The following is a 56,429-nucleotide window of genomic DNA, read 5'->3' on the forward strand; positions in this document are numbered from 1 at the left end:
TGCTGACCGCGGGGTTCGCCCGGCCCGACGCGCGGCTGCTCGGCCTGATCCCCGCCTGGCGGGCCGCGGAGCCGCCCGCCCTCCACCCGCATCTCGACATGATCCCCTCCCTCGACGTCACCGCCGACCTGGCGGAGGTCGACGTCCCCACGCTGGTCGTCGCGACGACCGCCGACACCCTGGTCCCGCCCGCGGGCTCCCGTGCCCTGGCCGCCGGGATCCGGGGCGCGCGGTACACGGAGATCGACAGCGACCACGTGGTCATGGTCGAGCGGCCGCAGGACTGGCTGAGCCCGGTCCTCGACTTCCTCGGTTCCCTGGCCGAGGCAGATCAGGAGGACGGTGTACGGCGGTGAAGCTCCAGGTCGTCCTCCCGGACATGCCCCCGGGCACCGACCCGCGCCGACTCGTCGACCTGGCGCGCCGGGCCGAGGACCTCGGTTACGACACCGTGTGGCTGCCCGACCACATCCTGCCGCCGGCCCCGTACGGCCCGGTGTACGGAGGGGTCCTCGAACCGCTGGTGACCTTGGGCTGGCTGGCGGCGGCAACCAGCCGGATCCGTCTGGGCACCTCCGTGCTCGTCCTGCCCCTGCGCAGTCCCTTCGTGGTGGCCAAGCAGGTCGCCACCCTCCACGCGCTGTCCGGCGGACGCTTCACCCTGGGCGTGGGGATCGGCTGGGACGCCCGCGAATTCGCCGCCGTGGGCGCCGACTTCGGCAACCGGGCGGCCCGTACGGACGAGGCGATCGCGCTGCTGCGGCAGCTGTTCCGGGCGGGCCGTGGCCCCTTCGAGGGCCGCTGGTACGGCTTCGACACGGGCGTCTTCGAGCCGCGCCCCGACACCGCCGTACCGGTGATGACCGGCGGTGTCACCGACGCCGCCCTGCGCCGGGCGGCCCGGTACGCCGACGTCTGGCAGGGCGTGGGCCTGGACCCGGCTGCCTTCGGGGAACGGCTGGCGTATCTGCGGGCCCGTGCGAGCGACCGCGCCGTGTCTCCCGGTACTCGGACGGACTGGCCGGGGAGGGACCGGGCCACCGAGGCCTTGCGGGTCGCCGAGGCCGCCCGCACCGCCGAGGCCTTCCGTGCCGCCGGAGCCGAGCATCTCGCGGTGCACTTCGGCGACCCGGACGCATACGTTCGCCGGATGACCGCCTTCGCGAAGGCGGCCCTTCGTCCCTGAGGGCCCGGGTGCTCAGCAGCCCGTGAGCGCGCCGAGGGCGTCACGCAGTGCCGTGTCGGCGGGAGGGCGTTCGTCCCAGCGGGCGGCGACGTGCCCGTCGGGGCGGACGAGCAGGGCCCCTTGCGGAGGGAGGCCGAGGGCATGCTCCTCGGGAAGGCACTCGACCCTCAACGGCCAGTCCCCCACGGTCAGTTGCCCCCAGTGCCCGGCATCCGCGGTGAGCAGCGTGAACCATTCCCCGAACGCGTCGAGCGTGGAGCGGCCGCCCCCGAGCCACAAGTGCGGTACACGGTGCCCTGGTTGGGCGGTTGGGACGTACTCCGTACCCGTCTCGCCGGAACCCCCGGCGCCGAAGACCGCCGTGGAGCGGTAGGACACCCCGAGGACCAGTCCGAGTTGGGCGAAGTACCGCTCCGACCACGGCAGTTCGACCGGTGCCGACACGTCACCTGCCCGCAGCTGCTCCTGCCGCCGTGTCTGCACCTGGATCATCAACCGGGCGTTTTCGACCGCCTGTTGGAGCGTCCGGTGAGCGACGGACAGCCGCTCCGGCCCGTAGCTGTCCAGCAGCGCCGGCGAGGCCCACCCCCGCAGCACTCCCGCCATCTTCCAGACCAGGTTGTGCACATCGGCGAGCCCGGTGTTCATACCGAGCCCGCCGGTGATCGGGATCGAGTGCGCTGCGTCCCCTGCCAACAGCACCCGCCCCGACCGGAGTCGGTCCGCCACGAACGCGTTCATCACCCAGTGCTGGACCCGCAGCACCTTGACCGCCCCCTCCGCGCGGGGCCCGAGCGCACGCGAGACGGTCTCGGCCCAGTCGGCGCGCCCGGGGTCGTCGGGCGTCGCGCCGAACAGCGCCCAGCCGCCCTCGGGATACAGCGGCAGGAAGGTGCCGTGCGCGGTGATGTAGACCCCGGCGGGCCGCCGCGCCTCCCAGTGGCCGAGGTCGGCGTCGAAGACGACGGTGGTGAAACTGCCCAGCGCACCAGGCCCGTCGGTGCCGATCCCGAGCAACTCCCGCACGGTGGAGTTCGCCCCGTCCGCGCCGAGCACGTAACTGGCCCGCACCCGGCTCTCCGCCCCGCTCGCCCGGTCCACGAGCGAGGCCGTCACACCGTCCGACTCCTCGGCGAGGCCCACGAGTTCGGCCCCGAACCGCACGGGCGACTCCCCCGCCGCGAGCAGCAGCGGCTCCAGCCGGTCCTGCGAGGTGACCACCCCGGTCACGGGGCTCTCCGGCACCGGCCCGCGCACCCCGACCAGATCCGCGGCGGCGAAGTCACGGTCGTAGAGCGTGTCCCGGAAGCAGATCGAGCCGTACTCCGCCGCGAACGCCTGCCGCGCGATCCCCTCGGCGAGCCCGAGCCCCCGGAAGATCTCCATCGACCGCACGTTGACCAGCCGCGAGCGCGGGAACGGCGACAGCTCGCGGCGCTTCTCGACCACCTCGACCCGCACGCCCCACCGCTCCAGCAGCAGCCGCGCGGTGAGCCCGACGGGCCCGCCTCCGACGATCAGTACGTCCACCTCGGCGTCCACGACGAGTTCCTCACGCTCCTGGGCCTCGGCTTGGGCTTGGGCTCACCCCTCAATCATGCCCGATTCCGGGCAACCAGGGAGAAAGTCGACGTACGAGCCGTCTACAGTCGCCGCATGATCGCCACGTTCGGCATCCGCCCGGCACTGGGAGACCCACCATGCCCCTCCTCATGGCCGACCTCGACAACACCCTGATCGACCGGGACGCCGCCTTCCGCTCGACGGCAGCCACCCTCCTCGCCGAACACGGCCTCCCCGAGGGGGACTTGGACTGGCTGACGACCCTGGACGCGAGCGGCTGCACACCGCGCCACGAGGTCGCGAGCGCCATCGCCGAGCGCTACGGCGGCCTCGACGCCCGGGGCTTCCTCGACCGGGGTGTGATCGCCCGGACGACCCTCGACGCGCCCGTGCGCGAGGCGCTCGCCGAGGCCGTCGCCGACGGCTGGACCTGCGTGATCGTCACCAACGGCCGGACCGGACAGCAGGAGGCGAAGATCCGGCACGCCGGTCTCGACCGGCTCGTCCACGGCTGGGTCGTCTCCGAGGCCGCCGGCTGCCGGAAGCCCGAGCCGGAGATCTTCCACGCGGCGGCCGCGGCCGCCGGGCTCCCCCTCGACGGCGCCTGGATGATCGGCGACTCGGCGCGCGCCGACATCCGGGGCGGGCTCGCGGTCGGCGCACGGAGCGTGTGGGTCTCGGGCGGGCGGCCGTGGGCGGAGAGCGGCTACCGGCCCACCCACATCGCTCCGGACACCGTCTCCGCCCTCCGCCTCCTGACCAGCCCCTGAACCGATTATTGGAAATGATTGTCATCATGCTACGGTCGGCGCGATCGCTGTCTTGACCACCCCTTTACCCGGAGGGTCCCGTGCGCCTGTCCGCCCGCCACCTGTTCCCGGCCGCCCTGGCGTCCACCCTGCTCACCGGCTGCTTCTCGGGCGCGCCCAGCGAGGCCGGGGACGGTGGCAAGCGGGTCCGGGTCGCGATGATGCAGCCCCCGCGCTCCGGGCTGTCCCCGCTCTCCGACGACGCGTTCAAGCTGTCGCGCTGGTCGACCGCCGAGACGCTGGTCAAGCTGGACGCGGACGGCGACGCCCAACCGGGGCTGTCCACCAAGTGGCGGCAGCAGGGCCGCACTTGGACCTTCGAGATACGCGACGGCGTCACCTTCCACGACGGCACCAAGCTCGACGCCGAAGCGGTCGTACGCTCGCTCGCCCGCGCCGCCTCCGCCGCCCCCAAGCCCCGCATCCTGGACGGCGTCGAGCTGACCGCGCAGGCCGTCGACGCCGACACCGTCACGGTCACCACCGGCACCGAGGACCCCCTCGTCCCGCAGCGCCTCAGCTCGCCCCAGCTGTCGATCCTCGCCGCGAAGGCGTACACCGGGAAGACGGTGAACCCCCTCGGCGCGGGCACCGGCCCCTTCGAACTCGTCTCCGTCAACGGCACCTCCTCCGCGAGCCTCGACCGCTACGACGGCTACTGGGGTGCCAAGGCCAAGTCCCCCGGAATCGACGTGAAGTTCGTCCCCGACGGCACCGCCCGCGCCGCCGCCCTGCGCAGCGGCGAGGCCGACATCGTCGAGGCGGTGCCCGTCTCGCAGGCCGCGCTGCTCGACGAGGACCTGGTCACCGAGGTCCCCATGCCCCGCACCAACACGCTCTACCTGAACACCGGGAGGGGCGCCTTCAAGGACGCCTCGCTGCGCGCCGCCGCCCGCGAGGCGATCGACGCGCAGTCGATCGTGGCGGGCGTGTACGAGGGGCGGGCCGATGTCGCCGAGGGGCTGCTCGGGCCCGCGCTGCCCTGGGCCGCCGGCCTGCGGAAGCCTGTCGAACGGGTGCAGGCCGGGAAGCCGGACGGCGCGAGCGTCACGATCGGCACGTTCACCGACCGCGCCGAACTCCCCGAGGTGGCGGCCGCGCTGCAACAGCAGCTCCAGAAGGCCGGGTTCAAGGTGAAGCTCGACGTCCGGGAGTACGCCAACATCGAATCCGACGCGCTGGCGGGCGAGTTCGACGCGTTCGTCCTCTCCCGGGCCACCGTCCTCGACTCCGGTGACCCGGCCGCCTACCTCTACAGCGACTTCGCCTCCGACGGCTCCTTCAACATCTCCCAACTCGCCGACGCGGACGTGGACTCGGCGCTGAAGAAGGCCGGTGCGACCGGCACCGGCGAGGCCCGGCGCGCGGCGGTCATCGCCGCCGAGGCCGCCGTCCTCGCCACCGACGCGGCCGTCCCGATGCTCCACGAGCGGGTGATCCAGGGCGACGCGTCCGAAGTCGTCGACGCGGCCCACGACCCGCGCGAACGCGAGCTGATTACGGCCGACACGTACGTCAAGTGAGCCCCGAACACCCGGGGCCACCTACACCGGCCCCAACGCCCACACCGGCTCCGACGCCCGCCCCCGGCCCTACGCCCACACGCGCAGACACTTCCGCGCCCGCAGGCACGAGGCCGCCCCCACCCGCGGACACCCCCGCACCCACACACACGGAGCCGCCCGCAATCGCAGGCACCCCCACACCCGCAGGCACGGTGCCACCCACCCCCGTAGACACCCCCACATCCACCAGCCCACCCGCATCCCCCCGCAGGCCGACATCCCCCGCCGAACCCAGCCGTACGACCACCCGTATCGCCGCAGGAATTATGCGCACGCTCACCCCCACAACCGCCGGAGGCACCCGCGCCCTCGCCCTCCTCGCCGTCGTCGCCGCCGTCGGGCTCCTCCCCTGGCTCTCCGGGCGGGACCCCGCGCTGACCGTCCTGCGGGCCCGTTCCGCCGAGCAGGAGCCGACGAAGGAGGCCCTGGACGCCGTACGACGGGATCTCGGGCTGGACGCCGGTCCGCTTTCCCTGCTGGGGAGTTGGGCGTCCGATCTGCTGCACGGGGATCTCGGCACCTCGTGGGTGTCCGGGACGGACGTGCTGCCGTCGGTCGTCTCCGGGCTCCAGGTCTCGCTCGCGCTGATGGGCGCGGCCTTCGCGGTGGCCGTGCTGCTGGCGTGCGCGCTGGTCGCGCCGGTGCTGGTGCGGGGACGCCGGTCGGCCGGGGCGTGGGCCGCGATGCTGGCCGCGGTGCCCGAATTCCTGCTGGCCACGGTCGCGTTGCTGCTGTTCGGCGTGTGGCTGGGATGGCTGCCGACCTCCGGCTGGCAGGGCCCGGCGTACATGGTGCTGCCCGCGCTCGCCCTCGGTGTCCCGGCGGGCGGCCTGCTCGGCCGGCTCGTCGCGGACGCACTGCCCTCGGTGCTGGAGGAACGGTGGGTGGAGCTGTGGCGGGGCGCGGGCGTCTCGCGCCGGTACCTCGCGGCGGCCGCGCTCCGACGCGTACTGCCGCCGCTGGTCCCGCAGTTCGGGATGGCGGCAGTCGGGCTGACCGGAGGCGCGGTCGCCGTGGAGACCGTCTTCGCGGTGCCGGGCATCGGGCGTACGGCGCTGGGGGCGGCCAAGTCGCAGGATCTGCCGTTGCTCCAGGGCGCGGTGCTCACACTGTTGCTGCTCGGGCTGGCCGTGGGCGCATTGACTGCGTTCACACGGCGGTGGCTGCTCGGCCCGGCCTTCCGTGACGCCTCCCTCTCCCTGCCTCCGGCCCGACCGGTCCGTACACACCCGGCGATCCCGTTGACCCTGTTCACAGTCCTCGCCGTGGCCATCGGCTGGGGCCTGCTGCGCGACCCGTACGCCGTTCACACCACGGACCGTCTCGCCGCGCCCTCCTGGGCCCACCCCCTCGGCACCGACGGCCTCGGCCGGGACGTGCTGGCCCGGCTCGGCCACGGCGCCGCCCCCACCGTCGGCACCGCGGCCGCCGTCTGCCTGCTGAGTCTGCTGGTCGGGCTGGCGCTCGGATTCCTGCCGGGTGTCGCGGCCGGGGCGGCGGACATCGCCAACGCGCTGCCCCCGGTGATCGTCGGCATCCTGGTCGCCGCCGCGGCCGGCCCCGGCACCGGCGGTGCCGCCCTCGCGGTCGCCCTGATCTCCTGGCCCCCGCTGGCCGCGCACGCGGGCGCCCTGGTCCAGGAGGTCCGCGCCTCCTCCTTCCTGCTGGCCCAACGTGCCCTCGGCGCACCCCCGTTGTGGATCCTCACCCGGCACGTGCTGCCCTCGGTCGCCGCACCCGTCGCCCGGCACGCCCTCCTGCGCCTGCCCGGCATCGCCCTCGCACTCGCCTCCCTCGGCTTCCTCGGCCTCGGCGCGCAGCCGCCCGCCCCCGAATGGGGCCTGCTCCTCGACGAGTCCCGCGCCTACGTGGAACGCGCCCCCTGGGCCGCCCTCGCCCCGGCACTCGCCCTGGCCCTACTGGCGGGCCTCGCGGTGTCGGGCGCGGCGTACGCACAGGGCCGCAAGGCCACGCCCCACGACACCGGAAAGCGGCCCCGGCGCCGAACGCCCGTGAAGGAGGCCCCCGTTGGAGGCTGAGCCCCTGAAGCACCGGCCGCCGGAGGCCCAGCCGCCGGAGCCCTGGCCGTTGGAGCCCTGGCCGTTGCAGGCCCAGCCCCCGGAACACCGGCCGCTGGAAGCCCGGCCCCCGGAGCCCTGGTCCCCCAAGTCCCGCCTTCCGGACGCCGACCCGTCGGTCTCCCTGCCGCTGCTCTCGGTCCGTGACCTGCGGATCGCCTTCGACGGCGTCGAAGCCGTGCGCGGGGTGTCGTTCGACGTCCATGCACGCGAAGTCTTCGCGCTGGTGGGCGAGTCGGGTGCGGGCAAGAGTCTGACCGCGCGGGCGCTGCTCGGCATGCTGCCCAAGGAGGCGACGGTCACGGGCACGGTCCACCCCGACCTGTCGGGCGCGCGCGGCAGCCGGATCGCCCTCGTCCCGCAGGACGCCCTCGCCGCACTGTCCCCCGTCCACCCGGTTGGCGACCAACTCGCCGCCGCCGTACGGTCGGTGCGCCGGGTGGGCCGCCGGGAGGCTCGCGCCCTCGCGGTGGCCGCGCTGGAGCGCGTGGGCATCGCGGACGCGGCCCGCCGGGCCCGTGCCCATCCGCATGAGTACTCCGGTGGTATGCGGCAGCGGGCGGTCGTCGCGATGGCCACCGTCAACGAACCGGACGTCCTGGTCGCCGACGAGCCCACCACCGCCCTCGACGACGACCACCGCGAGCTGGTACTCCAACTCCTCGCCGACCAACGGGAGTCGAGGGGCACGGCGCTGGTGCTGGTCACCCATGACATGGATGCGGTACGGCGGCACGCACACCGGGTCCTGGTGATGTACGCGGGCCGCGCGGTGGAAACGGGCCCGGCGCAGGAAGTACTGGCCCACCCCTGGGCGCCGTACACCAAGGGTCTCCTCGCCTCCCTCCCCCACCCGGACGACAAACCGCGCCGCCGCCTGCCCACCCTCCCCGGCTCCCCACCCACCCTGGGCGCACTCCCCCCAGGCTGCCCCTTCACCTCCCGCTGCCCACTGGCGACAGACCTGTGCCGCCACGAGGAACCGGAGCCGCGGTGGGCGGACGAGCGATCGGTCGCCTGCCACCACGGGGAGCTGCCGGATCACCACCCGCCGGGCCACCACGCACCGAGCCACCACCCGCCAGGCCACCACTCACCGGCTCCCCCCGCCCCACATCACCCCTCCCCGCGCCACCCCTTGGAGAACCCGTGAGCGCGCCCCTGCTCGACGTCCGCGACCTCGTCGTCCGCTACGGCACGGCCACCGCCGTGAACGGCGTCTCCTTCACGCTCGCCGCGGGCGAGACGCTCGCCCTGAACGGCCCGAGCGGCTGCGGCAAGTCGTCCACCGCGCTGGCGGTGCTCCAGCTGCGCCGCCCGGCCGGTGGCGAAGTCCGCTTCGAGGGGCGGGAGTTGACGAGCCTCAGCGAACGCGAGCTGCGCCCGCTCCGCCCCCGTATGCAGCCCGCCTTCCAGGACCCGTACGGCTCCCTCAGCCCCCGTCACCGCATCCGGGACGCGGTGGCGGAACCGCTGCGGATCCGCGGACTGCGGCCCACGCCCGCGCGGATCGCCGAACTCCTCGACCGGGTCGGCCTGGACCCGTCGTACGGCGACCGCCGCCCGCACGAACTCTCCGGCGGCCAGTGCCAACGCGCCGGAATCGCCCGCGCGTTGGCCTCCGAGCCGCGCCTGCTCGTCCTGGACGAACCGGTGTCGGCGCTGGACCCCTCCGTCCGCGCGGGCGTCCTCAACCTCCTCGCCGACCTCCAGGACGAGTTGGGCCTCGGCTACCTCTTCATCTGCCACGACCGCGCGGTCGTACGGCACTTCGCGGACCGGGTGCTGGAGATGCGGGACGGGCGGGTCACTTCGGAGTGGCGGCCTCGATCATCTGGCGCAGCCCTTCGGTGAGTTGCTCCGCCCCCGGCGCGGTCTCGGGATCGAAGGTCCACTGGGCGATGAGGCCGGTCATCAGAGTGACGTAGAACATGCCGAGGGTGTCCGCGGTCGCGTCGGACACGTCCTCCTCGCGCCCGCCCATGAGCAGCGGGATCAGACCGCGCCCGGCCTCACGCTGGGCCCGCGCCAAGTGGTCGCGGACCTCGGGCAGTTGGCCACCCATGGTGATGGCCTCCATGCTGAGGCGCCACATCGGCTCCCGCAGGGTGCCGATGATGTTCGCCCACACCTCCTGGAACCGTTCGACCGACCCGGGCGCGGTCGCGCTCTCACCTGTTCCGTCACCCTCGAACGCGTCACCCATCTCCCCGACGAGCGCCACGTACGCCTCCGCCAGGAGCGCGTCCTTCGAGCCGTAGTGATACCCGATCGACGCGAGGTTCGTCCCCGACTCCCTGACGACGTCCCGCGCGGTCGTGCGCAGGAACCCCTTCTCCAGCAGGCAGCGCTTGGCGCCTTCGAGCAGATCCTCACGGTGTCCCATACTGCTCAGCCTATCTATACAAGCGATTTATACAAGCGTCATAGACAAGCGTTTAAGACGCTCGTATAGTCCCCGTCATGACGAACCCGACTCCTGCCGGTCCCCTGGCCGGCCGCCGTGAATGGACCGCCCTCGCCGTCCTGATGCTTCCGCTGCTCCTGGTCTCGATGGACGTCTCCGTCCTCTACTTCGCGATCCCCTCGATCAGCGCCGACCTGGAGCCGAGCGGCACCCAGCAGCTGTGGATCTTCGACATCTACGCGTTCGTGCTGGCGGGCCTGCTGATGACGATGGGCTCGCTGGGCGACCGCGTCGGCCACCGCCGGCTCCTGCTGGGCGGCGCGGCCGCGTTCGGCGCCGCCTCGCTGCTCGCCGCGTACGCGAACAGCGCCGAGACCCTGATCGCCGCCCGCGCGCTCCTCGGCATCGGCGGCGCGACCCTGATGCCCTCGACGATGGCCCTGCTGCGCACGATGTTCACCGACCCCGGCCAGCGCGCGAAGGCGATCGGCCTGTGGTCCGGCGTGATGACGGCCGGCATCGCGCTCGGCTCGGTGATGAGCGGGGTGCTGGTCGAGTACTTCTGGTGGGGCTCGGTCTTCCTGGTCAACCTGCCGGCGATGGCCCTGCTGCTGGTCCTGGGCCCGGTCCTGCTCCCGGAGTCACGACAGCCGCACCCCGGCCGCTTCGACTGGCTGAGCGTCCCGCTGTCGATGGCCGCCGTGCTGCCCGTGATCTACGGCCTGAAGGAGATCCCGTCCGAGGGCTGGAACGTCGGTTACGTCGTCTCGATCACCGTCGGCCTGCTCTTCGCGGTCCTCTTCGTCCACCGCCAGCGCACCACGGCCTCCCCGATGATCGACCCGGCCCTCTTCCGCGGCCGCGGCTTCGCGCCCTCCGTGGCGCTGAACCTCGTCTCGGCGTTCGGGATCATGGGCTCGGCCTACTTCACCACGCAGTACCTCCAGTCCGTGCTCGGCAAGAGCGCGCTGGAGGCGGCGCTGTGGGCGCTGTTGCCGTCGGTGCCGATCGGGGCGGCGGCGCCGGTCGCGACGGGCCTGGTGGCGAAGGGCGTCGACCGCGCCCATGTCGTCACCGGGGGTTTCGTGGTCTCCGCGGCCGGGTTCGGGGTGCTGGCCCTCGCCGGTACGGACTCGATGTGGCTGGTGCTGACCGCGTGCGCCGTTCTCGCCGTCGGCGGGGTCGTCGTGATCTCCCAGATCATGGACCTGGCGATGGGCACCGCGCCGGTGGAGCGGGCCGGCAGCGCATCCTCACTGATGGAGACGGGCTCGGAGTTCGGCGGCGCGCTCGGGATGGCGGTGCTCGGCTCCATCGGTACGGCGATCTACCGCCACGAGATGCCGGGTTCGGCGCCGGACGCGGCGCGCGAGACGCTGGGTGGCGCGCTGGCGGTGGCCGACCGTTCCCCCGGCCTCGCGACGACGGCCAGGGAGGCGTTCACCAGCGGGATGCAGGGGGCGGCGATCGCGGGGGCGGTGGTGCTGGTGGGAGCGGCGGTACTGGCGGCGACGACACTGCGGCGAGTCAAGGTGAACAGCAAAACGCCGGACGAGCTGAACAATCTCAGCCCGTCCGGCGTCTGAACCAGAGGTCAGACGAGGTTCACCGCACGCGCGGACGTCGCCCCGATCTCCGACTCCACCTCGGCCAGCACCCCGGAGGGCACCGTGTCGTCCACGGTCAGCACCGCCAGCGCCTCGCCACCGGCCACCGACCGCGACACCTGCATCCCGGCGATGTTGATACCCGCCTCGCCAAAGATCCGCCCGACCGTGCCGACGACACCGGGACGGTCCTCGTACCGCAGCACCACCATGTGGTCGGCGAGGGCCAGGTCGACGTCGTACTCCCCGACCGCGACGATCTTCTGGAGGTGCTTCGGGCCGGCCAGCGTGCCGGAGACCGACACCTCCTCGCCGCTGCCGAGCGTGCCGCGCACGGTGACGACGTTACGGTGGTCGGCCGACTCCGAGCTGGTGGTCAGCCGTACCTCAACTCCCCGCTCCTGCGCGAACAGCGGGGCGTTGACGTACGACACCGTCTCGGCGACGACGTCCTCGAAGACACCCTTGAGGGCGGACAGCTCCAGCACCTTCACATCGTGCTGGGTGATCTCGCCGTACACCTCGACGTCGAGGCGGACCGCGACCTCGCCCGCGAGCGCGGTGAAGATGCGGCCGAGGCGCTCGGCGAGGGGCAGGCCCGGCTTGACGTCCTCGGCGATGACACCGCCCTGGACGTTGACCGCGTCGGGCACCAGCTCACCGGCGAGGGCCAGGCGCACCGACTTGGCGACGGCGATACCGGCCTTCTCCTGGGCCTCGTCGGTGGAGGCACCGAGGTGCGGGGTGGCGACGACCTGGTCGAACTCGAAGAGCGGGGAGTCCGTGCAGGGCTCCTTGGCGTACACGTCGAGACCGGCGCCCGCGACGCGCCCCTCCTTCAACGCCGAGTACAGCGCCTCCTCGTCGACGATCCCGCCGCGCGCGGCGTTGACGATCCGCACGCTCGGCTTGACCTTGCGCAGCGCCTCGTCGCCGATGAGGCCGACGGTCTCGGGGGTCTTGGGGAGGTGGACGGTGATGAAGTCGGAGACCTCGAGCAGCTCGTCCAGCGACAGCACCTTGACGCCCATCTGGGCGGCGCGGGCGGGCTGGATGTAGGGGTCGTAGGCGACGACCTTCATCCCGAACCCGGACATGCGCTGCGCGACGAGCGCGCCGATGCGGCCGAGGCCGACGACACCGAGGGTCTTCTCGGCCAGCTCCACGCCCGTGTACTTGCTGCGCTTCCACTCGCCGTTCTTCAGCGCGGCGTTGGCCTGCGGGATGTGGCGGGCGGTGGCGACGAGGAGACCGCAGGCCAGCTCGGCGGCGGTCACGATGTTGGAGGTCGGGGCGTTGACGACCATCACGCCGGCCTTGGTGGCGGCGGAGACGTCGACGTTGTCCAGGCCGACGCCGGCTCGTGCGACGACCTTCAGCTTGTTCGCGGCGGCGATCGCCTCGGCGTCCACCTTGGTGGCCGAGCGGATCAGGATCGCGTCGACGTCGGCGATGGCGGGCAGCAGCTCCGCGCGGTCCGCGCCGTTGCAGTGCCGGATCTCGAAGTCCGGACCAAGCGCGTCCACGGTCGCGGGCGACAGCTCTTCAGCGATGAGTACGACAGGTTTCGAGCTCACGTGAGTCCTCACAGGTCCAATGCGGACGGCCGTCCCGACGGCCGCAGGCGGTGGAGGGGCTAGCCGCGTGGAGACGCACGACGTTGTGGGCCTGACGCGTATGTAGTACGGCAGTGTAGTGGCGCGGCCGAGGTCGTCCTGCGCCTCTGCGGAAGGATCACCCGGACGTGATCCGACGGGTTGGACAACGGGGCCGGAGCTGACCGCTCCGACCCCGTCACCCGAGGCTCACGCCTCTTCGTCGACCCAGCTCATCAGCTTGCGCAGCTGCTTGCCCGTGGTCTCCAGCAGGTGCTCGGAGTCCGCGGTCTTGTACTCGTTGTACTTCTTCAGACCGCCGTGGTACTCGGCCATCCACTCACGCGCGAAGGTGCCGTCCTGGATCTCGGCGAGGACCTTCTTCATCTCGGCCTTGGTGGCGTCCGTGATGATCCGCGGGCCGGTGACGTAGTCGCCCCACTCGGCGGTCTCGGAGATCGACCAGCGCATCTTCTCCAGGCCGCCCTCGTACATGAGGTCCACGATGAGCTTCAGCTCGTGCAGGCACTCGAAGTACGCGATCTCCGGCTGGTAGCCCGCCTCGGTCAGCGTCTCGAAACCGGCCTTGACCAGCGCGGCCGTACCACCGCAGAGAACGGCCTGCTCACCGAAGAGGTCGGTCTCGGTCTCCTCGGTGAAGGTCGTCTTGATGACGCCCGCGCGGGTGCCGCCGATGCCCTTGGCGTACGACAGCGCGAGCGCGAAGCCGTTGCCGGTCGCGTCCTGCTCGACGGCCACGATGCAGGGAACGCCGCGGCCCTCCTCGTACTGACGACGCACGAGGTGACCCGGGCCCTTGGGGGCGACCATGCAGACGTCGACGTTCGCCGGGGGCTTGATGAAGTCGAAGCGGATGTTCAGGCCGTGGCCGAAGAACAGCGCGTCGCCGTCCTTCAGGTTCGGGGCGATGTGCTCCTCGTAGACCTGGGCCTGGATCGGGTCCGGGACGAGGATCATGATGACGTCGGCCTCGGCGGCGGCCTCGGACGGCGTCACCACGCGCAGGCCCTGCTCCTCGGCCTTCGCCTTGGACTTGGAGCCCTCGTGCAGACCGACGCGGACGTCGACACCCGAGTCACGGAGCGACAGCGCGTGGGCGTGGCCCTGGCTGCCGTAACCGATGACCGCGACCTTGCGGCCCTGGATGATGGACAGGTCGGCGTCGGCGTCGTAGAACAGCTCGGCCACTTTGGGTTCTCTCCTTGAGTGCAGGTGTTGCGTCCCACCGTATGACGGCGGGCGGAAGTGAAGACTCGGGGTCTCGGTATACGGGCGGCCCGGGAGCCGCCCGTACCCAGCTTTACGCGCTGCGGTCGAGCGCGCGCAGCGAGCGGTCCGTGATGGAGCGGGCGCCGCGGCCGATCGCGATGGTGCCGGACTGGACGAGTTCCTTGATGCCGAAGGGCTCCAGCATCTTCAGCATCGCGGACAGCTTGTCGCTGGAGCCGGTGGCCTCGATCGTGACGGCCTCCGGGGAGACGTCGACGGTCTTGGCGCGGAACAGCTGGACGATCTCGACGATCTGGGAGCGCGTCTCGTTGTCGGCGCGCACCTTCACCAGAACGAGTTCACGGTGGACGGCCTGCGCCGGCTCCAGCTCGACGATCTTCAGCACCTCGACGAGCTTGTTGAGCTGCTTGGTGACCTGTTCCAGGGGCAGGGCGTCGACGCTCACCACGATCGTGATGCGGGAGATGTCGGCGTGCTCGGTCACCCCGACGGCGAGCGAGTCGATGTTGAAGCCGCGGCGCGAGAAGAGGGCCGCGATCCGGGCGAGGATGCCCGGCTTGTTCTCCACCAGGACGGAGAGCGTGTGCTTGGACATGATCTGCTTCCTTTACGGCTCTCAGTCGTCTTCGTTGTCGCCGAAGTCGGGGCGGACGTCCCGGGCGGCCATGATCTCGTCGTTGGAGGTGCCGGCGGCGACCATCGGCCACACCATCGCGTCCTCGTGGACGATGAAGTCGACGACGACGGGACGGTCGTTGATGGCGTTGGCCTCCGCGATGACCTTGTCCAGGTCCTCCGGACGCTCGCAGCGCAGGCCCACGCAGCCCATCGCCTCGGACAGCTTCACGAAGTCCGGCACGCGCGTGCCCTTCGCGTCCGGGTTGACGTCCTCCGGGCCGCTGTGGAGCACGGTGTTGGAGTAGCGCTGGTTGTAGAAGAGGGTCTGCCACTGGCGGACCATCCCGAGGGCGCCGTTGTTGATGATGGCGACCTTGATCGGGATGTTGTTCAGGGCGCAGGTGGTGAGTTCCTGGTTGGTCATCTGGAAGCAGCCGTCGCCGTCGATCGCCCAGACGGTGTTGCCCGGGGCGCCCGCCTTGGCGCCCATCGCGGCCGGGACCGCGTAGCCCATGGTTCCGGCGCCGCCGGAGTTCAGCCAGGTCGCGGGCTTCTCGTACTCGATGAAGTGCGCGGCCCACATCTGGTGCTGGCCGACGCCCGCGGCGAAGATCGTGCCCTCGGGGGCGAGCTGCCCGATCCGCTGGATGACCTGCTGCGGGGACAGGGAGCCGTCGGCGGGCTGGTCGTAGCCGAGCGGGTAGGTCTCGCGCCACCGGGACAGGTCCTTCCACCAGGCGCTGTAGTCGCCCTGGTGGCCCTCGCTGTGCTCCTTCTGGACGGCCTGGACCAGGTCGGCGATGACCTCGCGGGCGTCCCCGACGATCGGCACGTCGGCGGCGCGGTTCTTGCCGATCTCGGCCGGGTCGATGTCGGCGTGGACGATCTTGGCGTGCGGGGCGAAGCTGTCCAGCTTGCCGGTGACGCGGTCGTCGAAGCGGGTTCCGAGGGCGACGATCAGGTCGGCCTTCTGCAGCGCGGTGACGGCGGTGACCGAACCGTGCATGCCCGGCATTCCCACGTGCAGCGGGTGGCTGTCGGGGAAGGCGCCGAGCGCCATCAGGGTGGTGGTGACGGGCGCTCCGGTGAGTTCCGCGAGGACCTTCAGCTCGGCGGTGGCGCCGGCCTTGATGACACCGCCGCCGACGTAGAGGACGGGTCGCTTGGCCTGGGTGATCAGCTTGGCGCCCTCGCGGATCTGCTTGGCGTGCGGCTTGGTCACCGGGCGGTAGCCGGGCAGGTCCATGACGGGCGGCCAGGAGAACGTCGTCTGCGCCTGGAGGGCGTCCTTGGCGATGTCGACCAGGACCGGACCGGGACGCCCTGTCGAGGCGATGTGGAAGGCCTGCGCGATGATCCGCGGGATGTCCTCGGCCTTGGTGACCAGGAAGTTGTGCTTGGTGATCGGCATGGTGATGCCGACGATGTCCGCCTCCTGGAAGGCGTCCGTGCCGATCGCCTTGGAGGCCACCTGGCCGGTGATCGCCACGAGCGGCACTGAGTCCATGTGGGCGTCCGCGATCGGGGTGACCAGGTTGGTGGCGCCGGGGCCGGAGGTCGCCATGCAGACACCGACCTTGCCGGTGGCCTGCGCGTAGCCGGTGGCCGCGTGGCCCGCGCCCTGCTCGTGGCGGACCAGGACGTGCCGCACGCGCGTGGAGTCCATCAGCGGGTCGTACGCCGGGAGGATCGCACCGCCGGGGATGCCGAATACGGTCTCGGCGCCGACCTCCTCGAGAGAGCGGATGAGGGACTGCGCGCCCGTGACGTGCTCGGGGGCGGACGGCTGTCCTCCGGATCGGGGCCGCGGCTGCGGGTGATGGGCCCCGGTGGCCTGCTCGGTCATCGTCGTCTCTTCTCGATGCTGAGGGTTTGGTGCTGAGGTGGGGAAGCTGTGCGGGAAGGCTGTGCGGTGAAGCTGGACAACAAAAAACCCCTCGTGCCAAAAGGCAAGCGAGGGGAGCGCGCCGGGTGGGGTCGCTGAGCGATCGTGGCTCAGCGTCAGCCGACGCGCTTTCCAAGTACGAGAATTCGGGTGCGCATGGCACTGACCCTCCCCCCGGCACGCACTCACTGTCAAGTGGGTGGGACGGGAGTCTCATTATGTGAGCGGAGGGTCGTCCCGCCTCCGAGCACCGCGGTCATACCTCCGGTGTACACCCCCGCGCCGCCGCCCGCGAACGCGGGCTCGGCCGGTCCGTGCGGCACCGGATAGCACCCCGAGGCGAGCGCCCGGCGCAGCCGGTACTCGTCGAGCGGGCCGGAGAACGCCATGCCCTGTCCGTGCGTACAGCCCATCGCACGCAACGCGACCACCTGCTCCGGCAGATCCACGCCGTCGGCGACGGACTGGAGCCCGAGGTCGCCGGCGATCCGCAGCAGCCCACTGGTGATCTTGTACAGCCGGGCGGACTCGACGACGCCCTCGACCAGACCGCGGTCGAGCTTCAGCACGTCGACGGGGAGTCTGCGCAGCGCGGTGATCGCCGCGTAGCCGCTGCCGAAGCCGTCCAGGGCGATCCGGACCCCGACGCGCCGGATCGCGGTCAGCCGGCGCTCCAGCTCGTCCAGGGAGACCCGGGGATCGGTGTCGGACAGCTCGATCATCAGCGCGCCGGAGGGCAGCCCGTGGCGGGTCAGCAGCGCCTCGACGGAGCCGAGCGGCAGCGAGCGGTCCAGCAGCCGCTGGGCGCTCATCCGCACCGCCACGGGCACGGTGAGCCCATTGGCGGCCCGCTCGGCGGCCTGTTCGACGGCCTCCTCCAGGATCCAGCGCCCCAGCTCCTGCGTCTTGTCGCTGTCCTCGGCCACCCGCAGGAACTCGGCGGGGGTGAAGAGCACCCCTTGCGAGGACCGCCAGCGCGCCTGCGCGGTGACCGACGTGATCCGGCCGTCCTCCAGGCTGACGACGGGCTGGTGCAGCAGCGCGAACTCGCCGTCGTGCAGCGCGGCCCGCAGACGCGTGGCCAGCTCCGCCTTGCGTACGACGTCCTGCTGCATCTGTGGGGCGTACAGCTCGACGCGGCCCTTGCCGCCCGCCTTGGCGCGGTACATGGCCAGGTCGGCGTTGCGCAGGATCTCACCGGCCCCGAGCCCCGGCTCGGCGAAGGCGACGCCGATGGAGGCGGCGACCCGGACATCGTTGCCGCCGATGAGGTAGGGCTGGGAGAGGGTGAGCCTGAGGCGGTCGGCGAGCTCCAGGATGTGGCCTTCGCGGGCGGTGCGGTCGCGGGTGCCGTCCCCGACGATCAGGGCGGCGAACTCGTCCCCGCCCAGCCGGGAGGCGGTGTCGCCGTGCCGGACCGCGTCCTGGAGTCTGCGGGCGGCCTGGACGAGCAGTTCGTCCCCGGCCTGGTGCCCGATCGTGTCGTTGACGGCCTTGAAGCCGTCCAGGTCGATGAAGAGGACGGCGGTGCCGCGGTCGGAGGTGCGGCGGCCGGACAGCGCGTGCTGGACGCGCTGGGTGAACAGGGCGCGGTTGGGCAGGTCGGTCAGCGGGTCGTGCTCGGCGTTGTGCTGGAGCTGCGCCTGCAGGCGCACTCGCTCGGTCACGTCCCGGCTGTTGAAGATGAGGCCGCCGTGGTGGCGGTTGACGGTGGACTCGACGTTGAGCCAGCCGCCGTCGCCGGACCGGAAGCGGCACTCGATGCGGGTGGTGGGTTCTTCGAGGGGGCTGGCGGCGAGGAAGCGGCGCACCTCGTGCACCACGCAGCCCAGGTCCTCCGGGTGGATGAGTCCGGCCAGTTCGGTGCCTACGAGGTCCTCGGCGGGGCGGCCGTAGACCCCGGCGGCGGCCGGGGAGACGTACCGGAGGATGCCGTTGGGCGCGGCGATCATGATGACGTCGCTGGAGCCCTGCACCAGGGAGCGGAAGTGGTTCTCCTTCTGCGCCAGTTCCTGGGTGAGGGTGATGTTGTCGAGCAGCATGATGCCCTGGCGCACCACGAGGGCGAGGACGACGGTGCCGCCGGTGAGCAGCACCACGCGGGAGACGTTGTGGCCGTTGAGGACGTTGTAGAGGATCCCCAGCGTGCAGACGGCGGCCGCCAGATAGGGCGTGAGGGCGGCCAGTGATCCGGTGATCGGCCGGGTGGCCGGATACCGGCTCTGGTCGCCGCCCTGCGCGGACGGGTGGCGGTGGATCCCGGGGTGCTGCCGGGGCAGGTGCTCGTGCACCACGCGCGTGTGCCCGGCCGGGCGCTGCCGGTCGCCCTCCGGATGCCGGGGTGCGGCCCAGGGGGCGTACGCGAGGAGCAGGGAGCCGGCGAACCAGCCCGCGTCCAGCAACTGGCCCGAGCGGTAGCCGTTCTGCACCAGCGGCGATGTGAACAGGGCGTCGCACATCACGGTCAGGGCGAGGGCGCCGATCGCGGTGTTGACCGCGGAACGGTTGACCGCCGAGCGCCGGAAGTGCAGCGCGAGCACCATGCTGACCAGCGCGATGTCCAGCAGCGGGTACGCCAGGGAGAGCGCGGTGCCGGTCACGCTGGGTCCGTCGGTCTTCGCCGCGTGGGCGAGCGCGAGACTCCAGGACAGGGTGACCAGCGAACCGCCGATGAGCCAGGCGTCCAGGCCCAGGCAGACCCAACCCGCCCTCGTCACCGGTCGCTTGGCGAGCACGAGCAGGCCCACGATGGCGGGCGGCGCGAAGCACAGGAAGAACGGGTCGGCCCAACTCGGGGTGGGCACCTGCTCGTTCAGGACGACCTCGTACCACCCCCAGATGAGATTGCCGAGGGCCGCCATCGCCGAGGAGAGCGCGAAGAGCAGCCAGGCGGGTCGAAAGCGGACACGGCGGGAGCGGGCGTAGAGGAAGCAGGAGACCGCGGCGATGCCCGCCGCGGCGCTCAGCCCGAAGTCACCCATGATCTGGGCGGCTTTCTCCGAGCCCCAGCCGAGCGCGGAACCGACGGCGTATCCCGCGCAGACCAGGGCGAGCAGGAGCTGGTGGACCAGGCTCGGTCCGCTGCCGGAGAGAGGCGGGCGGGAGGGCAGTGCCCCCCGCGCGGACCGGGCCCGCAGTGCCCCGTCGACGGTGGTCAGGGGAGGCGGGGGCGAGGTCACCGGGCCCTCCCGGTCCGCGCCGCGCCGGGGTCCCGGGACTCCGGGTGGACCGGGTGCGCATGCCTCCTGCGGCTGCTGTGCCTGCGGTGGTGAGGACTGTGGTGGTGTGGATGGTGATGGCCGCCGTGACCGGCATGGCGGCCTCGTCTGCGCGCGCTGGTGTGCCAGGGTCGCCGCCGGCGGCCCCGCCGCGTCGGATCGTTCGTCCATAGGCCGTGCATCGCCCGTCGCCCCCCTCACAGTCTGCAATGTCATCCCCGGCGCCGAACGGTGCGCGGCGCAGCCCCTGTCGGGACGATACACCAGTCTCGTCACTCAGGGACATAGTTCCTCTACGCTCAGTGACGACCAGGACGGATGCGGGCACGGACCGCGTCCGAGAGGTTGCGGAGGGTGCCCGAAACGGATTACGCGCCCGTCGTAAGGATCACGTTCCGCAACGGCTCCCGGTTCACGAAACGGTTCAGTTGGTCCACCAACAGGCGCTCGGCGCGCGGCCGGAAGGCGGAGGTGGGTCCTCCGACGTGCGGGCTGATGAGGACACCCGGCGCCTGCCACAGGGGGTGGCCCGCGGGCAGCGGTTCGGGGTCGGTGACGTCGAGGGCCGCGGTGAGGCGTCCGGTCTCCAGCTCCGCGAGCAGGGCCTTGGTGTCGACGACGGGACCGCGGGCCACGTTCACCAGCAGGGCGCCGTCCTTCATACGGGCCAGGAAGTCGGCGTCGGCCAGATGCCGGGTGGCGTCGGTGAGAGGAGTGGACAGGACGACGACGTCCGCGTCGGGGAGCAGGGCGGGCAGGTCGGTGAGCGGATGCACCGGGCCGCGCTCCGTGGTGCGCGCGGAGCGCGCGACGCGCACCACCCGCGCGACCTCGAAGGGCACGAGCCGGTCCTCGATGGCGGCGCCGATGGAGCCGTAGCCCACGACGAGCACGTTCTTGTCGGCGAGCGCGGGCCGGAACCCGCCGCGCCACTCCCCCTTGTCCTGGGCCCGCACGAAGTCGGGGATGCCGCGCAGCGAGGCGAGGATCAGGGCGAGCGTGAGCTCGGCGGTGCTGGCCTCGTGCACACCGCGCGCGTTGCACAGCCGTACGCCGTCGGGCAGGTCCTTCAGCCCCGGCAGCACGTTGTCGACGCCGGCCGACAGCGTCTGCACGACCTGTACGGAACTCAGGTGCGGCATCGGCCGCAGGACGACGTCCAGGGGCTTCATGTAGGGGACGACGTAGTAGGCGCACTCGGCGGGATCCGCCGGGAAGTCCTCGGCACCGTCCCAGAAGCGGTAGTTCGGGCCCGCGGGCAGTCCCTCGATGTCCTCGGGCGGGATGGGCAGCCAAACGTCAGCAGTCATGGTCAGGAGGCTATGTCAGGCGGTTGAGGGCGCAGAGGTTAGGTTGGGGGCCGGAAGAGGGAGGGTCACGGGCAGGTGGAGGCCAGGACTATCGGCGCGGCGGCGCTCGCGGTGGGAGCCGTCGGACTCGGATGCATGCCGATGAGCTGGGCGTACAACGGGTCGCGGCAGCGCGGCGACGAGTCGGTCAGGGCCGTGCACCGGGCGCTCGACCTGGGCTCGACGCTGCTGGACACCGCCGACATGTACGGCCCGTTCACCAACGAGCTGCTGGTGGGGCGAGTGTTGAAGGAGCGGCGCGGGGACGCGTTCGTCTCGACCAAGGTCGGCCTGCTGGTGGGCGAGCAGCACATCGTGGCCAACGGCCGCCCCGGCTATGTGAGAAGGGCCTGTGACGCGTCCCTGCGCCGGTTGCAGACCGATGTGATCGACCTCTACCAGCTGCACCGCGAGGATCCCGAGGTCCCGGTCGAGGAGACCTGGGGCGCAATGGCGGAACTCGTCCAGGCCGGAAAGGTACGGGCGTTGGGGCTGTGCGCGATGGGGGCGCGGGGCGGCCGCCGCTCGGGGACCCGGCTGTACGACGCGACGATCCGCCAACTGCGGCGGGTCCAGCAGGTCTTCCCGGTGAGCGCGGTGGAGGCCGAGCTGTCGGTGTGGTCGCCGGAGGCGCTGGAGACGCTGCTGCCGTGGTGCGCGGCGCGCGGGATCGGCTTCCTGGCGGCGATGCCGCTGGGCAACGGCTTCCTGACCGGCACACTCACTCCCGGCGAGGGGTTCGAACCGGACGACGTGCGCGCCCGCCATCCCCGCTTCACCGCCGAGATGATGGCCGCGAACCAGCCGATCGTGGCCGGCCTGCGCCGCGTCGCCGCACGGCACGGGGAGGACGTGACCGCGGCCCAGGTGGCACTGGCCTGGGTGCTCGCCCAGGGCCCGCACATAGTCCCGGTCCCGGGCACCAAGCAGGAGCGCTGGGTCACGGAGAACGCGGCGGCGGCCGGGTTGCGGCTGACGGCGGAGGACCGGGCGGAGGTGGCGGGGCTGCCGGCGGCGCGGGGGTCTTGGGACTGAGGTCGGGGGTCGCGGGGCTGAGGCCGGGGGTCGTGGAGCTGAAACCGGCGGTCGCAGGACTGACGCCGGGCGGTCGTTGAGCTGAAACCGGCAGTCGCAGGACCGACGCCGACGGCCGTGCGACCAAGCCTGCGGTCTTGGGCCTGGAACCGGCCGAGACGGGCTGGGACCGGCCGAGAGGGGCGCCTTCGCGCATCCCCCGCCTGAGATCGGGAACCTGTGAGGCACGAGCGGTGTATGACAGGTAGAACCCGCCGCTTCGAAGGGACCATGATCGTGCAACGTCGAGCTGTGTCGGCCGTGTTGGCCACCGCCGCCCTCGTGCTGACGGCCGGCTGCTCATCGGATTCCTCGGGCTCCTCGGGCGACGGCGGAGGAGCCACCGAGAGCACCGCGTCCGCAGGCGGTACCGCCCCCTCCTCCCCCACCCAGCAGGCCGCCGACGAGCCCCCGCCCGCGAAGGGCTCGGTGAAGGTGCTGCGCACGGTCGCCGAGGACCTGAAGACCCCCTGGGGCCTGGCCCCCCTGCCCGACGGCGACCTGCTGGTCTCCTCCCGGGACGACGGCACCATCACCCGGGTCGACGAGAAGTCGGGCAAGAAGACGGAGCTGGGCGAGGTCTCCGGCGTCTCGGCGGCCGGCGAGGGCGGCCTGCTGGGCATCGCCCTGTCCCCGGACTACGCCTCGGACCACATGGTCTACGCGTACTTCACCTCGGCCTCGGACAACCGCATCGTCCGGATGATCTACGACGAGCAGAAGCCCTCCGGCGACCAGCTCGGCGCCCCCGACACCCTCTTCAAGGGCATCCCCAAGGGCTACATCCACAACGGCGGCCGGATCGCCTTCGGCCCCGACGGCATGCTCTACGCGGGCACGGGCGAGAGCGGCAACACCGGCCTGTCCCAGGACACCAAGTCCCTCGGCGGCAAGATCCTGCGCCTGACCCCGGAGGGCGAGCCGGCCCCGGGCAACCCCTTCCCCGGCTCCCCCGTCTACTCCTACGGCCACCGCAATGTGCAGGGCCTGGCCTGGGACTCCAAACAGCGCCTGTTCGCCTCGGAGTTCGGCCAGGACACCTGGGACGAACTGAACGCGATCAAGCCGGGCGGCAACTACGGCTGGCCGGACGCCGAGGGCAAGTCCGACGACAAGAAGTTCCAGAACCCGATCGCCCAGTGGCACACCGACGACGCCTCCCCCAGCGGCATCGCCTACGCCGAGGGCTCGATCTGGATGGCGGGGCTCAAGGGCCAGCGCCTGTGGCGCATCCCGTTGAAGGGCACCGAGGCGTCCGCCGACCCCCAGGCCTTCCTGAAGGGCGAGTACGGCCGGCTGCGCACGGTGGTATCGGCGGGCGGCGACAAGCTGTGGCTGGTCACCAGCAACACGGACGGGCGCGGCAGCCCGAAGGACGGCGACGACAGGATCCTGGAGATACAGGTCAGCTAGCGGCGGCTTCTCCCGCGCCCTGGGCGTCCTCGTCCGACTCCGGCTCCGACTCCGGTTTGGGCAGCCGTACGACCACCTTCCCGGAGGCGAGGTCTATCGGTCCGCGCCCCGGGTCGCCGTCGCCGACGTCCACCCGGGTCAGCTCCAGTCGCCTGCGCTCGTCGTTGGTGTGTTTGCGACCAGGTGCGAACAGTTCCTCGAACATGTTGAACACAAAGCCTCCCCAGGGCCGGTCGTCTCCACCGTACGCCTCACCCCGCGCCGGGCGCCTGGAGAGCCTCCGCGGGGAAGAGGCCGAGGCGGTGGGCGACCGCCGCCGCCTCACCCCGGCCGGAGACGCCGAGCTTGGCGAGGATGTTCGAGACATGGACGCTGGCCGTCTTCGGGGAGATGAAGAGTTCCTCGGCTATCCGGCGGTTGCTGTGGCCGCGGGCGACCAGGCGCAGGACGTCGCGTTCGCGGCCGGTGAGGCCGAGGGTGCGGACCGGGTCGTCGGGTTCGTCGGCGGCGGAGGCCGGGGCCGCGGTCAGGGTGAGGCGGGCGCGCTGGGCGAGCAGGGCGACCGCGTCGGCCAGGGGCCGGGCGCCGAGGTGGTCGGCGGCGGCGTGGGCGAGGCGCAGCAGCTCGGTGGCGCGGTCGCGGTCGGGCTGGTCGGCTCCGGGTGCCGTCAGCAGGGCCTCGGCGAGGCGGTGGCGGACGCGGGCGAGTTCGTAGGGCCGTTCGAGCGGCTCGAAGGCGGTGACGAGCGCGCACCAGTCGTCGGGGGTGCCGGCGTGCTCGGCGCGCAGCAGTTCGGCGCGGACCCAGCCCTCGTAGGCCTGCCAGACGGGGGCGTGGGTGACGAGCGGCTTGGCGGCCTCGCGGATGCGGGCGAGGATCCTGGCGCGGTCCTGGTCGGCGACGGACAGGCCGAGGGCGTCGGCCTCCATGGTGGCGGCGGTGAGCAGCAGGGGCCAGGCGTAGCGCTGGGTGCCGGGCGGGAAGCCGGTGTCGAGGACGCGTTCGAGGGTGGCCCGGGCGTCCAGGAGGCGACCCTCGGCGGCGGTGAGGCCGATGGTGATGTCGGCGAGGGGAAGGTCGCGCTGCGGGGCCTGGTCGTGGGCGCCGAAGTAGCCGAGGGCGGCGGTCAGATGGCTTCTGGCCTCGGCGAGTTCACCGCGGGCCAGGCAGAGCATCGCCCGGTTCACGGCGTGGAAGCCGCGGGGTTTGGCGCTCTGGCCGACGCGTTCGGCCTGGGAGGCGGCTTCGGCGGCCCGGTCCCAGTGGCCGAGGGTGTAGGAGGACTCGGCGAGATTGCCCCAGATCCAGGCCTCCTTGTCGGAGAGGCCGTGCCGGCGGGCGTGGGCGAGACCCTCCTGCATGATCTCCACGGCCTCCCGGGAGCGGCCGATGCCTTCGAGGGCGGAGGGGAGGTTGACGTAGGCGCGGCTGGCGACGCTGGGGATGCCGTCCTCGACGGTCTGCCGCAGGACCTCGTACATCTCGTCGAGTCCGGTCTCGACGCTGCCGGACTCGACCGCGAGGCCGGCGAGGGTGAGGCGCGCGTTCATCTCGATCTCGCGGGCGCCGACCATGCGGGCGTACTCCACGGCGCGTTCGGCGGCCGTGAGGGCCTCGGGGCCGGGGACGTGCACCATCGACCAGTTGGCGACGTTGGCGAGGACCTCGGCGTGCACCTCGGAGGGCGGCAGGCCGCGGACCAGGTCCTCGGCGGCGGCCAGTTCGGCCCAGCCGTCGCCGCGGGCCTGGGCCTGGATCAGATGGGAGCGCTGGACCCAGAACCAGGCGGCGCGCAGCGGGTCGCCGTCCTCCTCCAGCAGGTGCAGCGCCCGCTTGATGATCTTCAGGGCGCGTTCGCGTTCGCCGCCCAGCCGGCCGGCGACGGCGGCCTCGGCCATCAGGTCGAGGTAGCGCAGCGGGGTGGTGGCGGGGTCGCAGCCGCAGGGAGGGTAGACCTCGGTGTAGTCGACGGGGCGCAGGGCGGCGCGGACGTCCTCGGGGACGGTGTCCCACAGCTCCATCGCGCGTTCCAGGAGCCGGAGTTGCTCGGAGTAGGCGTGCCGGCGGCGGGCGGCGACGGAGGCCTCCAGGACGACGGGCAGGGCCTTCGCGGCGTCGTGGGCGTGGTACCAGTAGCTGGCCAGCCGCATGACCCGCTCGGCGGCCGGGACGAGCGCGGGGTCGGCCTCCAGGGCTTCGGCGTAGCGGCGGTTGAGGCGGGAGCGCTCGCCGGGCAGCAGGTCGTCGGCGACGGCCTCGCGGACCAGGGAGTGCCGGAAGCGGTAGCCGTCGCCGTCGGGCGCGGGGGTGAGGATGTTGGCGTTCACGGCGGCCCGCAGCGCCTCGATGAGGTCGTCCTCGGCGAGCTGCGCGACCGCGGCGAGCAGCCGGTATTCCACGGTGGAGCCGCCCTCGGCGACGATCCGGGCGACCCGCTGGGTGGTCTCGGGCAGCGACTCGACGCGGACCAGGAGGAGGTCGCGCAGGGAGTCGGTGAGGCCGGTGCCGCAGCCCTCGGTGGCGCAGACGGCGAGTTCCTCGACGAAGAAGGCGTTGCCGTCGGAGCGTTCGAAGATGTCGTCGACCTGGGCGGGGTCGGGTTCGGTGGCGAGGATGCCGGCGATCTGGCGGCAGACCTCGTCCCGGTTGAAGCGGCCGAGTTCGACGCGGCGGACGGTGCGCAGCCGGTCGAGTTCGGCGAGCAGGGGGCGCAGCGGGTGGCGGCGGTGGATGTCGTCGGCTCGGTAGGTGGCGAGGACGACCAGGCGGCCGGTGCGCAGGGTGCGGAAGAGGAAGGAGAGGAGGTGGCGGGTGGAGGCGTCGGCCCAGTGCAGGTCCTCCAGGGCGACGACGACGGTGCGGTCGGCGGCGACCCGCTCCAGCAGGCGGGCGGTGAGTTCGAAGAGCCGGGCCATGCTCTCCTCGTCGTGCCGGCCGCTGCCGCGGGCGGTGACGGCCTCGCCCAGCTCGGGCAGCAGCCGGGCCAGTTCCTCCTCCTGGCCCGCGGCCGCCGCGGCCAGTTCGGCGGGCAGGGCGCGGCGCAGGGCGCGCAGGGCGGTGGAGAAGGGGGCGAAGGGCAGTCCGTCGGCGCCGATCTCCACGCAGCCGCCGACGGCGACGACCGCGCCCTGCCGGCAGGCGGCGGTGGTGAACTCCTCGACGAGCCGGGTCTTGCCGACGCCCGCCTCCCCGCCGAGCAGCAACGCCTGCGGCTCGCCCGCGGCGGCACGGGCGAGCGCGTCGTTCAGGACGTCCAACTCGTCGGCGCGGCCGACGAACACCGGACTGACGGACCTCATCTCCACAGGCCCGAGCATCGCACGGGGGTACGACAGCGCGGCACCCGTTTTCGCAGCGCCGGGTGCCGCGGTGACGCTCACGCGGTGCGCAGGAACCGCTGCCGCCAAGGGCGGCCGGTATGCGATTCTCCCCCAGTGCCAAAAGCCTGGGAGGTACCCCCATCCGCGGTGCCTTCCGCGGCTTCACGGCGGGCGGCACGGCGGCCGCGCCGGACCTCGCGGGCGAGGCGCTCCTGCTCGGCCTGGCGGAGCAGCTCGGCGTTACGGATCTGGGAGAGCTCGTAGTCGAAATGCATGGTGTGTCCCCTCGGAGCGTCGGTTTCGGCTTCGCTTCTTGCGATGCCTCAACCTTCGTCTCCCAGGGGGGTGCGCCACATCGGGAGAGTTCCGCATCTTGGCGGCTCACGGGGGCCTTAGACGCGCCTGAGGGGCCTCAGGTACGTCCGTAAGGTGCTTACGGACGGCCTAAGACCCCTCAGGACCTGCGTCGATTCAGCTCGTGGAGACCGTGCCGAGCAGGAGGTCGGTGTACTTGAGGACGGCCAGGAGCAGGCCGATGACACCGAGGACGACACCGCCCCAGGCGACGGACTTGATCCAGGCGGCCTGCGGCCTGCCGGGGGCGCCGAACGCGGGGCGGACCAGCACGACCACGCCGACGATCAGGCCGAGCAGCGCGAAGATGCCGGCCCACAGCGCGGTGGCGTGCCAGGCGTCGTAGTAGCCCTCGTCGAGGAGCTTGGCGACGCTGGAGGAGGTCGCGGTCTGCGCGTGCAGCTGGCCGACCAGCTCCTGGCGCGCGGAGGCGATGGTGCCGACCCAGCTGCCGCTGAGCGAGACGAATCCGAGCACGGCCGCGACGACGGCGGCGGCACCCTGGGCGACACCGGCCGAGCCGGCGGCCTCGTTCCCGTCGCCGGCCTCGACGACGTCGTCGGTCTCGTCGGTTCCCTCGGTGTCCTCGGTGTCCTGGTCCGTGGCCTCGGTCTCCTCGGCCTCGGTCACCTCGTCGGTCTTGGTGACGTCCACCTTTTCGGCGTCGGTCTCGTCAGCTGTCTTCGTTCCCATGTCCGGCACCGTACGGATCCTGTCTGAGAGGCGTCTTAATGATCGTTGCGCGGGGCACGCGCGCGTGCCGCGCGCCATTCGGGGGCGAGGATCGACCACACCTCCAAGTCATGCCGTAGGCCACCATAGGGGTGCGCCTCCCGGCGGACACCATCGCGGGTCATGCCCAGGCACCGGGCCACGTTCAGGCTGGGGGTGTTCCCCGAGGCGGCGACCCATTCGATCCGGTGGATGCCGCGCTCCTCCACCGCCCAGTCGACGAGGATCCGCATCGCGCGGGTGATCAGTCCGCGGCCGGTGGCGGCGGGCTCCAGCCAGCAGCCGACCTCGCAATTGCCGCTCGCCGCGTCGAAGTTGAGGGTGAGCACCCCGCCGACGAGCTTTCCGTCCAGCCAGATGCCGTGGTAGCCGCCGGTGTCGTCGACCCGCATCCGCGCGTACCGCTGGAGCGCCTCCCGGGCGGACGGCACGTCGACGACCTGCGCGCCGAAGGGGATGAACTGTCCGATGAACTCCCGGCCGCGCTCCAGGTTGGCCAGGAACTCCTCCGCGTGCCACGGCTCCAGCGGCCGCAGCTCGGCTCCGTCGTCACCCAGGGATATCGCGTACATCGCCCCGTTGCTCCTTCTCCAGCTCCAGTTCCGCCACGACGTCCGTGAGCCTCTCATGCGCGGCCCGGCACTCCGGCGGCTCGATGCTGATGCGGGGCATCCGGCGGTCCAGCCAGCCCGGCAGCCACCAGTTGGCGCCGCCGAGCAGGTGCATGAGGGCGGGCACCAGCAACGTACGCAGGACGAAGGCGTCGAGCGCCACGGCGGCGGCGAGCGCGATGCCGAACATGGCGATCACGCGGTCGCCGCTGAGGACGAAGGCGAGGAAGACGGAGATCATGATGACCGCGGCGGAGTTGATGACGCGGCTGGTCTCGGCGAGGCCGACGCGGACGGCCCGCCGGTTGTCGCCGGTCTCCAGCCACTCCTCGTACATCCGGCTGACCAGGAAGACCTGGTAGTCCATGGAGAGCCCGAAGAGGACGGAGACCATGATCACGGGCAGGAAGGGCTCGATCGGGCCCGCGCGGCCGAGGCCGAGCATCTCGCTCCCCCAGCCCCACTGGAAGACCGCGACGACGACCCCGAAGGCGGCGGCCACGGCGGCGACGTTCATCGCGGCGGCCTTCAGCGGGATGCCGACGGAGCGGAAGGCGAGCAGGAGCAGCAGACAGCCGAGGCCGATGACGACGCCGACGAACAGGGGCAGCTTGCCGACGATGACGTCCGCGAAGTCGTCGTACGACGCTGTCATCCCGCCGACGTGGATGTCGAGGGAGGTGCCGGTCTCGGCGCGCGGGAGCACCTCGGTGCGCAGCCGGTCGACGAGGTCACTGGTCTGCCGGGACTGCGGGGACGACTCGGGGACGATCGTGAAGTAGGCGATGTCGCCCGAGGTGTTGTAGGTCACCGGGGTCACCGAGGCGATGCCGTCGGTGGTGCGGATGGTGGCGTCGAGGTTGTCGAGCAGGAGCTTGTCCTCGCCGCCGTCGACTCGTGTCACCAGCGTGAGGGGGCCGTTGACGCCGGGGCCGAAGCCGTCGGCGAGGAGGTCGTACGCCTGCCGGGTGGTCGAGGACTTCGGGTCGTTGCCCTGGTCGGAGGTGCCGAGGCGCAGACCCAGGGTGGGCAGGGCGAGGACGGTGATGACGACCAGGGCGAGCGCGCCGAGCAGCTTGGGGTGCCGTTCGACGAAGGCCGACCAGCGGTGGGCGAACCCGGTCGGCAGCTCCGGCTCGGGCCCGTGCTCGGCGAGGCGGCGGCGCTCGCGGCGGCTGAGGGCGCGCATGCCGATGAGGGAGAGCAGGGCGGGCAGCAGGGTCACGGAGGCGGCGACGGTCAGGACGACGGTCAGACAGGCGGCGATCGCGACGCCGTTGAGGAAGCCGAGCCGCAGGATCAGCATCCCGAGGAGGGCGATGCACACCGTGGCACCCGCGAAGACGACCGCGCGCCCGGTCGTGGTGACGGCGTTCTCGATGGACTCGGCGACGCCCAGGCCGCGCTTGAGTCCGCGCCGGTGCCGGGTGACGATGAACAGGGCGTAGTCGATGCCCACGCCGAGGCCGACCAGCATGCCGAGCATGGGGGCGAAGTCGGCGACGGTCATGGCGTGTCCGAGCAGCCCGATCCCGGCGTACGCGGTGCCGACGCCGACCAGCGCGGTGGCGATGGGCAGCAGCGAGGCGGCGAGCGAGCCGAAGGCCAGGAACAGCACGAGCGCGGCGACCAGCACGCCGACCACCTCGGCGAGATGCCCGCCGGAGGACTCGGTCAGGGCGACGGCGCTGCCGCCCAGCTCCACCTGGAGCCCGTCGGCCGCGGCGCCCTTGGCCGCCTTGACCACGGCCTGCGCCTCGGACTTGTCGATGTTCTCGGCGGAGGAGGCGAAGACGACGGTCGCGTACGCGGTGTGCCCGTCGGCGCTGATCTGGCCGGTGCCCGCGGTGTCGTAGGGGCTGACGACGGCGGCCACGCCCGGCAGCTCGGAGATCTCGTCCAGGGTCTGGGTCATCGTCTGTTCGACGTCGGCGTCCCGGACCGAACCCGAGTCGACCTTCCAGACAACGCTGTCGCTGTCCCCGCCGAGGCTCGGGAAGCCCTCTTCGAGCAGCTGGGTGGCGCGGCCGGACTCGGTGCCGGGGACCTCGTAGTCGTTGGAGTACGCCGAGCCGGTCAGGGCGGCGGCCGTGCTCACACCGGCGAGGGCGACGAGCCACAGGAGGACGACGAGGAGCCGTCGTCGGACACACCAGCGCGCGAGGGCTGCCACGTAGCTGCTCCCAGGGGTGAATTGTGGATCTTTGACCGGGAACAGCCCGCAAAGAACGCATGAGCAATGCGTGAACCACTCTTGCAGGCAGAAATGATCGTTTAAGCCGTTCGTGGGCTTAATCACGGGAGTGGGAGGCAGATCACAGGACAGTAACGATGACTCTGTCACATCAGTCGAACTGGTCTCCGAGCGCCATCACCATCACACCCGCGATCAGCAGCCACAGGGCTCTGCGGGTCCGCCCACGGGAGCCCAGGACCGCCGCGAGCGCACAGACCGCGGCGCCGAAGGCGTAGGCGGCCGGGACCAGGGTGGGGGCGGAGCCGCTGAGGCGGAGCGCCGACGCGGCCAGGCCGACGAGGGCGAGCAGGGCGCCGGTGCCGAAGGCCGTCCAGCGGGCCCGCCGGGCGTCCAGCACCTGGTCGTCGTACTCCTCCTGTATGCCGGACTGTATGCCGGACGGCTCGGAATTCGCAGGACCGTTCATGGCGGGCGAGCGTAGCCTGTCCCTCTGTGTTTGAGCGTCCGACAGAGCTCCTCCGTATCTCACACCGCCTCTCAGGATCCAAGGAGCCCGCTCACCGATGCCAGACGACCTCGCCCAGCGGCTGACCCAGGCCCGCTACCCCCGCAGCAACAGCTACGACGCCCGCTGGGTCGTCGAGAACCAGATGGGCCCGAACGCGCTGTGGCTGCTGGAGTGGCTCGCGCCCGCCCTGGGCCTGGACACCCTGCGCCCCTGCGCCCGCGTGCTCGACCTGGGCTGCGGCCGCGCGATGACCTCGGTCTTCCTGGCCAGGGAGTACGACGTCCAGGTCACCGCCGCCGACCTGTGGGTCAAGCCCGACGAGAACGCGAAGCGCATCGCCGAGGCCGGTTTCGCCGACCGGGTGCTGCCCGTGCACACCGAGGCGCACGACCTGCCGTTCGCCGAGGCGAGCTTCGACGCGATCGTCTCCATCGACGCGTACCAGTACTTCGGCACCGACGACCTCTACCTGCCCACGCTGACCCGGCTGCTCAAGCCGGGCGGGCGGATCGGGATCGTCGTACCGGCGCTCAAGGAGGAGATCGAGGGCACCGAGCCGCCGGAGCACCTCAAGCAGTGGTGGCAGCCCGACTTCTGGTGCTTCCACACCGCCGACTGGTGGCGGCGCCACTGGACCCGTGGCGGAACCGTCGAGGTGGAGGCCGCCGACTGGCAGCCGGACGGCTGGCGGGACTGGCTGCTGTGGTGCGATGTGATCGCCGAGGAGAGCCCCGAGGAGTTCCATCGCACGATGGCCCGCGAGGTCGGCGAGATGGTCCGCGCCGACGAGGGCCGGACGCTCGGTTTCGTACGGCTCGTAGGACGCCGTAAGTAGCGCTACGGCCCCGGAGGACATGTCCTCCGGGGCCGTACTCGGCGCTCTGGCTCAGCCCTCGCTGACGCCCAGCTTCTCCAGGATCAGCTCCTTGACGCGGGCCGCGTCGGCCTGACCGCGGGTCGCCTTCATGACCGCGCCGACCAGGGCGCCGGCCGCGGCCACCTTCCCGGAGCGGATCTTGTCGGCGATGCCCGGGTTGCCGGCGATGGCCTCGTCGACGGCGGTGCCGAGGGCACCCTCGTCGGAGACGACCTTCAGGCCGCGCTTGTCGACGACCTCGTCCGGGGTGCCTTCGCCCGCGAGGACGCCTTCGATGACCTGGCGGGCCAGCTTGTCGTTGAGGTCGCCCTTCGAGACCAGCTCGGTCACCCGGGCGACCTGCGCCGGGGTGATGGCCAGTTCGTCGAGCGCCTTGCCGGACTCGTTGGCGCTGCGCGCGAGTTCACCCATCCACCACTTGCGGGCGGAGGCCGCGTCGGCACCGGCGTCGATCGTGGCGACGATCAGGTCCAGGGCGCCGGCGTTGAGGATCGCCTGCATGTCGAGGGCAGTGATGCCCCACTCCGCGACCAGGCGGTTGCGGCGGGCCAGCGGCAACTCGGGCAGCCCGGCCCGGAGTTCCTCGACCCACTCGCGGGACGGGGCCACCGGCACGAGGTCCGGCTCGGGGAAGTACCGGTAGTCCTCGGCCTCCTCCTTCACGCGGCCCGAGGTCGTGGACCCCGTGTCCTCGTGGAAGTGCCGGGTCTCCTGGATGATCGTCCCGCCAGACGACAGGACGGCCGCGTGCCGCTGGATCTCGAAACGGGCCGCGCGCTCCACGGAACGCAGCGAGTTGACGTTCTTGGTCTCACTGCGGGTGCCGAACTTCTCACGGCCGTGCGGGCGCAGCGACAGGTTCACGTCGCAGCGCATCTGGCCCATCTCCATGCGGGCCTCGGAGACGCCGAGCGCCTTGATGACCTCGCGCAGCTCACGGACGTACGCCCGCGCGACCTCGGGAGCGCGCTCGCCCGCGCCCTCGATCGGCTTGGTGACGATCTCGATGAGCGGGATGCCGGCGCGGTTGTAGTCCAGCAGGGAGTGGGACGCGCCGTGGATACGGCCGGTGGCGCCGCCGACGTGCGTCGACTTGCCGGTGTCCTCCTCCATGTGGGCGCGCTCGATCTCCACCCGGAAGGTCTCGCCGTCCTCCAGCTGCACGTCGAGGTAGCCGTTGAAGGCGATCGGCTCGTCGTACTGGGAGGTCTGGAAGTTCTTCGGCATGTCCGGATAGAAGTAGTTCTTCCGGGCGAAGCGGCACCACTCGGCGATCTCGCAGTTCAGCGCGAGACCGATCTTGATGGCCGACTCGATGCCGATCGCGTTGACGACCGGGAGCGCGCCGGGCAGGCCGAGGCAGGTGGGGCAGGTCTGCGTGTTGGCGTCCTGGCCGAGTTCGGTCGAACAGCCGCAGAACATCTTGGTCTTGGTGCCGAGTTCGACATGGACCTCAAGGCCCATGACGGGGTCGTACGACGCGAGTGCGTCCTCGTACGACACCAGGTCGGTCGTGGTGGTCACGGTGTTACTTCCCTCTCAGCCCAACAGGACGTCGTCGTCGCCCAGCCGCTTCAGCTCGCGGTACAGGACGGCGAGGCCGGTGACGACGGCGACGGCGGCCACGGTCGCGTCGATCATGACCAGCGTGTCGCTCTCGGCGCGCGCCTTCTTGAGCCGCTTGGCGACACCGATGGCGCCGAACGCCGTGGTGGCGATGGACAGGTACGTACCGGACTTGGACTTCTTGAAGTCCTTCGCCTTGGTCAGCTTGCTCACAGCGACGGTGCCTCCTCCAGGAGCGGGTGGCCCCACCTTTCCACGAAGGCGGCCTCGACGGCGGCGCCGACCTTGTAGAGGCGGTCGTCCTTCAGGGCCGGGGCGATGATCTGGAGTCCGACCGGGAGGTTGTCCTCCGGGGCGAGACCGCAGGGCAGCGACATGGCCGAGTTGCCCGCGAGGTTGGTCGGAATGGTGCAGAGGTCCGCGAGGTACATCGCCATCGGGTCGTCGGCACGCTCGCCGATCGGGAAGGCGGTGGTCGGGGTCGTCGGGGAGACGATCACGTCGACCTGCTCGAACGCCTTCTCGAAGTCGCGCGTGATGAGCGTACGGACCTTCTGGGCGGAGCCGTAGTACGCGTCGTAGTAGCCGCTCGACAGGGCGTACGTGCCGAGCATGATCCGGCGCTTGACCTCGGGGCCGAAGCCCTCCGCCCGGGTGAGGGAGGTGACCGCCTCGGCTGAGTTGGTGCCGTCGTCGCCGGTACGGAGGCCGTAACGCAGGCCGTCGAAGCGGGCGAGGTTGCTCGAACACTCACTCGGTGCGATGAGGTAGTACGCGGAGAGCGCGAGGTCGAAGGACGGGCAGTCCAGCTCGACGATCTCGGCGCCGAGGTCCTTCAGCAGCGCCACGGACTCGTCGAACCGCTGGATGACGCCGGCCTGGTAGCCCTCGCCGCGGAACTGCTTGACGACACCGACGCGCATGCCCTCGACGCTGCCGTTGCGGGCGGCCTCGACGACCGGCGGGACCGGCGCGTCGATCGACGTCGAGTCCAGCGGGTCGTGTCCGGCGATGACCTCGTGGAGCAGGGCCGCGTCCAGGACCGTACGGGCGCAGGGGCCGCCCTGGTCGAGGGAGCTGGAGAAGGCGACCATGCCGTAGCGGGAGACCGCGCCGTAGGTCGGCTTGACGCCGACCGTGCCGGTGACGGCGGCCGGCTGGCGGATGGAGCCGCCGGTGTCGGTGCCGATGGCGAGGGGCGCCATGTGCGCGGCGAGCGCCGCGGAGGAACCGCCGCCGGAGCCGCCGGGGATCCGGGTGAGGTCCCAGGGGTTGCCGGTCGGGCCATAGGCGCTGTTCTCGGTCGAGGACCCCATGGCGAACTCGTCCATGTTGGTCTTGCCGAGGATGACGACGTCGGCGGCCTTCAGCTTCTTGGTGAGGGTCGCGTCGTACGGCGGGATCCAGCCCTCGAGGATCTTCGAACCGACGGTCGTCGGGATGCCCTCGGTGGTGAAGATGTCCTTCAGCGCGAGCGGGACGCCGGCCAGCGGGCCGAGCTTCTCGCCCCTCTCCCGCTTCTCGTCGACGGCACGGGCCTGCGCGAGGGCGCCCTCGCGGTCGACGTGCAGGAAGGCGTGCACCTTCTCGTCGACGGCCTCGATCCGGGCCAGGTGGGCCTCGGCGACCTGCACGGCCGTGAGCTCACCGGAAGCGATCTTCGCGGCGGTCTCGGCGGCGGTCAGCTTGATGATGGTGACGTGGTCCGTCATGGCGATCAGTCCTCCCCCAGGATCTGCGGCACCTTGAAACGCTGCTGCTCCTGGGCCGGGGCGCCGGAGAGCGCCTGCTCGGGGGTGAGCGAGGGACGGACCTCGTCCGCCCGCATGACGTTCGTCAGCGGGAGCGGGTGCGAGGTCGGCGGTACGTCTTGGTCGGCGACCTCACTGACGCGTGCGACCGCGCCGATGATGTCGTCCAGCTGTCCCGCGAAGTGCTCGAGCTCTTCGGGCTTCAGCTCCAGACGCGCCAGCCGTGCGAGGTGAGCGACCTCCTCGCGCGTGATGCCAGGCATGCAGCGATCCTCTGGGGTGAGTGTGTGTGGTTTGGGGCCAATCCTATGGCGCGGTGGCCTCTGGCTGTTAAACGGATTCGCAAGGGGGTGCCCGAGTCCGTCGTGGAGCGGCCGCGGGTACGTCGTGGCTTGTCGCGCAGTTCCCCGCGCCCCTGTGCGCCCCTACGGGGCGTTCACTCCGCCGCAGGCAGTGCTGCCCTTGGCCGCTGCCAGCCCCGCGACCCCCGCGCCCGCAGCCACGCCGTCGTCTCCTCCGGTGGCATCGCCGCGGCCACCAGCCAGCCCTGTACGGCGTCGCAGCCCATGTCCCGCAGGCGTTCCCAGGTCTCGTCGTCCTCGACGCCCTCGGCCACGACCAGGAGGCCCAGGGAGTGGGCGAGGTCGACCGTGCAGCGGACGATCTCCGCGTCCTCGGTGTCGACGGCCAGCTTGGCCACGAAGGAGCGGTCGATCTTCAGTTCGCTGACGGGGAGGCGGCGCAGGTGGACCAGCGAGGAGTAGCCGGTGCCGAAGTCGTCCAGGGACATCTTCACGCCGTGGCCGGTGAGGGCCGCGAGCGTGTCCGCCGCCCGCGAGGGGTCCTCCAGCAGGACGTGCTCGGTGATCTCCAGTTGGAGCGCTCCCGCGGGAACGCCGTGACGGGCAAGGCGCGCGGCGACCGAGCCGGCGAACCCGGGGGTGTGCACATCGCGCGGCGAGACGTTGACCGCCACCGGCACCTGGAGCCCCTGCGCCCGCCACTGGGCGACCTGCGCGAGTGCCGTGTCCAGCACGTACTCGGTGAGATGCGGCATCAGCCCGGAGGACTCGGCGATCGCGATGAACTCGTCCGGCGGAACCTTCCCGCGCTCGGGGTGCACCCACCGCACCAGCGCCTCAAGACCGGCCACCTGTCCGTCGAAGCGAACCTTGGGCTGGTAGTGCAGCTGCACCTCGTGCGCGTCCAGCGCCCGGCGCAGATCGCCGAGCAGGCCGAGCCGGTCCGGGGTGTTGGAGTCCCGCTTGGACTCGTACACCTCCACGCCCGTACGGTCGCGTTTCGCCTGGTACATCGCCACGTCCGCGCGCCGCAGCAGCCCCTCGGCGTCCAGGGCGTGGTCGGGGAAGACGGCGACCCCGGCGCTGGCCTCCAGGACGAGGGTGAGCCCGTCGAGGTCGAGCGGGGAGCTGAGCGCGGCGACGAGGTTGCGGGCGACCCGGGTCGCGGAGGTCGTGGAGTCGGCGACCGGCAGTAAGACGGCGAACTCGTCACCGCCGAGCCGGGCCGCCTCCGCCCCGCGCGGCAGGGCGACGCGCAGCCGGTCGGCGATCTGGAGGAGGAGCCGGTCGCCGGCGAGGTGGCCCAGGGTGTCGTTGACCGACCGGAAGCGGTCGAGGTCGATGAGCATGAGCGCGGCCCGGGCGCCGATGCGTTCGGCGTCGTCCAGGGCGGTCCAGATGCGCTCCAGGAGCCACTGCCGGTTGGGCAGTCCGGTCAGCGGGTCGCGCAGCTGCTCCTCGGCGCGGGCCCGGGCCATCCACAGGGTGGAGTCGAGGGCGATGAGCGGGATCGCGAAGAGCGGGAGCAGCAGGGGCTTGGCGGTGGCGACCACGCAGACCAGCGGGGCGATCCCGAGCAGCGCGACCGCGACCAGGCCCTGTCTGACCAGGGCGGTACGGGCCATGGTGGGCAGACCCGCGTGCCGCGAGGTGTGCAGGTACCAGCCCAGGACGCGGGTGACCGCGAGATAGGCGGCCGCGACCAGCATGACCTCGGGGCCGGTGTAGAAACTCCAGGTGTCGGGGTTCCAGGGGGTCTCGACGGACGGCGACTTGCCGAACATCCCGAGCACCAGGGCGCCCGCGGCTATGCCGAGGATGTCCACCGCGCCGTGCAGGATGCCCTGCCGCCAGCGGTGGCGCCTGGCTATGCCGACCAGCAGGACGACGGTGAGGCTGACCATTCCGGCGGGCACCCAGCCGTACAGCAGCAGGACGGCGAGAGTGAGGGCGGCGCCGGAGCCGGTGCCGCCCCACCAGCGGGCCCGGCCGAGGGCGACCAGATGGCCGACGATGACACCGGTCAGCACGGCCAGCGCCCAGCCGACCGTGCCGGACGGGAAGAGGGCGTGGCTGCCGGTGAACGCCCGGTAGAAGCCCGCGCCCAGCACGAAGGCGGCCGCTCCGACGACCGTGGCCGGCAGCGCGGGCCAGGACGGCTGCCGGTCGGCTTCGGAGCCCGGCAGTCCGGGGACACGGTCGGCGGTGAGCTGCGCGGCACCGGGACCGGCGGTCGCGGTGTGCGCTGCGGCGGGGCGCCCCGCCGTGCCCTCGTGCTCCGAAGGCCACCCGGTCCACCGGCTCGCCCGCCATGCGCCGACCAGCCGGCGCAGGCGCAGCCGTGAGTCCGGGGCGGCGCTCTCGGTCGGTTCCATTCCCGTCCCTCTCACAGCCGGCGGTGCCCACGCCACGCGGCCCGTTCACCCGACAACAACCCTGGGCACGGCAGGCGCACATCTCAACAGTAGGCCGCAGAAGGCTTCCACGGGCAGCGGTCGTCGACGGTTGCCCGAATGCGCCCCGGCCACCCGTATGCATCTGGTATGCGCCGATCGGGTGGCCTTCAACCGCCGCTCCTCGCTACTCCTCCGTGGGAAGCGCCACATCCGCGGCCGCCTCGGGGCCCTGTTCCAGCAGGACGGTGAAGCCGTCCTCGTTCAGAACGGGCACCTTGAGTTGCATCGCCTTGTCGTACTTGGAACCAGGATTGTCACCCACAACGACGAAAGACGTCTTCTTCGAAACAGAACCGGTCACTTTCGCTCCTCTGGTCTGGAGCGCCTCCTTGGCCCCGTCCCGGGTGAAGCGTTCGAGCGTGCCGGTCACGACGACGGTCAGTCCTTCGAGCGGACGCGGGCCCTCGTCCTCCCCGGAGCCCTCCTCCTCCATCCGGACGCCGGCCGCCTTCCACTTGCGCAGGATCTCCTGGTGCCAGTCCTCCGCGAACCACTCCTTGAGGGAGGTGGCGATGATCGGGCCGACGCCGTCGGTGTTCGCCAGCTCCTCCTCGCTCGCCTGCTCGATACGGTCGATGGAGCGGAAGTTGCGCGCCAGCGCCTCGGCGGCGACCGGGCCGACATGGCGGATCGACAGGCCGGTCAGGACGCGGGCGAGCGGGCGCTCCTTGGCGGCCGCGATGTTCTCCAGCATGGCCGTGGCGTTCTTCTTGGCCTCGCCCTGCTGGTTGGCGAAGACCGTGGCGATCTTCTCCTCGCCGGTCTTCGGGTCCCGCTTGGGCAGACCGGAGTCCTGGTCGAGGACGTACGCCTTGATGGGCAGCAGCCGCTCGATGGTGAGGTCGAACAGGTCGCCCTCGTCGGTCAGCGGCGGGTCCGAGGGCTCCAGCGGCTTGGTGAGCGCGGCCGCGGCGACATACCCGAAGTGCTCGATGTCCAGGGACTTGCGGCCCGCGAGGTAGAACAGGCGCTCACGCAACTGGGCCGGGCAGGTGCGGGCGTTGGGGCAGCGCAGGTCGACGTCCGCCTCCTTCATGGGCCGCAGGGCCGTACCGCACTCGGGGCACTCGCTCGGCATCACGAACTCGCGCTCGCTGCCGTCGCGCAGGTCGACCACCGGGCCGAGGATCTCGGGGATGACGTCACCGGCCTTGCGCAGCACCACGGTGTCCCCGATGAGCACGCCCTTGGCCTTGACGACGTCCTGGTTGTGCAGGGTCGCGAACTCCACCTCGGAGCCGGCCACCGTCACCGGCTCGACCTGGGCGTACGGCGTGACCCGGCCCGTACGGCCCACGCCCACGCGGATGTTGACGAGCTTGGTGTTGACCTCCTCCGGCGCGTACTTGTACGCGATGGCCCAGCGAGGGGCGCGGGAGGTGGAGCCGAGCCTTCCCTGGAGCGGGATCTCGTCCAGCTTGACGACCGCGCCGTCGATCTCGTGCTCCACGGAGTGGCGGTTCTCGCCGAAGTACGCGATGAACTCCCGCACACCGTCGAGCCCGTCGACCACCTTGTTGTGCTTGGCGGTGGGCAGGCCCCAGGACTTGAGGAGGTCGTAGCCCTCGGAGAGGCGGGTCATGCCGTCGAAGCCCTCCAGGGCGCCGATGCCGTGCACGACCATGTGGAGGGGGCGGGTGGCGGTGACGCGCGGGTCCTTCTGGCGCAGCGAACCCGCCGCCGCGTTGCGCGGGTTGGCGAAGGGCTTGTCGCCGGCCTCGACCAGACGGGCGTTGAGCTCCTCGAACTTCTCCATCGGGAAGTAGACCTCGCCGCGGATCTCCACGAGGTCGGGGACCTTGTCGCCGGTCAGGCGGTCCGGGATCTCGGCGATCGTACGGACGTTGGGCGTGATGTCCTCGCCGGTGCGGCCGTCGCCGCGGGTGGCCGCGCGGGTCAGCCTGCCGTGCTCGTAGGTGAGGTTGACGGCGAGGCCGTCGACCTTCAGCTCGCACAGCAGGTGGTAGTCGGTGGTGCCGACGTCCTTGGCGACGCGCTCCGCCCAGGCCGCCAGCTCCTCGTCGCTGAAGGCGTTGTCCAGGGAGAGCATGCGGGAGCGGTGCTGGACCGCCGTGAACTCCGTCTCGTACGCCCCCGCGACCTTCTGGGTCGGCGAGTCCGGGGTGCGCAGCTCGGGGTACTCCTCCTCCAGCGCCTCCAGCGTGCGCAGCAGCTTGTCGAAGTCCGCGTCGCTGATGACCGGGGCGTCGTTCACGTAGTACCGGAAGCGGTGCTCCTCGATCTGCTCAGCGAGCTGCGCGTGCTTCTCCCGTGCCTCCGCGGGCACTGTCGTCTCCGCTTGCCTGTCGCCGGCCACCGTGTTGTCCTCCCGTTACTCTGGGTTGTCCGCGAGGGATCTCGCCGCCCGGGCGCAGTGGGCGAGGGCCCGGCGCGCGTACTCCGGGGAAGCGCCCGCGAGTCCGCACGACGGGGTGAGGGTGACCGCGTCCGCGAGAAGCCCCGGATGCAGCCCCAGCCTGCGCCACAACGTCCTGACACCCCTGACGCTACCGGCAGGGTCTGACAATGCGGTGTCCGTGCCCGGCACGACACCGGCGAAGAGCCGCGTCCCCCCTTCCACCGCCTCGCCGATCACGTCGTCGTCACGCTCGGTGAGGAGCGTGAAGTCGAAGGAGACCGCGGCCGCGCCCGCCCGGCGCAGCAGGGCGAACGGCACGTCCGGTGCGCACGAGTGGACCACGACCGGGCCGTCGCCGTGAACCCCGACGACGTCCCGGAGCGTGGCCTCCACGACCTGCCGGTCGACGGCGCGGTGGGTGCGGTAGCCGCTGGCGGACTTCACCTGCCCGCGCAGGACGGCGATGAGGGAGGGCTCGTCGAGCTGGAGCACGAGCTGTGCGCCGGGGACCCTCCTGCGGACCTCCTCCAGATGCAGCCGCAGCCCCTCGGCGAGCGAGGCGGCGAGGTCCCTGCACGCGCCGGGGTCGGAGAGGGCGACCTCGCCGTTGCGCAACTCCAGGGCGGCGGCGAGCGTCCAGGGCCCCACGGCCTGGACCTTCAGCTGCCCCTCGTACCCCTGGGTGAACTCCTCCAGCGCGTCGAGGTCCTCCCCCAGCCACGACCGCGCCCGCTTGGTGTCCCGGCCCGGCCGGTCCCCGATCCGCCAGCCGCTCGGCTCCACGCGCGCGTACATCTCGACGAGCATCCCGGCGGTCCGGCCGATCATGTCCGCGCCGGGGCCGCGGGCGGGCAGCTCGGGCAGGAACGGGAAGTCCTCGAAGGAGCCGGTGGCGGTCTTGGCGGCCTCCCGGGCATCGCCGCCGGGAAGCGAGCCGATGCCGGTGGCGGGGCTGAAGGTGAACTGCTTGCTCTCACTCACCCGGGAAGCCTACGTAACGCTCGGAGGGCCGAGCCCCCTCAGCCGTACACCCCGTGCCGGCCCAGGAAGTCGAGCAGCCCTTGCGGGTCGGCGACTTCGAGGTTGTTGCGGAACCGCGCGCGTTCCCAGGAGACGTCGGTCCCGCCGTGGTGACTGCCGCTGCCGATGAACTCCCCGGCGGCGTCCAGCAGGACGACCGTCACACTTCCGTGGCAGCGGCAGATGTCGTCCTGGAAGACGCCGGTCGTGGTCAGGCGACGCAGCTCCGCGAGGGCCTCGTCGTCGTAGAACTCGGCGAGGATCTCGCGACGGGCGAGCGGTCCGCCGTCGTCGCCACCCCGCAGGACGACCGCGGCCTCGGTGCGGTCCCAGACATCGTCCAGCCAGGCCCGGATCTCCGCGCCGCTCCCGCGCCCGCCCGTCATCGACTCACCGTCCCGGACGGACCGTCAGGTCGTTGATCTCCGCGTCCCCCGGCAGGTCGAGCGCTGTCAGGATCGTCGTGGCGACCGACTCGGGGTCGATCCAGCGGGAGGCGTCGTACTCCTTGCCCTCCTGCTGGTGGACCTTGGCCTGCATGGGGCTCGCCGTGCGGCCGGGGTAGACCGAGGTGACGCGGACGCCGTTGCCGTGCTCCTCGTGGCGCAGGGAGTCGGCGAGAGCCTTCAGGCCGTGCTTGGAGGCGGCGTAGGCGGACCAGTCGGCGTGGGCGTTCAGGCCCGCGCCCGAGTTGACGAAGACGACATGGCCACGGGCGGCCCGGAGCTGCGGCAGGAAGTGGCGGGTCAGCTCGGCCGGCGAGATCAGGTTGACGTTCAGCTGGTGGCGCCAGGTCTTCGGGGTGAGGTCGCCGACCGGGCCGAGGTCGACGACGCCCGCGATGTGCAGCAGGGAGTCCACCCGGTCCGGCAGCGACTGGTGCGAGAAGGCCCACGACAGCTTGTCGGGGTCCGCCAGGTCACCGACCAGCGTCCGCGCCCCGGGGAAGTCCGCCGCCAGTTCCTTCGCGCGGCCCGCGTCGCGCGCGTGCAGCACGAGGTCGTCCCCGCGCGCGTGCAGACGGCGGGCGACGGCCGCGCCGATGCCGGAGCCCGCCCCGGTGATCACATGAGTAGCCATGGTCGTCATCGTCGCATCAGGCGACGCCCCTGCTCTCCTCCAGGTAGGCCAGCGCCCCCACCGGCTCCTCGGCGAAGAACACCAGGTCGGTCAGGGGCAGCGGCAGGAACCCCTCGTCCTCCATCCGCCGGAACTGCTCCTTGAGGCCGTCGTAGAAGCCCGCGGTGTTCAGCAGCACGACCGGCTTGTCGGTGTGGCCGTGCTTCTTCAGTTCGAGGATCTCGGTGGCCTCGTCGAGGGTGCCCGTGCCGCCCACCATGACGACCACGGCGTCGGCCTTCTCCAGGAGCAGCTTCTTGCGTTCGGCGAGGTCGGCGGCGATCACCATCTCGTCGACGCCGGGCCGGACCTTGGACGCCAGGAACCGCACGGAGACCCCGACGAGCCGCCCGCCCGCCTCCTGCACCCCGTCCGCGACCACCTTCATGAGGCCGACGTCCGAGCCGCCCCACACAAGCGTGTGCCCGCCCTTGCCCAGCAGCTTCGCGAACTCGCGCGCGGGGCGCGTGTAACGGTCGTCGAGGTCGGCGGCGGAAAGGAAGACACAGATTCGCATGAGGCCACCGTAGCCGGGAAGAACCGGGGGCCCGCGAGCGCTTTTCCGGTATGGCAGACGGACACACGATCACCATCGAGAAGAGCGACCGGCACGTGCGCGTGGTGCGGGGCGACCAGGTCCTGGCGGAGAGCGAACGGCCGCTGGTCCTCAGGGAGACGGGCTCGCCGGTGCGCTACTACCTCCCCGCCGAGGACGTACGTATCGACCTCCTGACCCCTTCCGAGACCCACACCTACTGTCCCTTCAAGGGCACCGCGTCCTATTGGTCGCTCCCGGACGCGCCCGACCTGGTGTGGTCCTATCCCGAGCCCAAGCCGGCGGTCGCCGAGATCAAGGGCCACCTCTGTTTCTACGAGGTGGAGATCATCGATTAGTTCCGTGTCCCGTGGGAGTCTCCACAGGTATGGACAAGAAGACCCTTTCCCGCGACGGCACCCCCCTCGCCCACCAGAGCACCGGCCGGGGCCCCGCCGTGATCCTCGTCAGCGGCGCGATGTCCACGGGCGGCACGGTCGCGCCCCTGGCCGGCCCGCTGTCGGAGCACTTCACCGTCTTCGTGTACGACCGCCGGGGCCGCGGTGGGAGCGGTGACACCGCGCCCTACGCCGTGGCCCGGGAGGTCGAGGACCTGGCGGCGCTCGTCGAGGCGGCCGGGGGCGACGCCTGTCTGTGGGGCGTCTCCTCGGGCGGAGCGCTGGTCCTGGAGGCCGCGGCGAGCGGACTGCCGGTCCGGCGGATCGCCGTCTACGAGACACCGTTCGCCGACTTCCTGGAGGGCGGCGCGCGACAGAACGCCCAGTACACGGAGCATCTCGAAGCCGCGCTCGCCGAGGGCCGGCGCGGGGACGCGGTCGAGCTGTTCCTGCGGCTCACCGGCATGGGCGAGGAGATGATCCGGGGCGCCCGCTCCTCCCCCATGTGGTCCGGCATGGAGGCGGTCGCCCCGACACTCGCCTACGACAACGCGGTCATGGCGGGTGGCCTGGTCCCCAGGGACCGGCTCACGTCGATCACCGTGCCGGTGCTGGCGGTCGCGGGCGGGGCGAGCCCGGAGTGGCTGCGCGAGGGCACCAGGGCGGTCGCCGAGGCGGCCCCGAAGGGCTCGTACCGCGTCCTGGAAGGCCAGACCCACATGGTGGACCCGGACGCCCTGGCACCCGTCCTGACGGAGTTCTTCGGGGAGTGAACCATCCGGAACGCCGGTCGCGCGCGTGCCTCAAAGAGCCGTCAGCCGTCAAAGGCACGCGCGCGTACGGGCGTTCAGCTTCAGGCCACGCCCACCGTCGCGCGCGTGGTCGTCGCGATCGTCGCCGAGCCCACCACGCGCGTGCCGTCGTACAGCACGATCGCCTGGCCGGGGGCAACGCCTCGGACCGGCTCCGTGAAGCGCACGTCGAGGGAGCCGTCCACCAGTTCCGCCGTCACCTCGGTCTCGCCGCCGTGGGCGCGTAGCTGGGCGGTGTAGGTGCCGGGGCCCTCGGGGGCCACCCCGCACCAGCGCGGCTTGATCGCGCTCAACGCGCTCACGTCCAGAGCCGCGGCCGGGCCGACCGTCACCGTGTTGTCCACCGGCGAGATGTCCAGGACGTAGCGCGGCTTGCCGTCGGGGGCCGGGGTGCCGATGCGCAGCCCCTTGCGCTGGCCGATGGTGAAGCCGTACGCGCCCTCGTGGGTGCCGACCTTGGCGCCGGACTCGTCGACGATGTCGCCCTCCGCCCGGCCCAGGCGTGAGGCGAGGAAGCCCTGGGTGTCGCCGTCGGCGATGAAGCAGATGTCGTGGGAGTCGGGCTTCTTGGCGACCGCGAGGCCCCGCCGCTCGGCCTCGGCGCGGATCTCGTCCTTGGTGGTGACGGTGTCGCCGAGCGGGAACAGCGCGTGCGCGAGCTGCCTGTCGTCGAGCACGCCGAGGACGTACGACTGGTCCTTGGCCATGTCGGAGGCGCGGTGCAGCTCACGGGTGCCGTCGGCCCGCACCAGGACCTTCGCGTAGTGGCCGGTGCACACCGCGTCGAAGCCGAGGGCGAGCGCCTTGTCGAGCAGGGCGGCGAACTTGATCTTCTCGTTGCAGCGCAGGCACGGGTTGGGGGTGCGGCCGGCCTCGTACTCGGCGACGAAGTCCTCGACGACGTCCTCGCGGAAGCGGTCGGCGAGGTCCCAGACGTAGAACGGGATGCCGATGACGTCGGCCGCGCGGCGGGCGTCCCGGGAGTCCTCGATGGTGCAACACCCGCGCGCGCCCGTGCGGAAGGACTGGGGGTTCGCCGAGAGGGCGAGATGGACACCGGTCACGTCATGGCCGGCCTCGGCGGCGCGTGCGGCGGCGACGGCGGAGTCCACCCCGCCGGACATGGCGGCGAGGACACGGAGGGGGCGCTGCGGGGTGTGAGTCATAACCCGTCCAGGGTAAGGGGCCGCGGGAACCGGAGCCCACGCATATCCGTTGACGATCACATGCGGGCGAGAAAAGCGGGCGAGGACACGGACCGGCGCATCGGGCGGCGGGCCCTGCTCATCGGCACGGCCGTCGCGGCGACGGGCGCGGCCGTGCTGGCCCGTGACGAGCTGGCGCGGCTGTGGTGGCGGGCGCCCGGCGTGGACAAGCCGCGTGTGGAGGGCGCGGTGGACTTCCGGGGCGCGCAGTGGGTGGCGGCCTCGGACGCGAACTGGCGGCGCGCGGACCGGCCCGACGACTACGGCATAGACATGGTGATCATCCATGTCACCCAGGGCAGTTTCGCGAGCGCGGTGAAGGTCTTCCAGGACCCGGGGCACGGCGCGGCGGCGCACTACGTCGTCCGCAAGGACGGCCACGTCACGCAGATGATCCGCGAGCTGGACGTGGCGTACCACGCGGGCAACCGGGCGTACAACGAACGCAGTGTGGGCATCGAGCACGAGGGCTTCGTCGACCGGCCCGAGGGTTTCACGGACGCGATGTACGAGGCCTCGGCGAAGCTGACGGCCGGGATCTGCGCGCGCTACGACATACCCGTCGACCGCGAGCATGTGATCGGCCATGTCGAGGTGCCGGGTACGGACCACACCGACCCGGGCAAGCACTGGGACTGGACCCGGTACATGCGGCTGGTGAAGGCCGCGTACACGGCAGCGACCCGGACTTCCACGTGATACAGGTCACATGTCCTCAGTATCGTGAACAATCGATGAGGACCAGCCGTCCGATGTGTCCCGCACGCCGAACCTGACCTGCGACGTGCCAAGTTGGTTTTTCTTCAAGTGAGTTGACGACAGCAAGCGCTCGCTCACAGTCCACAGGATTGCTGGCTCGCTCCCAACTTGCCCTCACACTTCCCACAGTCCCCGGCCCGAAGCTCCACGGCCATGACACACACCACCGAGCCCGACGAGGGCACGCACACCAGAGAAGACGGCCGGGGGGTCGACGCCGAGCACACCAAGGCCGAACACACCAAGGCCGGACACACCAAAGCCGCGCACACCAAGAAGGGCCGGCACGGCAAGGGCCTGCACCGGCGGAAGTTCCTCGGCGGGATGGCCGGGGTGGGGCTCGCCGCGGTCGGCGCGGCCGGGGCGACCTTCTCCCTGCTGACCGAGGGCACCCGCAACAAGGCGGCCGCGGCCACCACGGCGGACGGCACTCTGGTCATCCCCGACCTGCTGGAGGGCACCACCTCCGACGGCACGACCAACTTCACGCTGGCCACGCAGACCGGCACCACCAACGTGCTCAGCGGGGTCTCCAGCACCACGTCCGGCTACAACCAGTCGTTCCTCGGCCCGACCATGAAGTGGACCAAGGGCGACACCGTCGCGCTGAACATCACCAACAACCTCACCGAGGAGACCACGGTCCACTTCCACGGCGCGCACGTCCCGCCGAAGATGGACGGCGGCCCGCAGAACGCCTTCGCGGCCGGGGCGACCTGGGAGCCCACCTTCGAGGTGATGGACGAGGCCAAGACCCTCTGGTACCACCCGCACGCGCTGGGCACCACGGCGAAGCAGGCTGTCCACGGCCTGGCCGGGATGATCATCGTGGAGGACGACTCGGACACCTCGGCCGCGCTGCCCAGCGACTACGGCGTCGACGACATCCCGCTGATCTTCCAGTGCCTGGCCGTCGACAGCGCCGGTGACATCAAGTACGACCAGAGCGGCTACCTCACCAGCGGCCTCAGCTTCCCGGTCCTGGTCAACGGCACGAACGTCGACGACACCACGCTCGGCTTCTCCGCCACCAAGACCCGCAACCGCTTCCGGGCGCTCAACGCCTCCCCCGCCGACATCATCACCATCCAGCGCAGCGACGGCGGCACCCTGACCCAGATCGCCACCGAGCAGGGCTATCTGACGGAGGCGGCCGAGGTCACCAGCATCCGTCTGGTGGCCGGGTCCCGCGCCGAGTTCGTCATGGACGTCACCGCGGACGTCACCCTCCAGGTGGTCATCACGACCGGCTGGATCCGCGGCGGCTCCGGCACCTTCGACTTCCTCACCGTGAGCGCGGGCGGCACCGACACCCCGGACGACCTGCCGAGCACGCTCAACACCATCGACCGGTACGACACCAGCGACTTCACGGCGCGCACCATCACGCTCAGCAACACGGGCGCGACCATGAAGATCAACGGCTCGGCCGGTACCACCATGGCGAGCATGGCGATGATCAGCACCACGCTGGGCGCCAAGGAGATCTGGACGATCACCAACGCCAGCCAGCTGGAGCACTCGTTCCATCTGCACGACGTGCCCTACCAGTTGATCTCCATCAACGGGGAGGCCCCCACCGGGGTCGACCTCGGCTGGCGGGACACCTACGAGGTGGTCGGCGGCGGCACCATCGTGATCGCCATGGAGTTCACCGACTTCGCCGACGACACGTACATGTACATGCTCCACTGCCATCTGCTGCAGCACGAGGACGAGGGAATGATGGCGTCCCTCATGGTGACGGAGAGCTAGGGCCCGTCCGCCGCCCCCCTGGGACGGCTGCCGCCGGCAGTGGAAGTGCCGGCGGCAGCCTGCTGGGAGGGGGCTAACAGGCGCCCTTGAAGACGTCCACCCGCCCCTGGGTGCTGTTCGCCACCGCGAGGTCGCGTACCCCGTCGCCGTCGAGGTCGGCCGCCGCCGCGTCGTAGGCGCCGGTCGCCGACAGCTCGGCGAGTGCGGTGAGTTGGGCACCGCCCCGGAAGAGCGTCACGGAGTTGCCCCGCAGAGAGGAGACCATCAGGTCGGTGCTCCCGTCGCCGTCGAGGTCGGCGGCGCCCACGGCGACCGGCAGTGCGGAGGTCGCGTACGTGGTCGCCGTACCGAAGGTCCCGTCACCCGCGCCCAGGAGCACGTCCAGGGCGTTGGATCCGTTGCTCACCGCCGCCAGGTCGAGGGTGCCGTTCCCGTCGAAGTCCCCCTCGGCCAGGGAGTAGAGGCGGGCGGTGGCGGCGTACTCGGTGGAGTCGCCGAGGGCGCCGTCGCCGTCCCCGAGCAGGACGCTGATCCCCGCGCTGCCCACGCTCGCGGTCGCCACGTCCGCCGTACCGTCGCCGTCGAAGTCGCCCACGACGACGCCGTGCGGCTGACTGCCCGTGGCGGTCTGGCCCCGGTCCTCGAAGGTGCCGTCGCCGTTGCCGAGCAGCACGCGGACCGTGCTCGGCCCCTGTTCGGCGACGACCAGGTCGGCCGTACCGTCGCCGTCGAGGTCGCCGGTCGCGAGGGCGCGGGGCGAGGCGCCCACGGTGATCGCGGAGGCGGCGGCGAAGGTCCCGTCCCCCTCGTTGAGCACCACGCTGACCTGGGCGCCGCCGAAGTCCGCGGTCGCGAGGTCGAGGCTGCCGTCGCCGTCGAAGTCGGCGACCACGCTCTGGTACGGCCGCGTCCCGACCGTGTACGAGACCCCGTCCGCGAAACTCCCGTCACCGTTGCCGAGCAGCACGGTCACCGAGTCGGCTTCGAGATTCGCGGCTACGACGTCCTGTGCCCCGTCGCCATTCAGATCCGCGGTGACGACGTGCCGGGTGTTGGTGGAGGCCGTTCCCGAGGTGCCGAGTCGGGTGTACGCCGGGACGCAGGAGGTGCTCGCGGCGGCGGCCGGTACGGCGGTCAGGGGGCCGAGCACGGCGAGAACGGCACAGCCGGCCAGGACGATCCGAGGCATCTGCATCGCAGGAAAGTAGCCCGGCGCCCCATCTACTGTCGACACCTCGGCGCCATATTGACAGCTCCACCATAGACAGGCGCAGAGTGTCGACAGTTGCCGTACGGCAGACGTCTTACGTCAGTCCCGCCGCCCGCGCCCGCTCCACCACCGGACCGATGGCCGTCGCGAGCGCCTCGACATCCGCCTCCGTGGAGGTGTGGCCGAGGGAGAAGCGCAGGGTGCCGCGGGCCAGGTCCGGGTCGGTGCCGGTGGCCAGCAGGACGTGGCTGGGCTGGGCGACGCCCGCGGTGCAGGCGGAACCGGTGGAGCACTCGATGCCCTGGGCGTCCAGGAGGAGCAGCAGGGAGTCGCCCTCGCAGCCGGGGAAGGTGAAGTGGGCGTTGGCCGGAAGGCGGCCGCCCGGGGCGGGGTCGCCGCCGAGGATCGCGTCCGGGACGGCCTTGCGGACCGCCTCGACCAGGCTGTCGCGCAGGGCGCCGATCTCGTTCGCGAACCACTCGCGCTGCTCGGCGGCGAGTCGGCCCGCGACCGAGAAGGAGGCGATCGCGGGGACGTCGAGGGTGCCGGAGCGGACATGGCGCTCCTGGCCGCCGCCGTGCAGCACGGGGACGGGGGTGTACTCACGGCCCAGCAACAGGGCGCCGATGCCGTACGGGCCGCCGACCTTGTGCCCGGAGACCGTCATCGCGGCGAGCCCGGAGGCGGCGAAGTCGACGGGCACCTGACCGAAGGCCTGCACCGCGTCGGCGTGCAGGGGGACGCCGACCTCCGCGGCGACGTCGGCGAGTTCGCGGACCGGCATGACCGTGCCGATCTCGTTGTTGGCCCACATGACAGTGGCCAGAGCGACGTCGTCGGAGTTCGAGGCGAGGGCCTCGCGCAGGGCGTCGGGGTGGACGCGGCCGTATCCGTCGACCGGGAGGTACTCGACGGTGGCGCCCTCGTGCTCGGCGAGCCAGTGGACGGCGTCGAGGACGGCGTGGTGCTCGACCGGGCTGGCCAGGACGCGGGTGCGGGCGGGGTCGGCGTCGCGGCGGGACCAGTACAGGCCCTTCACGGCGAGGTTGTCCGCCTCCGTCCCGCCGGAGGTGAACACGACCTCGCTGGGGCGGGCGCCGAGCGCTTCCGCGAGGGTCTCGCGCGACTCCTCGACCGTGCGGCGGGCCCGGCGGCCCGCGGCGTGCAGGGAGGAGGCGTTGCCGGTGACGGCGAGGTGCGCGGCGAGTGCCTCGACCGCCTCCGGGAGCATCGGGGTGGTCGCGGCGTGGTCGAGGTATGCCATGGTGACGCCGATTCTACGGGTCGGTCCGGCACTCCTTCGGGCCAGGACCGGCCGGTGGCGACCGGCTCAGAAGCTCCAGGACACGGTGCTGTCGATCTGCATGAACGCCACCAGGACCAGGAGGTCGGCGATGCCCAGGCCGAGACCCAGGTAGGCGCGGCCGCGGCGCTTGGTGCCGCGCCACAGGGAGACTCCGGCCAGGGCGATGGCGATCGGGCCGAGGAAGACGTTGAGGACGAGAAGGCCGACGAGTCCGAGGACGAAGGACGCCACGGCCATGCCGTCGGCGTCACGAGCTCCGGTGTGGGGACTGGCCTGCGCGGTGAGTTGCATGGTGATCAGTGCTCCAGGGGACGGTGCGGCGGGGTTCAGTGGGCCGAGCTGCGGCGGCGGGCGTGGCGCTCGCGGAGCGCGAAGACGCCGAGCCAGACCGCGATGACGGCGGCGGTGACGGCGGTGAAGGTGAACGGCGCGTGGGCGACGGTGCCCAGGACTACGCCGAGCAGCATGAGTGCGGCGACGAGGAACAGCATGGGATCGGATCCCCCTCCGAAGTGACTGCGGGGTCACGCTCGTTACGTTTCGGTGAACAGTTGTAGTAACAGTTGTTCACTGACTAAAGAGTCTAGCGCGCCTACGGCTTTCCAATTACGGAGAACAGTTGTTAACTGGATGACATGAGTCACACCCTCGGCATCCGACAGGCCCAGAAGCAGAAGACCCGGCAGGCGCTCCTGGACGCGGCGCTCGGACTGCTGGAGGAGCAGAGTCTCAGCAGCCTGGGCCTGCGCGAGGTCACCCGGGCCGTCGGTGTCGCCCCGACCGCCTTCTACCGCCACTTCCGCTCCACGGCGGATCTGGGCGTGGCCCTGGTCGAGGAGGCCCTGGGCAGCCTGCACCCGATGATCCGGACGACGGTGTCCGGCGCCGACGACCACGACCAACGCATCAGGCGCGCCATCGAGTTGATCGCCGACCATGTGGACGGGTACCCCGCACACGTGAGGTTCATCGCCCGGGAACGGCACGGCGGGGTCCAGCCGGTGCGCGAGGCGATCCGCGACCAACTCGCCCGGTTCGGCGAGGAGGTGCGCGAGGAGCTGGCCAAGGACCCGGTCTCCGCGGGCTGGAGCGACGACGACCTGCTGATGCTGGCCAATCTCTACGTCGACCAGATGCTGATCACCGCCTCCCTGTTCCTGGAGGCACAGGAGTCCTCCGCGGAGGAGCGCGACCGCGTCTGCCAGGTGGCGGAACGCCAGATGCGCCTGATCAGCATCGGCCGCCGGCACTGGCTCGACTAGGGCCCGTCCGGCGGATCCGGCCGGCTGCGAGAGGCGGGTCGTGTCTGTCGGTTGAACCGCCCGGGTGGGCCGTCCCGTTGAGCTGGCGGAACGCGAAGTCAGCGGCAACGGAGGGCACTTGAGCATGGCCGGTACGAACAGATACGTGCGGAAACGCCGTTGGTGGGCGGGGGCGGTCACGCTGGCCGTGTCGACGGGACTCATGGCCGTCAACGCGCCCACCGCGTCGGCCGAGGTGGCCATCGGCACCAATCTCCTGCGCGACAAGGCGACCGGGCGCTGCCTGGACAGCCGGGGCTCGCTGGTCTACACGCTGCCCTGCCAGTCCGGGAACGACCACCAGACCTGGACCGTCATCTGGGTCACCCACACCGACTACGACATCGTCAGGTTCCAGAACAAGGCGACCGGGTACTGCCTGTCCTGGAGCGGCTACACCACGGACCTGCCCACCACCTGGACGTGCGCCACGGGCGACGCGATAACGGACCACTGGACCCGGTGGAAGGCCGTCGGGTCGAACTGGGACGAGGTCCAGATCAAGGACGAGAGAGACAGTGCCGACTGCGTCGACAGCAACGCGGCCGGGGACGCCTACCTTCTCGGCTGCAACGGCGGCGACTACCAGAAGTGGCACCTGGGCTAGGGTCCTTCTGATGGATCTCCGTGGGGGAAGGAGCGGCGTTCGGTGCGTGCTCTCGGCGTGCCGCGTGGAAGCCCTCGTAGCGGGGCTACGTGGGCTTTCGCGCGGTGCGGCGAGAGGGCGTGCCGGGCGTCGCGACGCCGCGGAGATCCATCAGAAGGACCCTAGGGCCTCGACACCGAGGGGCGGCACCCCCGTTCGCCGGGAGTGCCGCCCCTGTCGTACGGCGGTGAGGTCAGCTCTTGGTCGCCGCTGCCGTCGGGGCGCCGCTCGGGGCGCCGCTGGGGGCCGCGCCGCCTCCGCCCATGCCGCCGCCGGGGCCGCCGCAGCCGCCGCCCTGGCCACCGCCGCCGGGGCCGCCCTGACCACCGCCCTGACCGCCACCGGGGGCACCGCTCGGCATCCCGGAGGCGTTGCCCGTGGGAGCCCCGGAGGGCACGGCCGTGGCGTTGCCGGTGGGGGCGCCCGAGGGGGCGCCGGAGGGCATCCCGGACGCGTTGCCGCTCGGCTGCTGACAGGACTGCTGACCGGAGGTGCCGGTGTTCGAGGAGGACGAGGAGTCGCTCGAGCCGCAGGCCGCCAGGGCGAGGGGCGAGAGCGCCAACAGGGCCACGGCGGGAAGGAGACGCACACGCTTCATGAGAGACAGCTCCAGGGAGGATGAGGAAGTCCTGAGGCCTTGAACTCAACCAACGGCCCTTGGGCGTTCCTTGGGACCGCACTGTCCGGTAGCTGTGCGCCAGGCAAAGGGCGCCTAAAGCCAGCCGTCTGACCTGGCATTTCTCCCCGAAGCACCTCCTACTCGCTGGTACAAGCCCGTGACACTCAGCCGAGCCTGACCCTTGCCAACTGGCGTGACTGCGCGACCAGTCGGTCCGCGCTGTCCCAGACCTCCGCGTCCTCCTCCAGGAAGCCGCCGGCGAGATTGCGGGTGGTGATCGAGACGCGCAGCGGGCCCGGGGCGGGGCGGCAGCGTACGTGGACGGTCAGTTCCACGGTCGGCACCCACCCGGAGATGCCGATCTCGAAGGCGGTCGGCGGCAGCGCGTCCACCGCGAGAAGCAGCGAGAGGGGATCCATGTCCCGGCCGTCCGCCAGGCCGAACCAGGAGCGCATCTCCCCCTTGCCGGAGGGCGCGCCGAGGGCCCAGCCCAGAGTTGAGGGGTCCAGCTTGAGCATCAGCCGCTCGGCGATGGCCGAACTGCCGTCCACGGGAGCAGGACCGTCCTCGGGGCCGAAGCACTGGTCCATCGGCGGGAACGCCGGCGGCTTCGCCGTCGTACGGACGTCGTCCGGGAGCGCGTCGAGGTCGCCGTAGGAGGCGAGGACGCGGATGCGCTCGACCTCGGCGCCCTGCTCGTCGTACTGGAAGAGCGAGGCCTGGCCGGTGGACAGGGTGCGGCCGGTGCGGACCACGTCCGTGCGGACCACCGCCGGGCCCGGCCGGGACGCGGTGAGGTAGTGCGCGGAGATCGTGAACGGGTCGGCGTGCGGCAGGGCGTCCGCGAGGGCGCGGCCGAGGACGGCCAGCAGGTAGCCGCCGTTGACGGCGCTGATGATCGTCCAGCCGGCGGAGAGGTCGATGTCGTAGACGCCGGGGGCGCGGCGGGTGACCGCGGTGTCCCGGTCGAACTCGCTGTCGCCGATGGTCGCGCGCGTGGCGGAGGCTGCTTCTGGCATGGCTGAACGGTACAACAAGTTGCTACTAAGCGGTAGCTTTTCCAAAGGTCGCCCTCAGGTGAGACCCGGGCAATTTTGCGGTAAGTGCCGTACTCGTCCGTAAACCCCCGGCCCCACCGCGCCCTCTGTAGGGACATGAGCCTCACCGGGACCGCGTTCCTCTACACGCTGATCGTGCTGTCCGTCGTCGCCGTCGCGCTCCCCTTCGTCCTGTGGTCGCGCGTCAAGGGGCCACGGGGCCTGCGCGCCCTGGCCCGGATGCTGATGGTGCTCTTCGCCCAGGGCACGGCGGTCGCGCTCGTCTTCGTGCTCGTCAACAACCAGAACAACCTCTACGACAACTGGGCCGACCTGCTCGGCACCGGCGACCACGTCCAGCAGGCCGCGAACCTCGGCGCCGACGGCACCGGCGGCATCTCCCTGAAACGGCTGCCCAAGGTCGAGCAGCACTTCACGAACGCCTCGGGGCCCGGCATGAAGGGCGTGCGGGTCACCCAGCTCAAGGGCCGGGTCTCGGGCGTGGACGCCGAGGTCTACGTCTGGCTGCCGCCGCAGTACGGCAGGCCCGCCTACCGGCACCACAAGTTCCCCGTGGTGGAGCTGCTGTCGGGCTATCCAGGCTCGGCGAAGGCCTGGTTCGGTTCCCTGCACGCGGTCCGCCAGCTGGAGCCGCTGATGCGCACCGGCAAGGTGGCGCCGTTCATCCTGGTCGCCCCGCGGATGAACCTCCTTGCCGGGGTGGACACCGGCTGCGCCAACATCACCGGCACGGTCAACGCCGACACCTGGCTCAGCGTCGACGTGCCGAAGATGGTCAACGACAACTTCCGTACCGTGCCCGCCCCCCAGGGCTGGGCGGTGGCCGGGTACTCGGCGGGCGGGCACTGCGCGACCAAGCTCGCCGTCGCGCACCCCGACCGCTACCGGGCCGCGGTCAGCATGTCCGGCTACAACGACCCCATCGGCGAACGCAACTCGCTGGCCGCCGAGACCCAGGCCCTGCGCCACGCCAACAACCCCTACGTCCTGCTGCGCGACGCCCGCACCCCGCCCGCGATCGCGCTCTACGAGTCCGGCCAGCCCGGCGACGGCTACGAGGCCGGCGTGGGCCTCGAACAGGTCGCGAAGGCGCCGACGACCGTGCACGTCGTCTACATCCCGAAGAGCGCGGGCGGCCACAACATGGCGCTGTGGCGGCCCCAGGTGGTGCCCGCGTTCCGCTGGCTGACCGAGGAGATGGGGCTGCTGCACGGCCGGGCGGGCACTACTCGTCACGAACGGTCGAGCGACGGTTCCACGCCCGCGGCGCTCGCCAGTGGAACCTCATCGCGAGCAGCCTCAGTACGAAGGCCGTGATCGCCGCGAGCGTGCTGGTGAGCGGGGTGAGGGCGTCGTAGCGGATGCAGAGCACGACGAGGACGGCGCCGACGATCGCCGGGACCGCGTACAGGTCGCGGTCCCAGCGCAGCAGCGAGGGCACCTCGTTGGCGAGGACGTCCCGGAGCACCCCGCCGCCCACGGCGGTCATGAGGCCGAGGGCGGCGGACTGGGTCAGGCCGAGCCCGTAGTCGTACGCCTTCGTCGTGCCGGCGACGCAGAACAGGCCGAGGCCGGCCGCGTCGAAGACGTTCACCGCGACCTGGATCCGCTCGACCTGCGGGTGCAGGAAGAAGACCAGGAGGGCGGCGAGCAGCGGGGTGGTGAAGTACCCGAGATCCGTGAAGGCGGCGGGCGGGACGGCCCCGATGACGAGGTCGCGCAACAGCCCTCCGCCCAGCGCGGTGGCCTCGGCGAGGACGGCCATCCCGAAGACGTCGAAGTTCTTGCGGACGGCCAGCAGCGCGCCGGAGATGGCGAACACGAAGATGCCGACGAGGTCGAGCGTGTGCTGGACGGAGGGGCTGAACAGTTGCTGAAGCACACCGCATTGTCGCGCGCGGGTTCCTACAGGGCCGGTTTGCCGGTCGTGTAGATCCACTTCTGGAAGAGGTCGTCCAGGTTCTGGCCGGAGACCTTCTCGGCGAGCGCGATGAACTGGGCGGTGTCCGCGTTGCCGTAGCGGTGCAGCTTCGTC

The 56,429-nt window shown here is 71.5% G+C and carries 52 protein-coding genes (2 of these 52 only partly in view); 18 read left to right on the plus strand and 34 right to left on the minus strand.

Annotated features, from left to right (window positions below; genetic code table 11):
* Positions 1-356: the 3' portion of an alpha/beta hydrolase gene (locus tag ABZ896_RS05625; protein WP_360922402.1), read on the plus strand. 334 nt of this gene lie to the left of the window's left edge; only the last 356 of its 690 coding nucleotides appear in the window; the start codon falls outside the window, past its left edge; the stop codon is at positions 354-356.
* Positions 353-1,186 (plus strand): TIGR03619 family F420-dependent LLM class oxidoreductase, encoded by an 834-nt coding sequence (locus ABZ896_RS05630; protein WP_360922405.1) that lies wholly within the window; start codon positions 353-355, stop codon positions 1,184-1,186. Before ABZ896_RS05625 ends, ABZ896_RS05630 begins: the two co-directional genes overlap by 4 nt.
* Before the next feature lie 12 nt (positions 1,187-1,198).
* Here the strand turns inward: ABZ896_RS05630 and ABZ896_RS05635 are convergent, their stop codons facing one another.
* Positions 1,199-2,728 carry an FAD-dependent monooxygenase gene (locus ABZ896_RS05635; RefSeq protein WP_360922408.1) on the minus strand — a complete coding sequence of 510 codons (1,530 nt, stop codon included), beginning with the start codon at positions 2,726-2,728 and terminating at the stop codon, positions 1,199-1,201.
* 158 nt (positions 2,729-2,886) lie between these two features.
* Here ABZ896_RS05635 and ABZ896_RS05640 point away from each other — a divergent pair, with 158 nt between their 5' ends.
* From ABZ896_RS05640 to ABZ896_RS05660, 5 genes are all read left to right on the plus strand, one after another.
* Positions 2,887-3,519 carry an HAD family hydrolase gene (locus tag ABZ896_RS05640; RefSeq protein WP_360922411.1) on the plus strand — a complete coding sequence of 211 codons (633 nt, stop codon included), beginning with the start codon at positions 2,887-2,889 and terminating at the stop codon, positions 3,517-3,519.
* A gap of 80 nt (positions 3,520-3,599) precedes the next feature.
* Positions 3,600-5,081 (plus strand): ABC transporter substrate-binding protein, encoded by a 1,482-nt coding sequence (locus ABZ896_RS05645; protein WP_360922414.1) that lies wholly within the window; start codon positions 3,600-3,602, stop codon positions 5,079-5,081.
* 308 nt (positions 5,082-5,389) lie between these two features.
* Entirely contained in the window at positions 5,390-7,162 is a 1,773-nt protein-coding gene (locus ABZ896_RS05650) for an ABC transporter permease subunit (RefSeq protein ID WP_360922417.1), read from the plus strand.
* Complete coding sequence (locus ABZ896_RS05655; RefSeq protein ID WP_360922420.1) at positions 7,152-8,354, plus strand: ABC transporter ATP-binding protein; 1,203 nt, start codon at positions 7,152-7,154, stop codon at positions 8,352-8,354. Before ABZ896_RS05650 ends, ABZ896_RS05655 begins: the two co-directional genes overlap by 11 nt.
* A complete protein-coding gene (locus tag ABZ896_RS05660; RefSeq protein WP_360922422.1) occupies positions 8,351-9,055 on the plus strand; it encodes a dipeptide/oligopeptide/nickel ABC transporter ATP-binding protein in 705 nt (234 codons plus the stop codon). The genes ABZ896_RS05655 and ABZ896_RS05660 overlap by 4 nt, the downstream gene beginning before the upstream one ends.
* Here the strand turns inward: ABZ896_RS05660 and ABZ896_RS05665 are convergent.
* Complete coding sequence (locus tag ABZ896_RS05665; RefSeq protein WP_360922425.1) at positions 9,009-9,587, minus strand: TetR/AcrR family transcriptional regulator; 579 nt, start codon at positions 9,585-9,587, stop codon at positions 9,009-9,011. The two genes, ABZ896_RS05660 and ABZ896_RS05665, sit on opposite strands and share 47 nt — an antisense overlap.
* 77 nt (positions 9,588-9,664) lie before the next feature.
* Between ABZ896_RS05665 and ABZ896_RS05670 the strand changes: the two genes are divergently transcribed.
* Positions 9,665-11,194 carry an MFS transporter gene (locus ABZ896_RS05670; RefSeq protein ID WP_360922427.1) on the plus strand — a complete coding sequence of 510 codons (1,530 nt, stop codon included), beginning with the start codon at positions 9,665-9,667 and terminating at the stop codon, positions 11,192-11,194.
* 8 nt (positions 11,195-11,202) lie between these two features.
* Here the strand turns inward: ABZ896_RS05670 and serA are convergent, their stop codons facing one another.
* From serA to ABZ896_RS05700, 6 genes are all read right to left on the minus strand, one after another.
* Entirely contained in the window at positions 11,203-12,792 is a 1,590-nt protein-coding gene (gene serA, locus ABZ896_RS05675; RefSeq protein WP_360922430.1) for a phosphoglycerate dehydrogenase, read from the minus strand.
* 228 nt (positions 12,793-13,020) lie between these two features.
* Positions 13,021-14,019, minus strand: coding sequence for a ketol-acid reductoisomerase (gene ilvC, locus ABZ896_RS05680; RefSeq protein ID WP_360922433.1), 999 nt, complete (start codon positions 14,017-14,019; stop codon positions 13,021-13,023).
* 112 nt (positions 14,020-14,131) lie between these two features.
* Positions 14,132-14,656 carry an acetolactate synthase small subunit gene (gene ilvN / locus ABZ896_RS05685; protein WP_062026806.1) on the minus strand — a complete coding sequence of 175 codons (525 nt, stop codon included), beginning with the start codon at positions 14,654-14,656 and terminating at the stop codon, positions 14,132-14,134.
* A gap of 21 nt (positions 14,657-14,677) precedes the next feature.
* Entirely contained in the window at positions 14,678-16,525 is a 1,848-nt protein-coding gene (locus ABZ896_RS05690) for an acetolactate synthase large subunit (RefSeq protein WP_360922437.1), read from the minus strand.
* A gap of 230 nt (positions 16,526-16,755) precedes the next feature.
* Positions 16,756-19,743 (minus strand): EAL domain-containing protein, encoded by a 2,988-nt coding sequence (locus ABZ896_RS05695; RefSeq protein ID WP_360922440.1) that lies wholly within the window; start codon positions 19,741-19,743, stop codon positions 16,756-16,758.
* Positions 19,744-20,150: 407 nt separating this feature from the next.
* The gene (locus ABZ896_RS05700) at positions 20,151-21,092 is read right to left on the minus strand and encodes a 2-hydroxyacid dehydrogenase (RefSeq protein WP_360922443.1); all 942 of its coding nucleotides are present in this window, start codon (positions 21,090-21,092) and stop codon (positions 20,151-20,153) included.
* 75 nt (positions 21,093-21,167) lie between these two features.
* Between ABZ896_RS05700 and ABZ896_RS05705 the strand changes: the two genes are divergently transcribed.
* Both ABZ896_RS05705 and ABZ896_RS05710 read left to right on the plus strand, forming a co-directional pair.
* Positions 21,168-22,166 (plus strand): aldo/keto reductase, encoded by a 999-nt coding sequence (locus tag ABZ896_RS05705; protein WP_360922446.1) that lies wholly within the window; start codon positions 21,168-21,170, stop codon positions 22,164-22,166.
* Positions 22,167-22,436: 270 nt separating this feature from the next.
* Positions 22,437-23,618, plus strand: a complete 1,182-nt coding sequence (locus ABZ896_RS05710) for a PQQ-dependent sugar dehydrogenase (RefSeq protein WP_360922448.1) — start codon at positions 22,437-22,439, stop codon at positions 23,616-23,618.
* Here ABZ896_RS05710 and ABZ896_RS05715 read toward each other — a convergent pair.
* The 7 genes from ABZ896_RS05715 to ABZ896_RS05745 form a co-directional block, all read right to left on the minus strand.
* The gene (locus ABZ896_RS05715) at positions 23,611-23,823 is read right to left on the minus strand and encodes a DUF6191 domain-containing protein (protein WP_360922451.1); all 213 of its coding nucleotides are present in this window, start codon (positions 23,821-23,823) and stop codon (positions 23,611-23,613) included. The genes ABZ896_RS05710 and ABZ896_RS05715 overlap by 8 nt on opposite strands.
* Positions 23,824-23,869: 46 nt before the next feature.
* On the minus strand, positions 23,870-26,935 hold the full coding sequence (locus ABZ896_RS05720) for an AAA family ATPase (RefSeq protein WP_360922454.1): 3,066 nt from the start codon (positions 26,933-26,935) through the stop codon (positions 23,870-23,872).
* A 59-nt stretch (positions 26,936-26,994) separates the two neighbouring features.
* Positions 26,995-27,213, minus strand: coding sequence for a hypothetical protein (locus tag ABZ896_RS05725; RefSeq protein ID WP_360922457.1), 219 nt, complete (start codon positions 27,211-27,213; stop codon positions 26,995-26,997).
* Between the two features lie 196 nt (positions 27,214-27,409).
* Positions 27,410-27,985: a hypothetical protein gene (locus ABZ896_RS05730; protein ID WP_360922460.1), complete on the minus strand. Its 576-nt coding sequence runs from the start codon at positions 27,983-27,985 to the stop codon at positions 27,410-27,412.
* Between the two features lie 35 nt (positions 27,986-28,020).
* A complete protein-coding gene (locus tag ABZ896_RS05735; protein ID WP_360922463.1) occupies positions 28,021-28,596 on the minus strand; it encodes a GNAT family protein in 576 nt (191 codons plus the stop codon).
* The gene (locus tag ABZ896_RS05740; RefSeq protein ID WP_360922466.1) at positions 28,574-30,808 is read right to left on the minus strand and encodes an MMPL family transporter; all 2,235 of its coding nucleotides are present in this window, start codon (positions 30,806-30,808) and stop codon (positions 28,574-28,576) included. Before ABZ896_RS05740 ends, ABZ896_RS05735 begins: the two co-directional genes overlap by 23 nt.
* Positions 30,809-30,980: 172 nt before the next feature.
* Positions 30,981-31,298 (minus strand): hypothetical protein, encoded by a 318-nt coding sequence (locus ABZ896_RS05745; protein WP_360922469.1) that lies wholly within the window; start codon positions 31,296-31,298, stop codon positions 30,981-30,983.
* A 97-nt stretch (positions 31,299-31,395) separates the two neighbouring features.
* On the opposite strand from ABZ896_RS05745, the gene ABZ896_RS05750 reads away from it, so the two are divergent.
* Entirely contained in the window at positions 31,396-32,175 is a 780-nt protein-coding gene (locus ABZ896_RS05750) for a methyltransferase domain-containing protein (protein ID WP_360922472.1), read from the plus strand.
* Positions 32,176-32,226: 51 nt separating this feature from the next.
* Here the strand turns inward: ABZ896_RS05750 and gatB are convergent, their stop codons facing one another.
* The 10 genes from gatB to ABZ896_RS05800 all read right to left on the minus strand — a co-directional run bounded on the left by gatB (position 32,227) and on the right by ABZ896_RS05800 (position 43,307).
* Positions 32,227-33,741 (minus strand): Asp-tRNA(Asn)/Glu-tRNA(Gln) amidotransferase subunit GatB, encoded by a 1,515-nt coding sequence (gatB, locus tag ABZ896_RS05755; RefSeq protein WP_360922475.1) that lies wholly within the window; start codon positions 33,739-33,741, stop codon positions 32,227-32,229.
* Between the two features lie 15 nt (positions 33,742-33,756).
* Positions 33,757-33,996: a hypothetical protein gene (locus tag ABZ896_RS05760; protein ID WP_360922478.1), complete on the minus strand. Its 240-nt coding sequence runs from the start codon at positions 33,994-33,996 to the stop codon at positions 33,757-33,759.
* Positions 33,993-35,495: an Asp-tRNA(Asn)/Glu-tRNA(Gln) amidotransferase subunit GatA gene (gene gatA / locus ABZ896_RS05765; RefSeq protein WP_360922481.1), complete on the minus strand. Its 1,503-nt coding sequence runs from the start codon at positions 35,493-35,495 to the stop codon at positions 33,993-33,995. Before gatA ends, ABZ896_RS05760 begins: the two co-directional genes overlap by 4 nt.
* 5 nt (positions 35,496-35,500) lie before the next feature.
* A complete protein-coding gene (gatC, locus tag ABZ896_RS05770) occupies positions 35,501-35,797 on the minus strand; it encodes an Asp-tRNA(Asn)/Glu-tRNA(Gln) amidotransferase subunit GatC (RefSeq protein ID WP_007384860.1) in 297 nt (98 codons plus the stop codon).
* A 173-nt stretch (positions 35,798-35,970) separates the two neighbouring features.
* Complete coding sequence (locus tag ABZ896_RS05775; protein ID WP_360922484.1) at positions 35,971-38,211, minus strand: bifunctional diguanylate cyclase/phosphodiesterase; 2,241 nt, start codon at positions 38,209-38,211, stop codon at positions 35,971-35,973.
* Positions 38,212-38,416: 205 nt separating this feature from the next.
* Entirely contained in the window at positions 38,417-40,609 is a 2,193-nt protein-coding gene (gene ligA, locus ABZ896_RS05780) for an NAD-dependent DNA ligase LigA (protein WP_360922487.1), read from the minus strand.
* 15 nt (positions 40,610-40,624) lie between these two features.
* Positions 40,625-41,632 carry a methionine synthase gene (locus ABZ896_RS05785; RefSeq protein WP_360922489.1) on the minus strand — a complete coding sequence of 336 codons (1,008 nt, stop codon included), beginning with the start codon at positions 41,630-41,632 and terminating at the stop codon, positions 40,625-40,627.
* Positions 41,633-41,670: 38 nt separating this feature from the next.
* Positions 41,671-42,057, minus strand: a complete 387-nt coding sequence (locus ABZ896_RS05790; RefSeq protein WP_360922492.1) for a hypothetical protein — start codon at positions 42,055-42,057, stop codon at positions 41,671-41,673.
* 4 nt (positions 42,058-42,061) lie between these two features.
* Positions 42,062-42,760: an SDR family oxidoreductase gene (locus tag ABZ896_RS05795; protein WP_360922495.1), complete on the minus strand. Its 699-nt coding sequence runs from the start codon at positions 42,758-42,760 to the stop codon at positions 42,062-42,064.
* 7 nt (positions 42,761-42,767) lie between these two features.
* Complete coding sequence (locus tag ABZ896_RS05800) at positions 42,768-43,307, minus strand: TIGR00730 family Rossman fold protein (protein WP_360922498.1); 540 nt, start codon at positions 43,305-43,307, stop codon at positions 42,768-42,770.
* A 50-nt stretch (positions 43,308-43,357) separates the two neighbouring features.
* Here ABZ896_RS05800 and ABZ896_RS05805 point away from each other — a divergent pair, with 50 nt between their 5' ends.
* Both ABZ896_RS05805 and ABZ896_RS05810 read left to right on the plus strand, forming a co-directional pair.
* On the plus strand, positions 43,358-43,684 hold the full coding sequence (locus tag ABZ896_RS05805; protein WP_360922500.1) for a DUF427 domain-containing protein: 327 nt from the start codon (positions 43,358-43,360) through the stop codon (positions 43,682-43,684).
* A 29-nt stretch (positions 43,685-43,713) separates the two neighbouring features.
* A complete protein-coding gene (locus ABZ896_RS05810) occupies positions 43,714-44,496 on the plus strand; it encodes an alpha/beta hydrolase (RefSeq protein ID WP_360922503.1) in 783 nt (260 codons plus the stop codon).
* An 80-nt stretch (positions 44,497-44,576) separates the two neighbouring features.
* Here the strand turns inward: ABZ896_RS05810 and mnmA are convergent, their stop codons facing one another.
* The gene (gene mnmA, locus ABZ896_RS05815; RefSeq protein ID WP_360922506.1) at positions 44,577-45,701 is read right to left on the minus strand and encodes a tRNA 2-thiouridine(34) synthase MnmA; all 1,125 of its coding nucleotides are present in this window, start codon (positions 45,699-45,701) and stop codon (positions 44,577-44,579) included.
* A gap of 60 nt (positions 45,702-45,761) precedes the next feature.
* Between mnmA and ABZ896_RS05820 the strand changes: the two genes are divergently transcribed.
* Complete coding sequence (locus tag ABZ896_RS05820) at positions 45,762-46,439, plus strand: N-acetylmuramoyl-L-alanine amidase (RefSeq protein WP_360922508.1); 678 nt, start codon at positions 45,762-45,764, stop codon at positions 46,437-46,439.
* Between the two features lie 213 nt (positions 46,440-46,652).
* Entirely contained in the window at positions 46,653-48,254 is a 1,602-nt protein-coding gene (locus tag ABZ896_RS05825) for a multicopper oxidase domain-containing protein (RefSeq protein ID WP_360922511.1), read from the plus strand.
* Positions 48,255-48,327: 73 nt separating this feature from the next.
* On the opposite strand, the gene ABZ896_RS05830 is transcribed toward ABZ896_RS05825, so the two are convergent.
* The 4 genes from ABZ896_RS05830 to ABZ896_RS05845 all read right to left on the minus strand — a co-directional run bounded on the left by ABZ896_RS05830 (position 48,328) and on the right by ABZ896_RS05845 (position 51,261).
* Positions 48,328-49,449: a VCBS repeat-containing protein gene (locus ABZ896_RS05830; RefSeq protein ID WP_360922514.1), complete on the minus strand. Its 1,122-nt coding sequence runs from the start codon at positions 49,447-49,449 to the stop codon at positions 48,328-48,330.
* Between the two features lie 109 nt (positions 49,450-49,558).
* Positions 49,559-50,728 carry a cysteine desulfurase family protein gene (locus tag ABZ896_RS05835; RefSeq protein ID WP_360922517.1) on the minus strand — a complete coding sequence of 390 codons (1,170 nt, stop codon included), beginning with the start codon at positions 50,726-50,728 and terminating at the stop codon, positions 49,559-49,561.
* A 66-nt stretch (positions 50,729-50,794) separates the two neighbouring features.
* Positions 50,795-51,061 carry a DUF4190 domain-containing protein gene (locus tag ABZ896_RS05840; RefSeq protein WP_360922520.1) on the minus strand — a complete coding sequence of 89 codons (267 nt, stop codon included), beginning with the start codon at positions 51,059-51,061 and terminating at the stop codon, positions 50,795-50,797.
* Between the two features lie 35 nt (positions 51,062-51,096).
* On the minus strand, positions 51,097-51,261 hold the full coding sequence (locus tag ABZ896_RS05845; RefSeq protein ID WP_360922523.1) for a hypothetical protein: 165 nt from the start codon (positions 51,259-51,261) through the stop codon (positions 51,097-51,099).
* Between the two features lie 144 nt (positions 51,262-51,405).
* On the opposite strand from ABZ896_RS05845, the gene ABZ896_RS05850 reads away from it, so the two are divergent.
* Together ABZ896_RS05850 and ABZ896_RS05855 are read left to right on the plus strand one after the other, a co-directional pair.
* Positions 51,406-52,032, plus strand: coding sequence for a TetR family transcriptional regulator (locus tag ABZ896_RS05850; protein ID WP_360922526.1), 627 nt, complete (start codon positions 51,406-51,408; stop codon positions 52,030-52,032).
* Between the two features lie 124 nt (positions 52,033-52,156).
* Complete coding sequence (locus ABZ896_RS05855; RefSeq protein WP_360922529.1) at positions 52,157-52,678, plus strand: RICIN domain-containing protein; 522 nt, start codon at positions 52,157-52,159, stop codon at positions 52,676-52,678.
* Between the two features lie 232 nt (positions 52,679-52,910).
* On the opposite strand, the gene ABZ896_RS05860 is transcribed toward ABZ896_RS05855, so the two are convergent.
* Together ABZ896_RS05860 and ABZ896_RS05865 are read right to left on the minus strand one after the other, a co-directional pair.
* Positions 52,911-53,315, minus strand: coding sequence for a hypothetical protein (locus ABZ896_RS05860; protein ID WP_360922532.1), 405 nt, complete (start codon positions 53,313-53,315; stop codon positions 52,911-52,913).
* Positions 53,316-53,500: 185 nt separating this feature from the next.
* On the minus strand, positions 53,501-54,355 hold the full coding sequence (locus ABZ896_RS05865) for a thioesterase family protein (RefSeq protein ID WP_360922535.1): 855 nt from the start codon (positions 54,353-54,355) through the stop codon (positions 53,501-53,503).
* A 135-nt stretch (positions 54,356-54,490) separates the two neighbouring features.
* Here ABZ896_RS05865 and ABZ896_RS05870 point away from each other — a divergent pair, with 135 nt between their 5' ends.
* Positions 54,491-55,711 carry an alpha/beta hydrolase-fold protein gene (locus tag ABZ896_RS05870; protein ID WP_360922538.1) on the plus strand — a complete coding sequence of 407 codons (1,221 nt, stop codon included), beginning with the start codon at positions 54,491-54,493 and terminating at the stop codon, positions 55,709-55,711.
* Here the strand turns inward: ABZ896_RS05870 and ABZ896_RS05875 are convergent.
* Positions 55,620-56,276, minus strand: coding sequence for a trimeric intracellular cation channel family protein (locus ABZ896_RS05875; RefSeq protein ID WP_360922541.1), 657 nt, complete (start codon positions 56,274-56,276; stop codon positions 55,620-55,622). The two genes, ABZ896_RS05870 and ABZ896_RS05875, sit on opposite strands and share 92 nt — an antisense overlap.
* Before the next feature lie 23 nt (positions 56,277-56,299).
* Positions 56,300-56,429 carry the 3' portion of a M1 family metallopeptidase gene (locus ABZ896_RS05880; protein WP_360922543.1) on the minus strand. Its footprint extends 1,262 nt past the window's final position, so 130 of the gene's 1,392 nt are visible here — the last part of the coding sequence; its start codon lies beyond the right edge, outside the window; its stop codon occupies positions 56,300-56,302.

Source organism: Streptomyces sp. NPDC047072, from assembly GCF_040643855.1.
Classification (GTDB): Bacteria; Actinomycetota; Actinomycetes; order Streptomycetales; family Streptomycetaceae; genus Streptomyces.

Bases quoted from the DNA above. Each gene is read 5' to 3' on its own strand.
- ABZ896_RS05640 (WP_360922411.1), top strand. From the start codon at position 2,887: ATGCCCCTCCTCATGGCCGACCTCGACAACACCCTGATCGACCGGGAC.
- ABZ896_RS05650 (WP_360922417.1), top strand. From the start codon at position 5,390: ATGCGCACGCTCACCCCCACAACCGCCGGAGGCACCCGCGCCCTCGCC.
- ABZ896_RS05665 (WP_360922425.1), bottom strand. From the start codon at position 9,587: ATGGGACACCGTGAGGATCTGCTCGAAGGCGCCAAGCGCTGCCTGCTG.
- ABZ896_RS05670 (WP_360922427.1), top strand. From the start codon at position 9,665: ATGACGAACCCGACTCCTGCCGGTCCCCTGGCCGGCCGCCGTGAATGG.
- ilvN (WP_062026806.1), bottom strand. From the start codon at position 14,656: ATGTCCAAGCACACGCTCTCCGTCCTGGTGGAGAACAAGCCGGGCATC.
- ABZ896_RS05690 (WP_360922437.1), bottom strand. From the start codon at position 16,525: ATGACCGAGCAGGCCACCGGGGCCCATCACCCGCAGCCGCGGCCCCGA.
- ABZ896_RS05700 (WP_360922443.1), bottom strand. From the start codon at position 21,092: ATGACTGCTGACGTTTGGCTGCCCATCCCGCCCGAGGACATCGAGGGA.
- ABZ896_RS05710 (WP_360922448.1), top strand. From the start codon at position 22,437: ATGATCGTGCAACGTCGAGCTGTGTCGGCCGTGTTGGCCACCGCCGCC.
- ABZ896_RS05715 (WP_360922451.1), bottom strand. From the start codon at position 23,823: ATGTTCGAGGAACTGTTCGCACCTGGTCGCAAACACACCAACGACGAG.
- ABZ896_RS05720 (WP_360922454.1), bottom strand. From the start codon at position 26,935: ATGCTCGGGCCTGTGGAGATGAGGTCCGTCAGTCCGGTGTTCGTCGGC.
- ABZ896_RS05725 (WP_360922457.1), bottom strand. From the start codon at position 27,213: ATGCATTTCGACTACGAGCTCTCCCAGATCCGTAACGCCGAGCTGCTC.
- ABZ896_RS05730 (WP_360922460.1), bottom strand. From the start codon at position 27,985: ATGGGAACGAAGACAGCTGACGAGACCGACGCCGAAAAGGTGGACGTC.
- ABZ896_RS05735 (WP_360922463.1), bottom strand. From the start codon at position 28,596: ATGTACGCGATATCCCTGGGTGACGACGGAGCCGAGCTGCGGCCGCTG.
- ABZ896_RS05745 (WP_360922469.1), bottom strand. From the start codon at position 31,298: ATGAACGGTCCTGCGAATTCCGAGCCGTCCGGCATACAGTCCGGCATA.
- ABZ896_RS05750 (WP_360922472.1), top strand. From the start codon at position 31,396: ATGCCAGACGACCTCGCCCAGCGGCTGACCCAGGCCCGCTACCCCCGC.
- gatA (WP_360922481.1), bottom strand. From the start codon at position 35,495: ATGACGGACCACGTCACCATCATCAAGCTGACCGCCGCCGAGACCGCC.
- gatC (WP_007384860.1), bottom strand. From the start codon at position 35,797: ATGCCTGGCATCACGCGCGAGGAGGTCGCTCACCTCGCACGGCTGGCG.
- ABZ896_RS05775 (WP_360922484.1), bottom strand. From the start codon at position 38,211: ATGGAACCGACCGAGAGCGCCGCCCCGGACTCACGGCTGCGCCTGCGC.
- ABZ896_RS05790 (WP_360922492.1), bottom strand. From the start codon at position 42,057: ATGACGGGCGGGCGCGGGAGCGGCGCGGAGATCCGGGCCTGGCTGGAC.
- ABZ896_RS05795 (WP_360922495.1), bottom strand. From the start codon at position 42,760: ATGACGACCATGGCTACTCATGTGATCACCGGGGCGGGCTCCGGCATC.
- ABZ896_RS05800 (WP_360922498.1), bottom strand. From the start codon at position 43,307: ATGCGAATCTGTGTCTTCCTTTCCGCCGCCGACCTCGACGACCGTTAC.
- ABZ896_RS05805 (WP_360922500.1), top strand. From the start codon at position 43,358: ATGGCAGACGGACACACGATCACCATCGAGAAGAGCGACCGGCACGTG.
- ABZ896_RS05810 (WP_360922503.1), top strand. From the start codon at position 43,714: ATGGACAAGAAGACCCTTTCCCGCGACGGCACCCCCCTCGCCCACCAG.
- mnmA (WP_360922506.1), bottom strand. From the start codon at position 45,701: ATGACTCACACCCCGCAGCGCCCCCTCCGTGTCCTCGCCGCCATGTCC.
- ABZ896_RS05820 (WP_360922508.1), top strand. From the start codon at position 45,762: ATGCGGGCGAGAAAAGCGGGCGAGGACACGGACCGGCGCATCGGGCGG.
- ABZ896_RS05825 (WP_360922511.1), top strand. From the start codon at position 46,653: ATGACACACACCACCGAGCCCGACGAGGGCACGCACACCAGAGAAGAC.
- ABZ896_RS05830 (WP_360922514.1), bottom strand. From the start codon at position 49,449: ATGCAGATGCCTCGGATCGTCCTGGCCGGCTGTGCCGTTCTCGCCGTG.
- ABZ896_RS05835 (WP_360922517.1), bottom strand. From the start codon at position 50,728: ATGGCATACCTCGACCACGCCGCGACCACCCCGATGCTCCCGGAGGCG.
- ABZ896_RS05840 (WP_360922520.1), bottom strand. From the start codon at position 51,061: ATGCAACTCACCGCGCAGGCCAGTCCCCACACCGGAGCTCGTGACGCC.
- ABZ896_RS05845 (WP_360922523.1), bottom strand. From the start codon at position 51,261: ATGCTGTTCCTCGTCGCCGCACTCATGCTGCTCGGCGTAGTCCTGGGC.
- ABZ896_RS05850 (WP_360922526.1), top strand. From the start codon at position 51,406: ATGAGTCACACCCTCGGCATCCGACAGGCCCAGAAGCAGAAGACCCGG.
- ABZ896_RS05855 (WP_360922529.1), top strand. From the start codon at position 52,157: ATGGCCGGTACGAACAGATACGTGCGGAAACGCCGTTGGTGGGCGGGG.
- ABZ896_RS05860 (WP_360922532.1), bottom strand. From the start codon at position 53,315: ATGAAGCGTGTGCGTCTCCTTCCCGCCGTGGCCCTGTTGGCGCTCTCG.
- ABZ896_RS05865 (WP_360922535.1), bottom strand. From the start codon at position 54,355: ATGCCAGAAGCAGCCTCCGCCACGCGCGCGACCATCGGCGACAGCGAG.
- ABZ896_RS05870 (WP_360922538.1), top strand. From the start codon at position 54,491: ATGAGCCTCACCGGGACCGCGTTCCTCTACACGCTGATCGTGCTGTCC.